Consider the following 56,734-nt stretch of genomic DNA (forward strand, 5'->3'; position numbering starts at 1 on the left):
TCGAGCTCTCGGATGTTGGTGCTGAAGTTCGTGGCGATGTACTCGAGCACGTCGTCGGGCACCGACATGCGGTCCTGGATGGCCTTCTTGCGCAGGATCGCGATGCGGGTCTCGAGGTCGGGGGGTTGCACATCGGTGAGCAGGCCGGACTCGAAGCGGGTGCGCATCCGGTCTTCGAAGCCTGAGAGCTCCTTGGGCGGCAGGTCGCTCGTGATGACGATCTGCTTGTTCGCGTTGTGCAGCGTGTTGAAGGTGTGGAAGAACTCCTCCTGGGTCTGCAGCTTGCCCTGGAGGAACTGGATGTCATCGATGAGCAGCACGTCGACGTTGCGGTAGCGGGCCTGGAAGGCGCTCGCCTTGTCATCGCGGATGCTGTTGATGAAGTCGTTGGTGAACTCCTCGGAGTTGACGTAGCGCACCCGCACGTTCGGGAACATCGAACGGGCGTAGTGACCGATCGCGTGCAGCAGGTGCGTCTTGCCCAGCCCGGACTCTCCGTAGACGAACAGGGGGTTGTACGCCTTGGCCGGCGCCTCGGCGACGGCGACCGCCGCCGCGTGCGCGAACCGGTTGCTCGCTCCGATGACGAAGGTGTCGAAGTTGTACTTCGGGTTGAGGCGCGTATCGCCCGTCATCGGGGGCTCGAACCGATGGCGCGAAGGCCCGCTCTCACCGCCGCCGTAGTGGTCGTCGAGGTCGGCGCCGTTGAGGTCGGGTGCGCTGTCGGCGAGGTCGCGCAACGGGTCGCGTCGAAGATCGGAGGGGTGCTCTCCCCGCCAGTACGGGGAGTCGGCTTCGGGCGAGCCCCGTCGAGCCGACGTTGGGAACGGGTGGCCCTGGCCCGTAGGCGCCCAGCGCTCACCGGCCGTTCCGTCGGTCATCGGGTCGGCGCTCAGCTCGCCCAGGGCCTCGTCGACCGTGACCGCCAGCTGCACGTGCTCGCCGAGCTCGGAGCGCAGGGCGTCGAGCACCAGATCGCGCACCTTCGTCTCGAGGAACTCCTTGGTGAAAGCGTTCGGCGCCTTCACCAGAGCGGTCTCATCGAGCACGCCGACCAGACGACAGAGGCGCACGAAGGCCAGGTCTCGAGCCGAGACCCCAGCGGTGTCAAGCGTGTGGAGGGTCTGCTTCCAGACATGGACATAGTCGACATCCCTGTCTGTCACCTGGTCACCTGTTCCCGACTTGCCACGAAATGGAATCGTCCTGCACGCAGTGTGATGCAGTCTGGGGACGCACCATGGGCCCTTGTCCACATCTTTGTCCACACCCTGTGTACGGGCGGATGGATCGGGGGGCGAAGGCAAAACCTAACAAGTCAGCGGCACCCTGACAACCGGGAGCGGGTAGAAAGGCGACGACCGCTCGGCGTGTCGGATTGCTTTGCCTGACCAGAGGACCACAGTGGTGCGGTTGTCTCACGCGCGACTGCACCCCACGGGTTTGACCCTTGTTCGCGGGCTCCCGTATCGTGGACTACGGCTGTCTGCGACCCCTCTCGCATGCCCATGGCGCTATCCGCTTCGCCTGCACCCGTCGGTGAGATCTTCGTGATCCCACGTTCAGACAGTGCATGGCGCCGCGGTGGGTCTCCACGGGCTTGCCGACCGTGGTCGCCGACGATCCACCCTCTCACCACCAGCCCAGTACGCGGGAGACCGCGCGACGCACCGTCGCCGGCCGCCAGAACCCATCGGAGAACCTCGTGAGCAAGCGCACCTTCCAGCCGAACAACCGCCGCCGGGCCAAGACGCACGGCTTCCGTCTGCGGATGCGCACGCGCGCCGGCCGCTCGATCCTCGCCGGCCGTCGTCGCAAGGGTCGCGCCGAGCTCTCGGCCTGAGCCGACCGGCCAGCGACGGCACCGACGTGCTTCCGGCACGTCACCGCATCCGCGAACGAGCCGACTTCACGGCGGTGGTTCGAGGTAGCGGTGCCCGCAGGGCCGGTGGCCGACTGATGGTTGTTCATGCCAACCGACCTGCTGCACGCACGGAGCTCCCCCCGCGCGTGGGTTTCGTCGTGTCCAAAGCGGTGGGCAACGCAGTGGTGCGTGGCCGCACCAAGCGGCGACTCCGCGCCATCGCGGCCACTCGGCTCAGCGGCATCCCGGCTGGCCTCGATATCGTCGTTCGGGCCCAACCCAGCGCCGCCCAGGCCGACTTCGACGAGCTGAGTGACGCGTTCGGGCGAGCGCTCGAGAAGGTGTGCCGGTCGTGACGGTCAACTCCGTTCTCGCTTCGCCCCTGGTGCTCGGGGTGAAGATCTACCAACGCGTCTTCTCTCCGATGAGCTCGCCGAGCTGCCGCTTCTACCCCAGCTGCTCCTCGTACGCCGTCACGGCGCTGGTGCGTTTCGGACCACTACGGGGCACCTGGCTCGCGCTGCGACGCATTGGTCGCTGCAACCCATGGAACCCGGGAGGCGTCGATCCCGTTCCACAGACATGGGCCGCGCGTGGTGACGTGCGTCCCGAGGACTTTCGGCCCAGCGGCAGCCTCGAGCCGGGCCCGCACTCCGGTTCGGGCTCGCTGTCGAACCTGACGTCGCAGCACGCCCCCCTGTTCGACAGCACCATCGACGCATTGGTCGACGACATGCCCGACACGGCCGCAGGTGCCACCACCATCGGGCATGATTGCCGGTCAGTGGTGCACAGCGAGCGGACCACGCACCAGACGACAGAGGAACTACGTTGATCGACTTCTTCAACACCGTGCTCTACCCGATCAAACTCGGCGAAGCGTGGGTCATGTACGCGTGGCACTGGCTCTTCGACGCGATCGGCCTGCCCACAGGGGTGGCCTGGGCGCTGTCGATCGTCGGCCTCACGGTGGTCGTCCGGATGCTGCTGATCCCGCTGTTCGTCAAGCAGATCCACTCCTCGCGGCGGATGCAGCTGATTCAGCCCGAGATGCAGAAGATCCAGAAGAAGTACAAGGGCAAGCGCGACCCGGAGTCCCAGAAGGCCCAGCAGGCCGAGATGATGGACCTCTACCGTCGCACGGGCACCAACCCGTTCAGCAGCTGTCTGCCCATCCTGATCCAGAGCCCGTTCTTCTTCGCCCTCTTCCAGCTGCTCAACAACCTTCGGGGGCAGGCGGAGGGCATCAAGGAAGGCATCGGCCCGCTCACCAACGAGGTGGCCAAGGTCATCGAGGGCTCCACCGTCTTCGGGGCTCGGCTCAGTGACGCCTTCCTCTCGAGCCCGGACCTCAACGTCAAGATCTTCTCGGGCGTGCTCATCGTCATGATGTCGGCGACCACGTTCACGACGCAGTACCAGCTGATGCGCAAGAACATGCCGGCCGCTTCGCTCGACAACCCCTTCGCGAAGCAGCAGAAGGTGCTCCTCTACCTGATGCCGTTCTTCTTCCTCATCTCGGGCATCAACTTCCCGATCGGCGTGCTCATCTACTGGCTGACGACCAACCTCTGGACCATGGGTCAGCAGTTCTACGTCATCCGCAACATGCCGGCTCCCGGTTCGGCCGCCGAGCAGGCACAGCGCGACCGGATGAAGCGCAAGGGCAAGACGATGAAGGAACTGGTCGTTCCCGGCCTCTCCTCCTCGACCGACGCGGCCGACGACGCGATCGACGACGACGCGCCCAAGTCGGGTCAGCGCCAACAGCCCAAGGGCAAGAAGCGCGCCAAGACCCAGCCGAAGGGCGGCGTCGCTGCAGGTGCAGCAGACCCGGCCGGCGCCGGTTCGGCCACCGACGGTTCGCCGCGTGCCGACGCCGACGTGACGGGTGCTGCGACGCCCACCACGACATCCGCGACGACACCCGCATCGGCCTCGGCCGCGAAGGGCAGTCTCGGCGCGACCGCTCCCGTGCATTCGAACGTCAGTTCTACGGCCCGCACCGCCACCGGGGACGCCCCGAAGAAGACGAGACAGAACCCGAACGCGGGCCGGGCGAAGAAGCCGGCCAAGAACCGTCCCGGCTCACCGCAGCGCTGACAGCGGGCGGTCAGCCGACGGCCCGGTTCGCGCCCATCAGGCTCTTCTGACCAGTCGCCTCGTACCGAACGCCTCACAACAGCTCACAGCACCACTATCGAGACTCCATCCACATCAGCTTCATCTGGCGAAAAGCCTCTGACCTGCAGGAACTTAGGTTATCCACAGGTATGCACAGGCTTATGAACAAGGGAGAACAGCCATGAGCGACACGCAGGCCTTGGACACGACGTCCACCACCGGGCCCCTTCCAGTGCCCCTTGACGACGTGACGAACGATTCCGTGTCGGTGAGCGCTGAGGTCACCGCGGAGTCGACCAGGCAGGAGTCGGAGCCCGAAGGGATGGGTGCGCGGTCGCCTCTCGACCCGACGAGCGAGGCCGGTGGGGTGCCCACTGAGGTCGACCAGGAGACCACGAGCCTGGCTGCCCCGCAGGGCGAGACTCCCGACGTCGCGGACAGTGAGTCGGACGGTGAGTCGGACGGTGAGTCGGAACGGTCCCAGAGCCCGGAGGAGGGTGACGAGGGCGGTACCCGCAAGAAGTCACGCGTTCGGCAGCTGGAGCGCGAGGGTGAGGTGGCCGCGGACTTCCTAGAGACCTTGCTTGACATTGCCGATCTCGACGGAGACATCGATGTCGACGTCGATGGCGACCGTGCCGCGATTGCCATCGTCGACTCCGAAGAGGGCCGGGTTCCCCGCCGTCTCGTCGGAACGGACGGCAAGGTGTTGGAGGCGCTGCAGGAGCTGACCCGGTTGGCCGTTCAGGTAGAGACCGGCGAGCGCAGCCGGTTGATGCTCGACATTGCGGGCCACCGTGCCGAACGACGCTCGGCACTGGTGCGGCTGGCCGAGCTGTCCATCGCCGAGGTGAAGAGCTCCGGCGAGAAGGTGAGTCTCGAGCCGATGTCAGCCTTCGAACGCAAGGTCGTGCACGACGAGGTGTCTGCCTCGGGACTGGTTTCGGAATCCGAGGGCGTGGATCCGCACCGCCACATCGTGATCCTTCCCAGTTGACGCGCCTGTTTCACGTGAAACGCGTTGACCTGCAGCGTGCAACGCCACGGTGCGGCCGCCGCAGAGTGAGTGCCGACCGGGTAGGCGCGAGAGCCCGCGCCGCGCGGGCGACGTCGATGCCCGATGGCTGACGAAGCGCAGGGAGGGCCGGCAGCGCCGGTCGCTCCGGCCACTCCAGCCCAGGCGTTGGCGATCTTCGGCGACCGGCTGGCCTTGGCTGAGCAGTTCGTGGCCATTCTGGCGGACACGGGAATTGCGCACGGCTTGATCGGGCCGCGTGAGGCCCCGCGTTTGTGGGACCGCCACGTGCTCAACTGTGCGGTCGCGCATCGTGCCATTGCCGGCTCCCCAGCCGGCTCACGGCAGCAGGTCGCCGACGTCGGCTCAGGCGCGGGCCTGCCGGGACTGGCGCTCGCGATCGCTCGACCTGACCTCGAGATTCACCTGATCGAACCCTTGACCCGTCGGACCGGCTGGCTTTCTGGCACCATCGCCACCCTGGGGATCGACAACGCCATCGTGCATACTGCGCGAGCGGAGTCGATGTGGGATCGGCTCTCCGTGCCTTACGTGACGGCGCGTGCCGTCAGTGGCATTGTTCAGCTGGCGGCCTGGACGCTGCCCCTGCTGGCGCCTGGAGGGAGCCTGCTGGCGCTCAAGGGCTCTCGCGCCGAGAGCGAGCTGGCCACGAACCAGGCGGCTCTGAGGCAGATGGGTGTGGTTGACTCATCGGTCGAGATCTTGGGTCAGGAACTGGCTGACCCCACCACCATCATCCGCCTGACCATTGGGTCCAGCGTGGATCGGCGACGGTTCGCCAAGCAGCCCAGCAGCAGTGCTGGCTCGGCTCGGCGTCGGATGGATCGTCCGGGTGGTTCGCGTTCCTCCTCCCACACCGACCGTCCCAGCAGAGGAGCTCGCGGTGCCCCTCATGAATGAGATGTCCTCGGTAGAAGCGCCCGAACCGGTCACGACTTCGCACGACGGCCAGAGGCCGGCATCCGGCCACAGATCCCGAAGGGGTTGAAACCTGTGACGATGGCAAGAGGCCTCGGCTGGTTGGCAGAACCCGCACCCGTTGAGCGGCAGACGCGCCTCGGCTGGGTGGGTGGCGGCGCGGTTTCACGTGAAACGTCGCTACCTGAGACAGTCGCCGAGGCGCCCGACGAGACAGGTGGGCCTGTGGACAAGCATGTGGAGGACGGGCGGCCATCGGCACGCTTTGTGCGTGAACTCGCACCGGTGCACGTTGGGGACAAGGTTGTGGACAACGCCCTGAAGGTCGAGTCGAGGGCGGCCAGGGTCGAAGCCGATCAGGACCAGGTCGGTGGAGGCCTGCGGCCTGAGAGCGCGGACGACGCTGTTTCCAGTAGCCGCGCCCTGACGACCGGGCCGCCGGCTGCCAGGGGTTCGGTTCCCGAATCGGAGGCCGCGGGAAGTGATCATGCCGAGGCACCGACGGCACCGGCTGTGCTCCCACCTCAGCCCACTGCGGCACCGGAGACTCCCGGAGATCAGACCCAGGCGTACGCGGCGGAGACGGGCAACCCGTCCGCGGGAGCGGAGCGTGCCGAACAGGCTCGATCGCGTGACCGCAACGCGCTGGCAGCCACCATCCCCACTCCGGGCGACGACACCCCTCTCGGTCGCGATCTCGCTGACAGCACGCGACGTCGGATCCAGCTGACGGGGCGGGTGTTCCCGAAGCCGGTGTCACCGCGGGTGCTCACCGTGGCCAACCAGAAAGGCGGGGTGGGGAAGACGACGACAACCGTGAACATCGCCGCCGCCATGGCCCAGGGCGGCCTGCAGGTGCTCGTGGTCGACCTTGACCCGCAAGGGAACGCCAGTACGGCGCTGGGGATCGACCACCATGCCGACGTGCCGTCGGTCTACGACGTTCTGGTCGAGGGGCGCTCACTGTTGGAGGTGGTGCAGCCCTGTGCCACGGTGGACGGACTGTTCTGCGCACCGGCGACCATCGATCTGGCCGGAGCCGAGATCGAGCTCGTGTCCTTGGTCGCTCGTGAGTCCCGCCTGAACCGCGCGCTGCTCGCAGCCACCGCCGAGGGCCACGCGTTCGACTACATCCTCATCGACTGTCCTCCGAGTCTCGGACTGCTCACGGTCAACGCGATGGTGGCGTCGAGCGAGATCTTCATCCCGATCCAGTGCGAGTACTACGCTCTTGAGGGCCTGTCTCAGCTACTGAAGAACATCGACCTGATCAAGGCGCACCTCAACCCTTTGCTGCACGTCTCGACCATCCTCCTGACCATGTATGACGCCCGCACCCGTCTGTCGGCCCAGGTGGCTCAAGAGGTGCGCGAGCATTTCCCGACCGAGGTACTGAGCGCAGCGGTGCCCAGATCCGTTCGCGTGTCGGAGGCGCCCAGCTTCGGCGAGACGGTGATGACCTACGACCCGTCGAGCAGCGGCGCCCTGGCCTACCTCGAGGCTGCAGGCGAGATCGCGGACCGTGGAGCACGACGGTAGTCGAGGATTGGACCTCGACTGCGGGTGTTTCACGTGAAACGCCTAGGTAAGTTTCACGTGAAACGCAGCGCGTCGTAGGTGGGACCCGTTGAGTGCTCCTGGTCGGCGTGTAGCTGGACCCGACCGGAGGTGAGCAACACCTCGGTCCTACACTGACCGCTGGGCACGCAACAGCGTGTTCGTCTACGCAAGGGGACAGTTGATGGCGGAGAAGCGTCGGGCACTAGGTCGTGGACTGGGGGCTCTGATTCCCAGCGCCCCGCCGGCGGGTGGGGAGCGGCCGGTCGACGTGTTCTTCCGGGAACGTCGACCGGAAGTGGGCACCCCCCATCCCTCACAGTCTGGCGGTGACGAACCAGACCGGGGTCTCACACCGCGTTCGTTCGTTCCGGGAACACCAGAACCCGAGCCTTCGCTTGCAGAGGCGGATGCGATCCACGGTGAACACGGTGAACACGGTGAACAGGGTGACGATCCTGACCACGGTGACGCTATGGACGAGCGCGGCCGGTCATATTCGACGGCTCAGACCGGTTTGGCCCCCGTGCCTGGCGCTGAGTTCGCCGAGATCGACATCGCCTCGATCACCCCCAACCCCAAACAGCCCCGCACGGTCTTCGACGAGGACCAGATGGCCGAGCTGGTGCACTCAGTGCGCGAGATCGGCATCCTTCAGCCGATCGTGGTCCGCCGCATCGTCGCGGGAGCGGAACCCGCCGGTAGCAGACCCGTCGGCCTTGGTGACGACGCTGAGCACGAGACGGCCGCCCCGGCTCCTCGCTTTGAGCTGATCATGGGCGAACGGCGCTGGCGGGCTGCGCAGCTGGCGGGCCTCGAGTCCGTTCCGGCCATCATCAAGGACACCCACGACGACCACCTGCTGCGCGATGCTCTCCTGGAGAACCTGCACCGCAGCCAGTTGAACGCGCTCGAGGAAGCAGCGGCCTACCAACAGCTGCTCGACGACTTCGGCTGTTCGCACGATGATCTCGCCACCCGTATCGGCCGCTCCCGGCCGCAGATCTCGAACACGCTCCGGCTGCTCAAGCTGCCCCCTCTGGTGCAGCGCCGAGTTGCCGCCGGGGTGCTCAGTGCCGGCCATGCGCGGGCCCTGCTGGGGATGGCTGACGGTGGCGCCATGGAGCGAATGGCCCAGCGGATAGTGGCGGAGGGGCTGTCGGTTCGAACGGTCGAGGAGCTGGTCTCGCTCGGAGACGACGAGACACCACCTCGGGCGCGGCGGCCACGAGCCGGGGCCCATCACCCCCAGCTCGACGACTACACCACTCATCTCGCCGACCACCTGGAGACCCGCGTCAACATTGCCCTGGGGCAGCGCCGGGGCAAGATCACGGTCGACTTCGCGTCAATGGACGATCTCCAGCGGATTCTGGCCCTCATGGGCCTCGACGGTCAGGCGCACTAGCCACCGTGCCGGAGGGTCACACCATCCATGCGCTCGCTGATCGTCTCGGGGGCGCCTTCGGCGGGCACGTCGTAGCGGCCTCGAGCCCGCAGGGCCGCTTCTCCGAGGAGGCCCGACGACTCGACGGCGAGGTGGTCGACGAGGCTGCCGCCGTTGGTAAGCACCTGTTCGTATCGATGGGCGACGAGAGGTTGCACGTTCATCTTGGGCTGATCGGGTCGTTCGTCGTGAAACCGCTGAGCGGGCTGGAGCCTCCTCCCGCAAGGGGGGCCCTTCGACTGCGGCTGCTCACGGAGAACCACGTCGCTGACCTTCGAGGACCCATCGTCTGTGAGCTCGTGGATGCTGAACGCCGTGAGGCCATCGAGACGAGGCTCGGGCCTGACCCTCTCGACCCGACGTCAGACCCTGATCGGTCGTGGTCTCGAATTCGACTGAGGCGCAAGACAATTGCCGAGCTTCTCATGGACCAGGCCATCGTGGCAGGAGTAGGCAACGTCTACCGGTGCGAGGTACTGCACCGACACCGCGTCAACCCCTTCACCACCGGCACCCAGCTGCGCCAGTCGACATGGCAGGCCCTCTGGGACGACCTGTTGAGACTCATGCCACTCGGAGTCGCCTTCTCCCAGATCCTGACCATGGAGGACCAGGTGACGCAGGCCGAGGCGATGATGCAGGACGGTTCGGCCGCCGCCATCACCAGGGCATCGACCGGCGAGCGGCTGGGTGGCCACTTCGAGCGTCGGTTCGCCGTCTACAAGCGCGCCGGAGAAGCCTGCCTCCGGTGCTCGAAACGTCTGCGTGACAAGGAGATCGCGGGTCGGCGCCTGTACTGGTGCCCGAGCTGCCAGAGGCGCCGGTAGTGGTCGGTGGCTGAGGTGAGCCCGGTCGTCACCGGACGTCGGAAGCCGCGGTCCGCCTGAGCTCACAACGGGAGGGCGTTCTAGGCTGTCGAGCTATGGGCTCCCTCGCGCCGCGGCCGGCACCGACCCACGTCATCGCCCACCTCAGCGACCCGCATCTGATCGCCGGTGACCGACTGTTGTGCGGCTACATCGACACAGCGACCCAGCTTCGGCAGGCCCTGAGCCGGGTTGAGGAGTCGGAGGAGGCGATCGACGCCATCGTGATCTCGGGGGACCTGACCGACTCGGCCGACCCCGCCGCCTACGCGATGCTGCTCGAGATCACCCGTCCGGTCGCCGACCGGCTGGGTGCTGCCCTCGTGACGACCGGAGGCAACCACGACGAGCGCCGACCGCTCGCGGCCACCTTCTACGGCCTCGACACCGACGCGCCGCAAGACCGAGTGACCGACCTGCGCGGGCTGCGCGTCATCACGCTTGACTCCGCCGTGCCCGGATACCACCACGGCGGCTTCTCTGATGCCCAATATGACTGGCTGACAGACGAGCTCGCGACTCTGGCCGCATGCGGCACCATCCTGGTGATGCATCATCCGCCCATCACCTACCGCTCCCCGACCATGGCGATGCTCGACTTCGACGACCCGGCGCGACTGCGCGACATCCTCGTCGGCAGCGATGTGCGGGCGATTCTCAGCGGTCACCTGCACGTGACCACGTTCGGCACGTTGGGCGGTATTCCGGTCATCGTCGCGGGCGGCGTCAGCTACGTCGACGACGTGGGCGCCCCTCGCGAGCTGATGATCGGCGTCGACGGGCCCCAGTCGTGGAACCTCGTCGAGCTGCACTCGGCCCGAGGCAGCGAGAGGGTCGGCGAGGTGGTGACGTCGGTGGCGCCGGTGGCCCGGCATCCGAGCTGGCCGGCCCTCTCGGATGCCGTTCGCGACTACCTGTCTACGGTCCCCCCCGACGAGCGACAAGAGGTCTTCTCACGCAAGAGGAGCTGACCGCAATCTGAAAGGGGGTCAGAGCAGCGCGAGCACCGGGTTCTCTGCGGCCGGAACGACGTCTCGAGACGGGCCGGGCGCGGTGCCGTCGCCGAAGGGCGAGCCACCCAGCTGCTCTCGCCCGTGAGGGGTGGCCCAGTTCGACAGGTCGGGGCCGGCCGGCACGATTCCGGTGGGGTTCACATCCTTGTGCACGATGTAGTAGTGCTGCTTGATCTGGGTGAAGTCGGTGGCGTCACCGAACCCGGGAGTCTGGAACAGGTCGCGGGCGTAGCCCCAGAGCGCAGGCATCTCGATCAGCTTGTTGCGGTTGCACTTGAAGTGACCGTGGTAGACCGGGTCGAAGCGAGCCAGGGTGGTGTAGAGGCGCACATCGGCCTCGGTGATGTGGTCGCCGACGAGGTAGCGGTGGGTGGTCAGGTGCTGCTCGAGCACGTCGAGCTGTGCGAACAGCCGCTCGTACGCGCTCTCGTAAGAGTCTTGCGTGCCCGCGAAGCCGCAGCGGTAGACGCCGTTGTTGACCTCGGTGTAGATCGGCTTGCTGATCGCCTCGATCTGCTCCCGCAGGTGCTCGGGGTAGAGGTCGGGCGCGCCCTCGCGGTGAAACTGCGTCCACTCGGTCTCGAGGTCGACAGTGATCTGTTTGAAGTCGTTGGTGACCACAGCCCCCGTGGGCACGTCGACGATCGCCGGCACGGTGATCCCCCGGGGATACTCGGGGTCGCGCTTGAGGTAGGCGTCCTGGATTCGCGGGATGCCGAGCACCGGGTCGACGCCGCCCGGATCGAGGTCGAAGGTCCAGCTGCGTCGGTCGTGGGTGGGCCCGCAGATTCCCATCGACAGCGCATCCTCCAGCCCGAGCAGACGCCGCACGATGATCGCCCGGTTCGCCCACGGGCAGGCCCAGGCCACGACGAGCCGGTACCGCCCGGACTCCACCGGGAAGCCTTCGCGCCCGTCAGCCGTGATGCGGGTCGTGATGTAGTTCGTGTCGCGCTCGAAGCTCCTCTCGACGTACGTGCCTTGATCACTCATTCAACTACCTTACGCCGCCCTGCTCGCAGCCGCGTGGGTCAGCCGAGACGTAGATCGTTCCGATGCGGTCATCGACGCCGTCGAGAGTGCAGCAAGCGCCACTGCCCAGTTCTGAGAATCCCCGGTGCGTGACCTGCGTGGCGAGTACCGTGAAATGGTATGAAGAAGCAAATGGGCAAAGGTGCTCAGAAGAAGGACGACGGCACGCCTCTTCTGACCTACCGGTATCTTCGGATGATTCTGGTGCTGCCTGCCGTGTTTCTGCTGATCGCGACGATCTTCGAGGCATGGTCGCGCGGCTGGCAGTTTCGTGACTCCATCAGTGACTCTTACCAGGGGCCCGTGCGCGACGTGTTCGTGGGCGCTCTCATGGCTTCTGGCGTATGCATGATCGCTTATAAGGGACGGTCGAAACTCGAGGACTACGCGCTGAACTTCGCTGGCTTCAACGCGTTCTTTGTCGCCCTGGTTCCGAACAACTTCACCGCTGTTCTCAATGAGGCCAAAAGCACATCGGTCTCGGTCGGAGAAGTTGCCACCCGTGGCCAGCTGCTGACCAACCTGCGATTCGTGCTCGTCGCCTTTCTCATCACTGCAGCCCTGTTCACCTACGCCGACTACAAGCTCATGAACTGGCGCGCGTTGAAGTGGAGCAGCGACGAGACGACGTTCGCCGGCAGGCTCGCTGTGGTCTCCTGGGTAGCCGAGATCCTCTTCCTCATCGTCGTCGGGGGCGTGCTGGTCGGCCGCGAAACCCTATTCGGAGCAACCATCTTCGGCATTCTCCACTTCAGCGCCGCTGGCCTGATGATCGGCAATCTGTCGTTCGCCGCCGCGAGCCATGCCTTCCCAGCCACCTTGCGCACCCCGCAGCACAACGCGGATGTGGGGCCGGCCTCCTCCAGAGCCCTGCGCGGGTATCGCATCATCGTGTTCGCCATGTGGGCCGGAATCGTCATCGGGGGTTTCTGTATCTGGCGCCAGGTGCCGTATGCCGTGATCGTGACCGAGTACGTCGAGATCGGACTCTTTGTCGCCTACTGGCTCGTCGCCACCCGAGGGGACTGGAAGAACCCGCAATAACGGTGCCCTGGCGGGTCTCGCAGCGTATGAGTGGAGACCGACAGACTCGACTGGGCGTGCGCAACCCTGAAGGAAGACAATGCGATTCTTTCCCAGTTGAAAGGGATGGTGGTCTTACCCATGAGTTCCTGTCGGGGATCCAATATAGGTGAAAGCTCGGCATTCTCGAAGCGGCATTCATCGACCGTACGGATATGTCTGGGGCGAACGTTGGGCGACCTCGGCCGCGCTTACCCTCAGTAAGGCTCGGGTTGAGGTGCCCGGTTGTTGCGCAGTGGGCGCAGGTCGAGAGCGGGAAGTGCACCGGGGGTGCCCCGTGCGGGGGGCGGCGTCGGCGCGACAGAATGGGGTCATGAGCAACTCGTCGGCTCGAGCGCACCATGCGTGACCTGCAACCGCTCACGGCGGCTCGGGTCGGCGATCTCGTCGGCCGGTGCGCGCCGTGCACGTTCTGGCTCACCGTTCCGAACAACGGTCACGGCGAGCAGCGTGATGCCGGTGCAGTGCTCGCACGGTGGGTGACCGAGGTGACCGACGACTGGGGCCCCCCGGGGCGGGTCGCCTACGTCGACGGCAAGCCGGCCGGTCACGTCATCGTGGCGCCCGCCCGGTTCCTGCCACGCCTGGCCGCCTTCGCGACGGCTCCGTCTGACCCGGCGACGCTGGTGCTCGTCACGGCCTGCACCACGCTCGGCCAGCGAGACACAGGGCTGGGGAAGGTGTTGCTGCAGGCCGCCGCCAAGGAGGCGCTGCGCCACCGCGCCCGCAGCCTGGATGCCGTGGCGGCCAGGCCGTTGGCGGTCGCGCGTCACGAGTGTGTGCTCGAGGTCGCACCGCTCGAGAAGCTGGGTTTTCGGGTCGAACGTGACCACCCGGTCTACCCTCGGCTGCGTCTCGACCTGCGCACGACCGTCTCGATCAAGGACGACGCCGCGGCCTACGTGTCGCGGGCGCTGGGCCGCATCCCGGGTCTGCGCCCGGAGCCGGAGACGCGCCCCGACGGCGCCACCCGGGTGCGGGTGGCTGCTGGCCACGACGGCTTCGAGGGGCTGGGCCGTGACCTGCCCGCTTACGACCCGGTGGCCGTTCCCCTCAGGTGAGCTGTTCGGTCGGGCCGAACGGATGCCGCTCGCTCCCGGCCCGCGCGCATCGTCTCAAGGTGTCGTCGCAGGTCATCGAGCCGAAGCACCCCGGTGCGCGTGGTGTCGGTCTCGCCGAGATACAGCCGCTGCAGCGCCACCACCACCGCTTCGGCGATGTGGTCGAGAGTGCTGCCGTCGGCCAGGGCGGCGGCGTCGCCCTCGTGGTCGAGGTAGCCGACATCGAGGTGAACCGCCGGCATCCGGGTGCGTCGTAGCAGCGACCAGGTGCGAGGGTGGCTGCGGCAGTCGGTGAGCCCGGTTCGCGCGACCACCTCGCGTAGCAGCAGGTCGGCGAAGTGTTCACCGGTCACCGACCAGCCGCCGTGTCTCACCTGAGCAGACTCACCGGACTGGCCGTTCGCGTCGGTGTGACCGTAGAAGTAGGTGGACGCGCCGTGCGCCACCCCGGATGCCGAATGGTCGGAGTGCAGCGAGAGCACAAGATCGGCGTCGCACCGGTTCGCGAACTCGGCACGCCGTTCGCTGCTCCCGCCTTCGGTAGAGCTCGTTCGGGTGAACACGACACTCACCCCGTGGGCTGAGAGCCGGCCTTCGATGCGCCGCGCGAGATCGAGGGAGAGGTCAGCCTCGACCAGCCCGCCGCGCCCAACCGCACCGGGGTCGGAGCCACCGTGGCCGGGGTCGAGCACGATGGTGCGACCGCTCAGGCTGAAGCCTCCCTGCCTGATGCTCTCGCGTTCACGCAGAGCATTGGCCGAGCCGCCGCCGACCGATCGTCGCAGGCCGACGAAGGCCCGCATCGTCTCGGGCCCCACGGTGCCGTCGGCATCGAGCCCGACGCCGACCTGAAAGTCGCGGACGGCGTGGTCGGTGAGTGACCCGTGGATGCCGTCGACCTTGCCGGGGGTGAACCCGAGCTCGACGAGACGGTTCTGCAGAGCAGCAACGTCGTCACCCTCCAGCGAGTGGCCGGGAAGGTGGCTCAGGATGCGGTCACCGAGCGACCACCGAGCCCCGTCGAGCACGGCGTACGTCGAGCGTCCCACCACGCCGTCGACCAACAGCCCCCGGCGTTGCTGGAACGACCTGACCGCATGCTCGACGCGCTCGTCGAAGACGGCATCCGCCGCTCCGAGGGCTCGTGCATCTGGTGCCGAGTGGTCAGCACGGGAGGGATGGGCCTCGGCTCGGATGGTTGCCGGCGAGACCAGGTCTCCGGTCAGAGCGAGCCGGTCGCAGATGTCGGCCACCGCCCGACCGCTGTCGCCGCGGCGTACCGCTATCACGGGTGGGGTCACAGGGCGCCTCCTTGCCGGCTGAGCTCGTTCCGGTGGGTGGGTGATGGCACGGGGGAACACTTCCGCAGGATGCCTACCAGTCGGGTTCAGGGTAATACGACAACGAGACGGGTGCCGGTCGGCGGCCCGTCCCGTGCCTACCCGCGAGTGTCGCGCGCGCCGTGGCTCAGGCGATGAACTCCTCGAGCTCACGCAGCAGCTTGGGCTTCGGGTGGGCGCCGACGATGGTCTTGACGACCTCCCCCTTGACGTAGACGTTCAGCGTCGGGATGGACGTGACGCCGTATCGGGCCGCGGTGTCCTGGTTCTGGTCTGTGTCGAGCTTGACGATCTCGATCTTGTCGCCGTACTGGGCGGCGATCTCCTCGAGGATCGGGGCCACCTTGCGGCACGGGCCGCACCAGGTTGCCCAGAAGTCGACGAGCACGGGCTTGTCGCTCAGCAGCACGTCGTCAGCGAACGTGGCGTCGGTGGTCTGCTTCAGTGCCATGAAATGTCCTTTTCGATAGTCCGCAGATGCGGCGGGATGCAATGTGATGCGGGGAAATGCAGCGGGATGCAGTGAGGAACGCGATGGCCGTCCGGAGGGTCGACCGTCAGGCTAGGCGCGGGTGCCGACAGACACGGTGGACAGCGACCCCTCGGCAGGGGTTTCGACGGGATCCGCCGCGTCGATGGCCGCTGCCTCGCTCTCGGCGGCGGCCGGGCTGTCGGTGTCGTCGCGAGCGGCCAGATAGTGCTCGGCGTCGAGGGCGGCGGAGCAGCCGGAGCCCGCCGCCGTGATGGCCTGGCGGTAGGTGTGGTCGACGAGGTCGCCGCAGGCGAAGACGCCAGGCAGGTTGGTGCGGGTCGACCGACCGCTGCCGGAGTCACCGGTGAGCACGTAGCCGGCCTCGTCGAGCTGCACCTGCTCGCCCTCGGCCGTGGTGAGCAGCTCGTTGCGGGGGTCGTGACCGATGGCCACGAAGAGCCCGGTGACGGCCAGGTCACGGGTCTCTCCGGTGACGATGTCTCGGAGGGTGACTCCGGAGAGCTTGCCTTCACCGTGGATCTCGGCCACCTCGGAGTTCCAGGCGAACCGGATCTTGTCGTTGCTGTGGGCGCGGGCCGCCATGATCTTGCTCGCCCGCAGCTCGTCGCGGCGGTGGATGATCGTCACCGTACGGGCGAACTTGGTCAGGAAGGTGGCTTCTTCGACGGCGGAGTCGCCGCCGCCGACCACGGCGATGTCCTGGTCGCGGAAGAAGAAGCCGTCACAGGTTGCGCACCATGACACCCCGTGGCCCGACAGCTCCTTCTCGCGGGGCAGACCCAGCTCGCGGTAGGCCGAGCCCATCGCGAGGATGATCGAGTGCGCGCGGTGAACGTTGCCCTCCCCGTCGGTGACCGTCTTGACGTCACCGTCGAGCGTCCCCGACGTGATGTCGTCGGTGATGATCTCGGCCCCGAACCGAACGGCCTGCGCCCTCATGTTGTCCATCAGGTCGGGGCCCATGATGCCGTCCTGGAACCCGGGGAAGTTCTCGACGTCGGTGGTGTTCATGAGAGCACCACCGGCGGTCACCGCACCTTCGAAGACCAGCGGGTGCAGGTTGGCCCGGGCGGCGTAGACAGCCGCGGTGTAGCCGGCGGGGCCGGACCCGATGATGATGACGTTGCGGACGTCAGACATGCAGAAAGCTCCCTCGAGAAAGCAGATGGATCAAGGCTTCTATCACAACCGATCCTAGATGCTCGTTGTTCCCTCGACGGGAGCCGCCAGGGCGACTGTGAGCCTGCTGCAGGTGGGGTGCAGCGAGGCGAGACGAGGCGAGTCTGGTCAAGGAACCGCGGTGGCGGTCTTGATCACTGCGGGGTCTGCGGCGGTACACGTACGCGCGACGACCCAGGCGTTCGACTCCCTGTCGTTGGTCACGACGAGGATCGCGGCCGGACTGCCGTCGAAGGTGGCCAGGTCGACGGAGACGTCTGATGCCTCGCCGATCTTCAGCCCGGTGAGGCAGGACGTGAGGCCGGCCGGAGTTGCTACCGGCCCGGCGGATGCCGCCGTAGCGGTGTCGAGCTGCGGGCCAGGGCTGGTCAGCAGGGTGCGAGCGCGGTCGGCCAGGTTGCCGGCGGCGTACGGGGTGTCGCTGGTCTGGATGTGCACTGCCCCCAGCCGTGGGGTCGGCTGCGGCGTGGTGATGCTTGCGCTCGTGGTCGTGTCGTTCAGGGCAGCGGCCCCGTTGGGCCGCTTGTTCAGGTGCAGCGCCGACCCGCCGACGGCGATGACGGCGACCGCCGCGGCCACGGCCGCAACCGCCATCCATGGTGTGCGTCGGTTCGGGCGGGCGACGAACGGCGTCACCGTGGCGCCCCGCTCCGTCGTCGTGAGGGGTCCGGGATCGACGCGCAGGCGAGCAGCATCCGCGATGGCCACCATGATGCGGTCGGCCACGTCGGGCGGCATGACCTCAGCGTCGGTCAGGTCGGCTTCGTCGGACGGGCCTCCCGCGGCTGCGAGCAGCGAGATGACCGCGGCGTCGATCTCGGGGGTGGCCCCGTCGGACAGCGAGGGTCCGGCCTCGTCGGCCTCGTCGGGCTCGTCGAGTCGTGCTGGGGCAGGCCCACGATCATGAGGCCGGTCGTGTGAAGGACGAGGGTCCAACGGGTCCACGGGTGAGTCCTTTGGGCAGTGCGGTGGTGAGGTAGTGCGGTGGTGCGGTGGTGCTGCTCCGGAGCTGTTCTGCTGGTGTTCCGGTGGTTCGGTGGCGAACGCCCTCTGGCACGTACCCGGGCCCGGGTACGTCGCTCGCCGATGGTCCGACGCCTCGCACAGGCCTCTTGGTTCCCGGGGGACCAGTCGAAATCTCCACCCGATCTCGGCCTAAGGGAAGAGCAGGTCGACAGCACGACCGAGACCGAGCTGGTCGGTACCCTGTTGGCCCTGCTCAGCCGTCGTCAGCCACCGTCGTCAGCCACCGTCGTCAACCACTGTCTTCAACCACTGTCGGGTGGGGGACGCCGGCCGGGGGTCAGACCAAGGTGGTCAGCCAGCGCCGCTCGCCCACGGGCACACCGCGACTTGATCGTGCCCTCGGCGACGCCGAGCATCACGGCGGCCTCCGCCACCGGAACCGCATGCATGTCGACCAGCACTAGGGCCGCCCGCTGACCCTCGGGAAGCTTGGCCAGCGCTTCGTGGATGTCGAGGCTCACCTCGGTCGACGCATGGTGGTCGTGCCGATCGGCCAGCTCGTACTCCGGCAGCTCACTGGTGGGCTTGCGGCGGCGCAGTCGGTCGAGGCAGGCGTTGACGACGATGCGGTGCAGCCACGTCGTGACCGCCGCCTCACCGCGGAAGGACTCGGCACGACGGAACGCTGCGATGAAGCCGTCCTGCACGCAGTCTGCGGCCAGCTCGGGGTCGCGGGTGGTGCGCAGGGCCACCGCCCACATGCGGTCCTTGTGTCGCCGGAAGAGCTCGCCGAAGGCGTTCGGGTCACCGTCGACGTGCAGCTGCAGGAGCTCCTTGTCGCTGGCGTCGGCGAGGTGGCCCACCACGCCCGGCGCCACGGTCAGCGCACCGTCACTTCAGAGATCTGAGCGCGGTAGTGGTTTGGGGCCTCGGCCGGCGCGGCCTTGGTGACCCAGACGATGAGCTTGGTGGCCGCCTTGAGGTCGTCGGGGACCTTCAGCTTCACGGTGCCGTCCTGGCCCGTGACCGAGCCGATCTTCTGGGCCCCGTCGATGGAGGCCTTCGTGGCGGCGTAGACCGTGACGTCCTGCTTGGCCGGCAGCACGAGGTCGACGCCCGTGAGAACGACCGAGCGGTCGAGGTCGAGCACGACGCCGATGCCGTCCTTCTTGCCGTTGTAGGTGGCGCTGCCGTACCAGCGCGAGGCCCAGACGGTCGCCGGGTCGCCGTCGTAGGCAAGCTTCACCTTGCCGTCTGACTCGATGCCCTCGGGGTCGAGCACGGTGCCACCCGTGATGGTGACCGGGGCCGGGGGTGGCGTCGTCGTGGTGGGTGCTGTGGTCGACGGCTGGGAGGTCGTCGTGGGGGTGGGCTTCGGCCCGCTCGCCGTGAGCGTGACCGTCTGGCCTGGGGCGGGTGGGTCGCTCTGACCGATCTTCATCACGTTGTTGATGCCGATCGCGAGTGACACGAGCACGAGCACTGCGACGATGGCCAGGGCCACGCGCGACGCCGCCTTGGAGGGGGCCTCGGCCGTGTCTCCACCAAAACCCGGCAACGGCACCGGCGGCTCGAGCCGCGTGGCGGGGGCCTCGTCGAGAGCCTCGTCGAGATGGATGTCCTCGACCCCGTCGTCGTCGAGGGCGTGGGCAGCGCGTCGCTCAGCCGCCTTGGCCGAGGCCTTGTCGGCCGCGGCTCTGGCGAAGGAGCCGACTCGGTCGCCGATCGCGCCGGCCACACCGGCCGCGGCAGAGGCGGCCGCGCCGGCCGCCGCCATGCCCTTCTGAGCCCCCGTCTCGCTCGGGTCGTCTTCGCCGGCCTGGGCAACAGTGCCTTGAGCACCCGCCTCGGTTGGGTCAGAACCCGGGGCGGCGGCGCCGCCGGCCTGCGCGGGGTGGGCGGCGGACTGTGCCGAAGCGTCAGTGCCGTGCGTGGCACCAGCGGTAGGTGCGCCACCGGCCGGCGCCCCGCTACTGGCTCCCGTGGTGGCTCCGGCGGTGGTTTCGGATGCCGCTGCCCGGCGCCGTCGCGGCAGGGCCGGCAGCTGGCGGTGCGGGGTGGCCTTCGCCCGAGCCTGGGACAGACCGATGCCGCTGCCGCCGTCGTTCGATGGCTGGGTTGGGGACCACGGCGCGATCTGCAGGGCCAGGTCGCCCGGCGAGAGGGGGCCGCGGTCGTCGTTGAGGGTGAGGCGACAGATCAGGTCGAGGTCGTTCGGCACGCCTACGGCGATCTCGGAGGGAGGGGCGACGCCGCCCACGATCGTCGGGGCCGCGTCGAGTGACACCGCCTCCCGACCGCCTGCTGCACCGATACCGGCGCCGGGGCCGGTGGAGCCGCGGGTGTCAGACTCGCGATCGTCGGTGCCGGACGGTGCCGGCCAACGGGCGGTGAGGCCGGCGTAGATGAGCTTGACGAGGCCGATCGAGTCGAGGCGCGAGGCCTGCTCGCCGGAGACGCTTTCAGCGTCGATGAGGGCTGCGTCGGTGGCGATGCCACGCACCTTGACGGCGCCGTCGGCCATTCGGAGCACCGCGTCGGGCGTCAGAGCCAGGTGGTGCAGCCCGCGCTGACGCGCCTTGTCGAGGGCGCTGGCGGCCTCACCCACCAGGCGCCGTACCTCCTCGGCGGGCAGTCCGCCCGAACCCAGCAGGTCAGCCATCGTGGCCGCACCGGTGAGAGGCTCCTCGACGATGAACCCGACACCCTGGTCAGACCCGACATCGAGCACCCTGACCAGTCGCGGGTCTTCAACACCGGCGGCCCGCCGGGCGGCATCGAGGGCGGCGGCTGCGGCGGGGGATCCGGCCGCGAAGCAGACGAGCACGACCTCACGCTCGAGGGTGTGGTCGCTGGCGCGCCATCGCTCGTGGTTTACACCCTCGAAGGTGCGCACCGTGACGGCGTAGCGCCCACCGAGCACAGAACCAGGCCCGACCCCCTGCACGATGCCACCTCTCCTGCCCCTGATCGAACCGGCCTTGTCCGCGACGGCTTTGCGCACATCCTAAGGTGAGTCAGGGCGACTTCTTGCGCACGTCCCGATCGTGGCGTGCAGCCAGCGCAGGCGCATCGCTGATCTCATCGATGCGGGAGGTGCCCTTGACGATGGCCCGGGCCACCCCGAGCAGCAGTACGAGACCGACCAGCGCCCCGCCCACCCAGTAGACGGTGCCGTCGATCGGGTTCGCCGAGACAGGGATCACCGCCGGGGAGCCGATCGGGGTTCCGTCGGCAGTGGTGAGGTAGGCGCGGATGTCGGCCGCCCCCGCCGCCACGGCCGTGACCGGCACCCGAACGACGCGCTTGGAGTTGGGGGCGATGCTGATGGGCCCCGGCTGGCGCACGATCTGCATGCGGGGGTTGGTCGGAGCGAGCACCAGGCGGATGTCCTCGACCTCGTAGGGCAGGCCGTTGTCGACGGTGATCTGCAGGGTGCCGTTCTCGGCGAGGAAGTTGACGCTCTGGGCCACCACTTTGATGGCGCTGGTCGCCGCCTTGGTCTGGGCTTCCACGGTGACGCTCAGCTGCGTCCATGAGGCCGGCTGGAAGCGCCAACGCACGCTGGCGAGCTCGTCGAGCACCTCGCGGTAGGTGCGCTCGAACTGGTCGCCGTCGCGCAGCACGCCGGCGACCCGACCCAGCGTCTCGCGCTGGAACTCCATCAGGGCGAGGCGGCCCTGGTTCAGCGTCGGGGGCGGCAGGGTGGCGGGGAACGAGCTCACCGGGGGCTGCTGCTTGAGCGCCCGGTCGGGGCCCGAGTCGGAGACCAGTGAGGCCGCGTCGACGGGCGTGAGCCACGGAGCCGCGGACGTGGCGGCCAGGAAGGCGGCCAGGCTGCCGGCATCCGGATCGTAGGTGCGGGGTGCCACCACGAGCAGGGAGCGGGCCGTTCCCGCGCGTTCGCCGAGCACCACCAGGGTCTCGGCGAGGTAGCGCTGCACCGGCAGGGCCACCGACGTGTTGGTGGAGGCGCCCCCGGAGAGGTCGGGCAACAACGCGGACAGTCGAGCGTCGTAGCCGAGCAGGCGGGTGCCTCCGGTCGCCACCCGGCGGGCGGTCGGGGTGTACGACGATGCGCCGCTGATGGCCTCTTGGTTGACGACCACACCCGCGGCCTTCTTGACGTTCGTTCCGGCGAGCAGGGTGGCGAGGTGGCCCTCGCGCCCGGCCGGCAGGCGGCCGTCTGCCGGCCACAGGATGTCGGAGCGCACGGGGTGTCCCACCGCGTCGGCGACCAGTGACGATCGGTCGACGAGGTCGCGCACCAGAGGGTTGGTCGGGGCGATGTCGACCGTGGCGGCGAGGTCGGCATCCGCGTAGGGCAGGGCCCACAGGGTGCGCTCCGCCAGGGCATCGACCAGGCCGGCGGAGAGGGCGGCCACCCCGGGCTCCTCGTCGTCAGCACCGGCTGGGGTGCCGGTCGTGTCGCCGGTCGTGGTGCCGGAGGTCGCGCTCGACGAGGGATCGGGCGGCGTCGCGGCATCCGTGCTCGTCGTGCTCGTCGTGCTCGGGGTGCCAGGGGTGCCAGAACCTGACGTCGCCGGGGTGGGCTGGCCGATGGGCTCCGGCCCGAACACCGCGGGGTCGACCGCCAGAGTGACGGCCCCGCCCTTCGTGCCGTCGATGATGCGCCTGATCCGCGACCCGGGGCCGATGGTCGAGCGCCAGGCCGGGTCACGCACCTTCTCGTCACGCGAGAACAGGTCGACGTCGGGGTCAAGGGTGATCGGCAGCACGGTCGCGACCTGCAGCTTCTCGTACTCCTTGCGGGCGTTCCACGCCAGAAAGGTGCGCGCGATGCCCACCGGCTCGGCCGCGCCGGCCTGCACGACCTCGACGGAGACGGGCAGGGCGGCGAACGCCTTGTCGCTGCGCACGGTGCCACCGGGAAGGCTCAGGACGAACCTCGCGGTCTGCGACGGTGCGACCGTGGGCAGGGTCACCGAACCGAGCTCGGGCCCGGATGCCGGGTCGGCGCCCGATGCCCACGTGTCGATCTGGGAGCGCTGCACCACCGGCGAGGCGCCCTGCACCAGCCGAACGCGGGGGGCGGTGAGCGGGCCGGTGGTGGGGGCGGTGATGGTTCCGGTGATGGTCACTGCCGCGCCGGGCGCGACCACGGTGGGGTTGAGCGCGGTCAGGGTGACGATGGCGCGGTCGGCGAGGGGGGCCACCCGGGGGGCAGCCGCCAGGTCGACAGGCTGGGCCGCTGGGGCCGCTGAGGCCGCTGGGGCCGCCGCTCTCGCTGGAGGCTCAGCGGCGGTGCCCGCGGCTGGAACCGGCAGCATCGGTGCTGCGCTCGCAGCGGGGCTGACGCCGACCGAAGAGGCGATCGCGAACGCGATGACGGCGCCGGCCATTCCGGTGGCCAGCACACGTGACCGCATCCGAGCCGCGACTCGGTGGGCCGCGTGGCGAGGTGAGCGCCCAGGCCCCCAGGGCCCAGAGGCCCGCACGGCCCCGCCACGCTTCACGCCGTGCCCGCCAGCCGATTCCAGGCCGTCTGGGCGATGCGTCGCTCGTTCGGGAAGGTCAGCCGCCGGTGCACCTCGTCGAGGGCCATCCAGGCCACGTCGATGGCCTCGTGGTCGGGGTCGTTCTCGATCGACAGCTCTCCACTGAGGGCCTCGAGCAGATAGTGGTGCACGAACTTGTGCACGCGCGTGGTCGAGGTGGCGAACCAGTAGTCGATGGTTCCGAGCTCGATGATGACCCGGCCGGTGATGCCGGTCTCTTCGGCGACCTCGCGGGCAGCGGTCTCGACGAGCGTCTCGCCGGGCTCGACGTGGCCCTTGGGCAGACACCACTCGACGCGCCCGGCACGGTTTCGCCTGGCGATGATGGCGATCAGGGCCCGACCGTCGCGGATGTCGACCACGATGCCGCCGGCCGAACGCTCCTCGACCGAGGGCAGGCGCCGACCCGGAACCGGGTCCGGTGCCGCCTGCGCGCTCATGTCGCCACCATAGCCAAACCTCCAGTGCGGCCCGGGCGGTTCAGACGACGGACGGCCCGACGGCAGCGAGCGTGAGCGGCATCCGGCCAGGAAGTGGGAGCGCGAATGCCGCTCACCTAGGCTTGCTCGGTGCCCAAGCCCTCGCTCCCGAACGCCACCGACCCGCGGCCCTTGCTGCAGGAGGCCGTCAGCCGGCTCGCTCCCGTGCTCCCCCTGCTGACCGAGCTCGGTGAGCGGTTCGCGTCGCGGGGTCACGAGCTGGCGCTCGTCGGCGGGCCGGTGCGTGATGCGTTTCTCGGTCGCACCTCGCTCGACCTCGACCTGACCACCGACGCGCGGCCCGACGACATCCTGGCCGCGGTGCAGGGCTGGCACGACGCGCACTGGGAGATCGGGCGCGAGTTCGGCACCATCGGCATGCGCAAGGGCAGCCACGTCGTCGAGATCACCACCTACCGCGCCGACACCTACGACCGCAGTTCGCGCAAGCCCGAGGTGATGTTCGGCGACAGCCTCGAGGGTGACCTGGTGCGGCGTGACTTCGCGGTCAACGCCATGGCGATCCGGCTGCCGAGCCTCGAGTTCGTCGACGTCCACGGCGGCCTCGACGACCTGGTCGCGGGCCGGTTGATGACGCCGGCCGCGCCGGAGGAGTCGTTCGCCGACGACCCGCTGCGGATGATGCGCGCAGCCCGGTTCGCGGCCCAGCTCGGTTTCGAGGTGGCGCCCGAGGTGCGGGCGGCGATGACCGAGCGCGCCGCGACGCTCGAGATGATCTCGGCCGAGCGGGTGCGTGAGGAGTTCGTCAAGCTGCTGCTCTCGGCGGCCCCCCGCGCCGGCCTGACCCTGCTCGTCGACACCGGCCTGGCTCAGGTGTTCCTTCCCGAGCTGCCGGCGCTGCGCCTCGAGGTCGACGAGCACCACCGGCACAAGGACGTCTACGAGCACTCCCTCATCGTGCTCGAGCAGGCGATCGCCCTCGAGGGGCCGCCCAACGGGCCGCCCGAGTCGGTGCCGTCCCCCGACCTCGTGCTGCGGCTCGCGGCGCTGCTGCACGACATCGGCAAGCCGGCCACGCGCCGGTTCGAGGGCGGCGGCGGGGTCAGCTTCCACCACCACGAGCTGGTCGGCGCCAAGCTCGCGAGCAAGCGGATGAAGGCGCTGCGCTTCGACAAGGACACCACCAAGGCGGTGGCTCGCCTGATCGAGCTGCACCTGCGCTTCCACGGCTACGGCGACGGCCAGTGGACCGACTCGGCCGTGCGCCGCTACGTGACGGATGCCGGCCCGCTGCTGACCCGCCTGCACCGCCTGACCCGCAGCGACTGCACGACGCGCAACCAGCGCAAGGCGACGCGCCTGTCGCGGGCCTACGACGACCTCGAGGCCCGCATCGAGACGCTGTCGGCCCAGGAGGAGCTCGCCGCCGTTCGCCCCGAGCTCGACGGCAACGAGATCGCCGAGACGCTCGGCATCAAGCCGGGGCCGGTGCTCGGTCAGGCCTACTCGTTCCTGCTGGCGGTGCGGCTCGACGACGGGCCCATCGGTAGGGATGCCGCCCGCGAGCGCCTGCGCGCCTGGTGGGCCGAGCGCTCGTAGGTGGCCGCAACGACTCCTCGGGAGGCGGTCGACGGGCCGGACGACCGGGGCAGCGGCAGTTCCTTCGACGGGAGGAGGTCAGCCCGGAAAGGATCTGAGGTGATCGCTGTTGTTTCACTGGCATGAGTGACCACGAGCCGATCCAGGGCGCCGACGGGGCAACGCCTTCACACTCGTGGTGGCCGTCCTCAGGACTAGGACGTGTACTTCTGGTTCTACTCGCCGTGGGCTGCGCGTTGTTGCTTTCGCCATTTGGTCGCGGCGACTGGCTCGCCGTGTTCGCCATCCCGGCAGGCGCCGCGATCGGCGTTCCTATTGCTCGTTACTCGAAGAGGCGCGACCACAACAGCTAGGAGAACTCGCGGGTTGGAGCACCATTTCGGTGGGCCACACATTGAACAAGACATCGAGCTGCCCTGAGGTCGGATCGGCACCCGGGTGCCGCCGAGTGTCCCAGTTGAGACGGCGCGGTTACGGACGCTCGCTGCCGAGGAGGCGGGGCTGTTCGTCGCACATGACCGCTGCCCACTCGTAGTTGCCCTGATGACTGGCAACTATCTCTTGGTACTTGAGGAGGCGTAGCTTCTCTTGATCTGTGTCGGCGAGGGCCTCGGATAGGGGTCGGAGGGTGCTGACCTTTTTCCCTGCGGTGGGAACGGCGCAAGCTGGGTCCTTTCGTTTCCACGAAAACGAGTGAGCTGAGCAGGTTGATCTCGCTGGTCTCGCACGTCGCTTCCTAGACCGATGTCCGTGGGCAAACCCATCGTCGGACGATTAGCTCGCTGAGTAGTCATCCCGCGCCGATGCATGGCAGTCGCTCATCGAGCAGCGGGCGAAGAAGTCGCCGCCGGTCAGCTTCGCGGACTGCCGGGGCGATCTGGGCGGTTGAACGCCTCGGGTCACGGTGGGGGTTTCTTATTCGCGAATATGACTAGACGTGCGCGCGGCCAGAACCGGGTCGGGTGATGCCAGTCGCGCACCCTGACTGGCGTGTCCGAATCCTCGGGCCGAGATGATCTCCGCGCCCACGTAAAGCCTCCGACGCGCCAACCGGTTGCGCCGCAAGAACATATCTGATGCTGAACCATCAGCAGAATCGACAGTTCAACAGGGATTTGCGAAGCGGACCTTCAAGAGTTGGTATAGAACCGGTACAAGTATGGCAAAACGGTGCTTGTAGCCATAATGGTGAGTAATCATACCAACTAGTGCCGCATTTGGCACGGTTCACCCGTGGTCCTCCCCCAGGCCCTTCCCCTCCGGTAAGACCGTCTCCCAAAACGGCTTGCAACGGTTTGCGGGGACGATCGGCACCCCCCCCGCCGCCCGTCCCCGCAGACAAGTTCGACGGTCCGTGCCCGAGGGCACGGACACCAATCAGTTGGGTCCGGCACGGGCCCCGTCCAGTTCCGCAGCCGCGGTTCGACCTTCCACCAGATGGAAAACCATGACCACACGCATCATTGGACTTCCGCGCGGGCTGGCCGTTGCCTTCGTCGGGCTCGCGGCCACCTTCACACTTATATCCGCCACCATCGGGGCGAGCCCGGCGAGAGCAGCCGAAGCGCCGGTCGGGCTCGGCACCGCCACCAGCTTCGCCGTCCTGGCCGGCCGCACCGTCACCAATACTGGGCCATCGACGATCAGCGGTGACCTGGGCGTCAGCCCCGGGTCCGCGATCCCCGGCTTCCCGCCCGGCTCCGTGTCCAACGGGACCATCCACAAAGCTGACGCCGTCGCTGGCCAGGCCAAGTCCGATCTGACGACCGCCTATAACGACGCCGCCGGCCGATCGACCACCGCGACCGTCACCGGGGACCTAGGCGGAAAACGGCTCACACCAGGGGTCTACACCGGCGGCGCCCTCGGACTGACCGGCACGCTCACCCTCGATGCCGGAGGTGACTCGAACGCCGTGTTCATCTTCCAGGCCTCCAGCACCCTCATCACCGGCTCGGCCAGCAGGGTCCTACTCCTCGGCGGTGCGAACGCCTGCAACGTCTTTTGGAAAGTCGCGAAATCCGCCACTCTCGGGACGGGCTCGACGTTCAACGGCACGATCCTGGCTCTGACATCAGTGAGCGCCAAGACCGGTGCCTCCGTCAGAGGCCGCCTACTGGCTCGTAACGGTGCCGTAACCCTGGACAACAACACCATCACCCGACCCACTGGGTGCCGCACCACCACGGGGACCGCGCCGACGGCCACGGGGTTGACCCCGACCTCTGGGTCGACCACCGGTGGCACCAAGGTCACCGTGAACGGCACCGGGTTCGTCCCCGGCAAGACCACGGTCAAGATCGGTGACACCACCATCCCGTCCGGTCAGGTCACCGTCACCAGCCCCACCAAACTGACCTTCACCACCCCGGCCCACCGGGCCGGACCAGTCACGGTCAGGATCACGACCCCGGCTGGAACCTCCGGCCCGCAGCAGTTCACCTACGGTGGGGCCGGCACATCGCCCACCCCGCCCATCAAGCCTCCGGGAGTGGGGGCCCCCGACACCGGTGGTGGCGGGTCGGGCAGCCCAGTGAACACGGTGGCGGGCCTGGGCCTGCTCACCCTGGCGGGCTTGGTTGCGGGCGTGGGGGTCTTCCGGCGGCGTCGCGAGACCGCCTGACGTTGACTGATCGAGACGGGCGTCTCGCCGATGCATGGCTGACCGCCGTGCATCGGCGGGGGGCCATCTCCCGCACGATAGGGCCCCATGAACATTCGTTACCGCTCCGCCGCCTGGGTGGGCCTGGTCATCGTGCTCGTGACCGCTGCCATGGTCTTTCTCATCGCTCGGCCGATCGATCGACCCAACGCCGCGTCGGCTGACCAGCGGCGTGCCGCAACCAGTTCGAACGCCACGGTAAAGGCGGTGCCGCCGCCGGCGGCCACCAGCAAGCCGGCGCAGACAACCACCCAGAAGCCGAGGCCGTCAGCCACCCAGGTCAGTGGCGCCGCTGGCCAGCCCAGCAAAGCAGTGTCATCGGCCTCGCCACGAGAGGCTGCGGCTCGGTGTGTGTCCGGCATCCCGGATCGACTAGTCATCCCCTCCCTTGGTGTCGATGCCCCCTTCCAGACCATCGGCCTGGACACGTCCGCACCCGCAGACGCACAGGGGCGCCAGCGGCTGGGCAGCCCGTCTGACCGCACCAAAGCCGGCTGGTACGCGGCCGGCCCGCGCCCCGGGTCGGGGCGGGGCTCGGTGCTGACCAACGGGCACACCTACCGCGACGGTTCCGCGATCTTCAAAGAGAGCTTCTCCTCTCATGTCGCGGTAGGACAGCGCATCGACATCCGGCAACGAGCAGGAGGCGTCTGTTCATACCGGATCAACCGGGTCTGGGCAGAGGTCAACGCAGCCACCGACTACCCCCGCATCGTCGCCAGCCACCACCTGTACGACTTCGGCGGCCCGGAACGGCTGTTCCTCACCACCTGCAGTGGCAGCTTCAACTCCGCTACGCAGAACTACAACCAAATCACCATCGTCACCGCCCTGCCCATCGCCCGCGGCTGACCGATGCTTCGACCTGCCGCGCTCCGTTGACGCTCACGTGAGCTCGATGGCTCAGTTGCGGGAGCAGGCGGTGGAGCGGCCCGAGGGACAGCGCCGATCACGAAAGCGTCCGGGAAGAAGAAGACCGTGCTGTCGCGGCACGCGCGCAACAAGCACCTCGCTGACGCCGCGCAGCAATGGGCGTTGTCATCGGTGCTGGGCTCACCCGGTGCCAAGGCCTACTACCACTCCCGCAGGCGCCTGCGTCCGACGACCGCTCAAGTCTCCACCGTCTGATCCGGTGATGTTGCCCGCTACGTCGCTGGCCATGAACGCAACGAGCCCCGCCACCTCGTCCGGGTGGGTGGCGCGGCCGGTCGCGGAGTCCCCGGCTGCGGAGTCCCCGGCCGCGGCCGGGTTGTGCCCTTGGCTGGACGCAACCGTCACGGCAACGCCGTCAGTACCGAGCCACAGGCCGGTGGAGACGGGTCCGGGGCTTACGCTGTCGACGGGGATTCCGCTCGAGCCCATCTCTTTCGGACAGCGACTTAGAGAAGCTTCGCAAAGCGGCCTTGGCGGCGCCGTAGTCGATCACCCCTGGGTCGGGGCAGGAACGCGCTGACGGAGCACGTCGACACGATGGCCCAGCGCCTCTGGGCCAGCATCATGGGCAGGGCCGCCTGAGTGGTGCGCACCGCAGCCATGGGGTTAAGGGTGTCCGAGGAGAACCAATGCTCATCTGTGGCCGCCGTGAGACCGTCCAGTCGAGGGGTCAGTCACCGCCACGACGTTCGTTCCACGACCGCATGGGTTTCCACGGGTAGCTGGATGGCTCGCCCAGTTGGGGTCGCCGTCCCTCACGGCACGAGCTAGACCTTCTTGCTGACCCGAACCGGTTCCAGCGAGCATTGCAGGCCCTCGGCCTGATGTTCCACAGCGATGGTTCACGGCGCTCATTGAGGGGTCGCCGAATCCCTCTCCGAACGGCTGAGCTGACAACCGCCAGGCTCGACATTCTCCAGAACGAAGCGTTCGTGAGGCCGTCGGGAGGCTCCCGCGCGCACGGCGCGGCCGCACGCGAGGCATGCTGGGGGCATGAAGTATCTGGAGGTGCCCGGGCTCGGGCAGGTCAGTCGTGTCGGTCTCGGTACGTGGCAGTTCGGGTCGCGTGAGTGGGGCTACGGCGACGAGTACGCGTCGGGTGGGGCCATCGACATTGTGGCGCGGGCCCGAGAGCTGGGGGTGACGCTGTTCGACACCGCCGAGGTCTACGGCTTCGGCAAGAGCGAGCGCATCCTCACCGAGGCCCTCGGCTCAGACCGCAACGAGGTGGTCGTCGCCTCCAAGGTGATGCCGATCGCCCCCTTCCCCCGGGTCGTGGTGAACCGGGCGCACGGCAGCGCTCGGCGCCTCAAGCTCGCCCGGATGCCGCTCTACCAGGTGCACCAGCCGAACCCGCTGGTGCCCGACTCGGTCATCATGAGGGGGATGCGCACCCTGCTCGACGACGGTCGCATCGGCGCCGTCGGCGTCTCGAACTACTCGCTCGACCGGTGGCGCAAGGCCGACGCCGCCCTCGGCGAACCCGTGATCAGCAACCAGGTGCAGTTCTCTCTCGCCGTCCCGGCTCCGCTCGATGACCTGGTTCCCTTCGCCGAGAAGGAGAACCGCATCGTCATCGCCTACAGCCCCCTCGCCCAGGGGCTGCTCGGCGGCAAGTACGACGCCGACCACCGCCCCGGCGGAGTGCGGGCGGCCAACCCGCTCTTCGGCACCGAGAACCTGCGCCGCATCGTCCCGCTGCTCGACGTGCTGCGCGAGGTGGCGGCGGCGCACGACGCCAAGCCCGCCCAGATCGCGCTGGCCTGGTTGCTCGGGCTGCCCCAGGTGGTCGTGATCCCCGGGGCGTCGAGCGTCGAGCAGCTGGAGTTCAACGCCGCTGCCGCCGACCTGAGCCTCACCGACGAGGAGCAGTCTGCGCTGACGGATGCCGCTCGCGCTTTCCATCCGGTCTCGGCCGGTCGCACCCTGCTCGACTCCGTGCGGGCCCGCTTCTGAGGTCAGCACGGTGCCGGCAGCCTGACCCCGGCGCCTGAGGGCGCTTGCAGGACAGGCTCGCCGACCCGACCCTCAGCGCAGGGTGCCGGTGTTGCCGAGGGACGACCGTCCGGGTTGGGGCCAGACGAGCAGTCCGTGCGGGCCCGCTAGCACCGGGATGAGGTGGGTCACCCTTCCGCTCGAGGTGTCGATGACGTAGACGACCGAGCTGTTGCGGCCCGACAACCAGAGCTGCTTCCCGTCAGCGGTGACCCCGCCCAGGTCGGGAGACCCGCCACCCGGGACCGTCCACGTGGCCACCGGGGCGAGCGTGTCGGCATCCAGCACGGTGATGGTGCCCGCGTCGCGGTTGCTGACGTAGATCCGGTGGGTGTCGCGCGAGAGACAGATGCCGTCGGCACCCTTACCGGTGGGAACGAACCGGGAGTACTTCAGCGTGTGGGCGTCGATCACCCACACGCCGTTGCGCAACCCGTCGGCGACGAGGAGCCAGCGGCCGTCAGGGGAGAGCTGTACGTCCTGCGGCCTGGCGGTTGCTGCCTGCGTTGGGGTGCTGGTCGGGCCGCCCACCGGCCGAGCCTTTTTGCCCACTGTGGTGCCCGGCGTGTGAAGGCGGTCAAGGCCGATCATCTTCACGACCCGGGCGGCGTCGGAATCAACGACCACGAGCTTGCCGCTGAGCTCGCAGCTCACCACCAGGGTCGAGAGGTCGGCGGTGTAGTCGGCGTGGTTGATGCCGGCGCACGGGATCGGCAGCGAGCGAACGAGCTTCATCGTGTGGGCGTCGCGGATGTCGATACGTCGCAGCCCCGCGGCCATGACGAGTGCGTAGCGACCATCGGGCGTGAAATAGAGGTTGCCGGGGTCGCTCACCACGATGGCCTTCCCGGGTTCGCCGGTGCGCGGGTCGATGGGGGTCATCGAGTTTCCGGCGTCGCTGGTGACCCAGAGGGTGCGCAGGTCGGGCGAGGGCACCACCTGCTCGGGCGAGCGGCCGACCGGGTAGGTCGCCACGACCCGATAGGTCGAGGGATCGATCACCTGAACCGTGCCCGCCTGCTGGTTCGCAACGTAGACAAGGGGTTTGGCGCGCCGCGCCTCAATGCCGAGGTCAAGTGCGCCGGCGTGGGCAAAGGGGGTCTCAGCGGTGCTGACCGCATTGATCGCTGCCGTGGCACTCGACCGGTTGGCGCTCGAGGAGTGCGTGGTCGGGGTCGGCACGGGCGTCAAGGTCTCGGTCGAGCAGGCGCCGAGCAGGCCCAGCGTGATGAGGGCGGCTCCCATGAACGATCGGCGTCCACGCATCCGCCTGTCGCCCCGGTCGTTCTTGCGGCCCGGCGTCGCACCTGGCTCTGCCTTCTTCTCTGGGCTCACTCGGTCACACCGAACTCTTCGCGGTCTCGCAGACGCAGCAGCCACGGGCCGAGAACCGCGATCACGAGGAGCACGGTTGCGCCGGCGAAGACGACCGAGGCGACGACGTCGGTCAGGTAGTGCGCGCCGAGGTAGAGCCGCGAGGCGCCGACGATGACGATGAACGGCACGCCGACCAGCCACACCGTGCGGGTTCGGCGTCCGACCAGCATCAGGGTGGCCGCCAGGGCGAACACGAACGCGGCGGCGAAGGCGGTGTGTCCGCTGGGGTAGCTGTCGGCCTTCGTCTCGGTGACGAGGGCGTGCACGGTTGCCATGGGGGGCCGGGCCCGGTGCACGAGCAGCTTGCCCATCTCGACTGACAACCAGCCCGCGATCGTCAGCCCGGCGACGCTCACCGCGACGAACCGGCTGCGTCGCCAGGCGATGGCACACCCGACCAGCAGCAGGATGGGCGCGATGACCGGACCGATCCCGACATTGATGGACCGGGCGAGGGCACTGAGCACTCCGTCACGGTGCCCGGCGAGAGTGACGTCGAGGCCGAGCTCTCCGGTGCTCTGGGCACCGATGGTGTTCACCGTGAAGCCGACGACGAGGCCCGCGACGAGCAGCAGCGCCCCGGTCACGATCAGGGGCACCCGCGGGATCCGCGAGAGACGTGGGGGCCCGGGGGGCAGAGGCACCGCGGTGTCTGGTGGCAGCGGCATCCGGCCTGCTTGGGTGTCTGCGGAAGGGTTCTTCATGAGGGCCTCCTGGCCGTCGGGGTCTCCGAGCCGGTCATGTTCGAACCCGGGTGCTGGCGACCCGGTGCCCCGGTGCCTCAGGTCGGTGCTCCTCAGTCGCGCCCTGCGCGTCACCGCCGGTGGAAGGCGCGTCGTCGAAGAACTCGCGCAGCCAGAGCTCGACGTTGAGCATCCGCCAGAACACCATCGAGTCGAGCTGGCCGGAGCCGCTCAACCACCGTTCGAAGGCGGTCAGTACGGCGGAGTGGTCGAAGTAGGGCCGGTTCGCGAACGACTCCGACCGGAAGATCTGGTCGATGAGCTCACGTTGCTCGTGGAACCATTCGTGCTGAGGCACGGTGAACCCGATCTTGTTGCGGCGCTGGTTGATCGACGGCGGCAACAGGCCGGCTGTTGCCTCGCGCAGCACGAGCTTGTTCCAGCCTCCGTGGATGATCGAGTCGTCTGGCAGGGCGAACACGGAACGCACGAGGTTGGGGTCGAGGAAGGGCACGCGGCCCTCGACCGAGAAGCGCATGGAGTTGCGGTCCTCGTAGCGCAGCAGGGCGGGGAGTGACCCCACGAAGAGGTCGTGCACGAGCCGTCGGCGCAGATCGGTGCCCTGCACGGCATACGTCTGACCGGTGTGAGCGGTCAGAAAGTCCGAGCGGAGCAGTGTCGCTGCCCCGGCGCCATGGCGCGGCCGCAGGGAGCGCACCTTCTCTGCGGCGAGGTGGGCCAGCACGTCCCTCGAGGCGAACAGCTCGGTGAGAGCGGCCCGACGGTCGCTCTTCATCAGGTGCCGCAGGTGAACGACCAGCTGTGGCACGTAGCCCGCGAGCATCTCGTCGGCGCCCTGACCGTCGAGCATCACGGTCACGTGCTTGCTCGCCTCCTGCATCACGCGGTACTGCGCGTACGGACCGGTGGAGATCACCGGCTCCTCCTGGGTGCGCACGAAGTCGGTGAGGTCGTCGATCAGCTCCGACGACGACGGGCGCACCTTGGTCACGTTCACGGCCCGGGTGCAGGCGCCGGTGGCGTCGTCGACGTAGCGCTCCTCGTCGTTGCGATAGCCGGTGAACACCGCCGAGAACGTGCTCTGCTGAGGCCCGACCGCGGCGGTCGACGGGTCGTTCTCGCCGAGGAGGCGGTCGATCAGCACCGTGATGGCCGAGCTGTCGAGACCGCCGGAGAGCGACGTTCCGATGGGAACGTCTGATCGGAGGCGTAGCGCGATCGACGTCGTCAGTCGCTCGCGGAAGGCGGCGGTGACGGCCGGCCTGTGCCCCTGTGCCGGGGCGGTCGCAGCGGCCAGATCGTCTGGGAGGCTGCTGAACCGGCCCCGCTCGAGGCCGGCCGACGACAGGGTGAGCGTCTCACCCGGCAGGAGTCTCTCGATGCCGGCGAAGAAGGTGGCGGGCCCGTCGTCGTGCACGCGGTAGCGCAGGTAGCGGTAGATCGTCGTCTCGTCGGGGGCTCGCTCGTAGAGCCCACTGGCGAGGATGGGCTTGATCTCGCTCGAGAAGAGCCAGCCGTCAGCGGTATCCGCAGTGGTGGCGGCGATGCGGCACAGGTGCAGCGGCTTGATGCCGAAGTGGTCGCGGGCCAGGGTCAGTCTCGCCTCGTCACGGTCCCACACTGCGATCGCGAACATGCCGTTGAAGCGGTCGAAGGCCGCAGGCCCCCACTCGGCGAACGCCTGCAGCACCACCTCGGTGTCGCTCTCGGTCACGAACGTCCGAGTCAGCGCTTCGAGCTCGGCGCGGAGGTCGCGGTAGTTGTACACCTCGCCGTTGTAGGACAGCGTGAACCGTCCGTCGGCGGTGGTCATCGGCTGGTGGCCACCCTCGCGGTCGATGATCGAGAGCCGCTGATGGGCCATCCCCATCGGCCCGTCGACGAACGTGCCTGATTCGTCTGGCCCGCGGTGTCGTTGCGCGCGCGCCATCCTGCCCAGAAGCCCATCGTCGACACGATCGGGCTCCAGACCGAAGTAGCCAGCGATCCCGCACATGTTCACCTCTCTCTCACACCCCGAAGCACACCGACTGCACGAAGGCCGTCGGCAGCACCGAGGTCGCTTCGACCGTCGTGCCTCCATCCTGCGAGGGCGTGGCTGAGAGGAGCCTGAGCCGCCATCTGCTGCTCAGCCAGATCTCAGCCGAACGGGGCACCCTGAGGGCCGAGCACGGCAGAGCGCGACCGCCACTGGTCGCTCCGGAGCGAAAGGCGAGATGACCAGTTCGATGACCACCGAACAGATGACCCACCGCAACCGTGCGGCCGGCGCCAGCGAGGGTCGTGGTGCAGGCCCCTGGCCGGCATCCGACCACGCGGCGCGCACGCGGGCCGCCGCGCTGGCGTTCGCGGTCGTCTACGTCGTCGCACGCCTCGTTCCGCTCGGGGCACAGCTCGACGAGAGGGTTCGTGGCGGCCACGACGCAGGCAGCGTGGCTGCGCAGTGGTCGGCCGATCTGCTGAGCCTGCTCACCCCGGTCAGCGTGGTGACGGCCGCCCTGGTTCTGTGCATCATCGCGTGGCGTCGCTCAGGTCTGCGGGCGAGCGTCGAGACCGGCCTGGCCGTCGCGCTGGCCCCGGGCCTGGCCGAGACGCTGAAGGCGCTGCTGCCCGCGGTGTCTGACCGGGCGGGTGCACACCTGGTCATCGGCAGCTCCTTCCCCAGCGGTCACGTCGCTGCGGTCACCGCCCTCTGCCTGGCGCTGCTCGCGGTGCTGCCGACATCCTCGGCGTCACCGTCAGGGTTGACCTGGCGCGCGATGCTGCGCGCACCCGTCGTTCTGCTGCCCTTCGTGGTGGGCGTGGCGACCGTACTCGTGGGCTGGCACCGCCCCGGTGACGTCGTTGGCGGGGTGCTGATCGCCATCGTCGCCCACCACGGGGTGCGGGCGTTGACCCGGCGGGCCACGACCGGCCCACGCTCAGCGCGCCTCCGGGCCTAGTGGATCCGGGCCTAGTGGATCCGTACGATCGGGGCAGGCGGTTAACCGGCTGGTTCTCCAGCTGACCAGGGCGCCCGACGAGTGAAGGGGCGGCTGACGATGTCACGGTCGGCTCGGTCGTCTCGGTCGGCAGGGTGGCGGGCCCTGGGCCGGCCCCTCCTCGGCATCCGCGCCCGCTCGACGGCGGCGGCCCTGCTGGTCGTGGCGCTGGCGCTCGCGGCCGGGGCGGCCCTGCTGCTCGTGCTGCTGCGGCAGAACCTCATCTCGGCCGTCGAAGACGACGCGACGACCCGGCTGAGCGAGGTCTCTGACCAGGTGCGGTCTGACGGTGGGTCCGACCTTCGGGAGTACCTTGCCGAGACCAACCGGGGCGCGCAGCTGGTGCAGGTGCTGGCTGCCGGGGGCACGGTCGTCGCGGGCTCGTCCGACGTCGCGAGAGCTCGGGCAGTGACCACCCTGCGCCCCGCAAGCGGTCAGGTCGCGCGCGAGCAGGTAGACAGCCTCGTCACGGTGGCCAAGGAGGACCCGTACATCGTGGTCGCTCGAGGTGTCACCACGCCGACCGGGCAGAAGCAGGTCGTCGTCGTCGCGGCGTCGCTGCGCACGGAGGACGCGGCGGTCGACACCGTGCAGAAGTACCTCCTCGCCGGGCTGCTGCCGTTGCTGCTGCTCGTCGGGGTGGCCACCTGGATGCTGGTCGGGTGGGCCCTGCGTCCGGTCGAGCGCATTCGCAGCCGCGTCCAGAGCATCAACGCGGCCCGGTTCAACGAACGGGTGCCGGTACCCGACAGCAGCGACGAGATCGCCCGCTTGGCCGTGACGATGAACGAGATGCTCGACCGGCTGCAGGCATCGCAAGACAGCCAGCGCCGTTTCGTGGCCGACGCCAGCCATGAGCTGCGCTCGCCGCTGGCCACGTTGACGCTCGGGCTCGACGTGGCCGGGCCCGACCCCGCCGGTGAGTCGTGGCACGAGCTGCGCGCCATGATGCAGACCGAGGCAGCCCGCATGCGGCGGTTGGTGGCCGACCTGCTGCTGCTGGCCAAGGCCGACGACACGGGGCTGGGCCTCGAGCGTGGGGATGTCGACCTCGATGACCTCGTCGACGCCGAGGTCAGACGCCTGCGGATGTCGACCGCGCTCGTCGTGGAGGCCGATATCGTGCCGGTTCGGGTGCAGGGTGACACGGTCAAGCTCACCCAGGCTCTGCGCAACCTCACCGACAACGCCGCCCGTGCGGCATCCGGTCGGGTGCGCCTTCGCCTCTCCTACGACCATGACGACGTCGCCGACCGTCAGCCTGAAACCGACCGTCAGCATGACCCGGACCGTCAGCCTGGCCTCGAGCACGGCGTGGCCGTCATCCGGGTGGAGGACGACGGGCCGGGTATCGACGCCGCCGACCGCACCAGGGTCTTCGAGAGGTTCGTGCGCCTCGATGAGAGCCGGGAGCGTGGTCAGGGTGGGTCGGGCCTCGGGCTGGCCATTGTCGAGGAGGTCGTGCGCGGCCACGAGGGGTCGGTCGTGGTCGGGGAGTCCGACCTCGGCGGCGCCCGCTTCGAGGTGCGGCTGCCCACGCAGTGATCACTGCTGATCACTGCTGATCACTGCTGATCACTGCCGGGCGCTGCCCAGCAACGTGACTGCCGAGCAACGGTGAGCGCCGGCTACCCGCCGTCGGCCGCCAGGCGGTAGCCCAGCCCTCTGACGGTCTCGATCGCGTGCCGACCGAACGGCACGTCGATCTTCTGGCGCAGGTAGCGAATGTAGACCTCGACGATGTTGTCGTCACCCTCGAACGCGGGGTCCCACACTCCGTCGATGATGTCGGCCTTGCTCGTGACGAAGCCGCGGTGGTGCATCAGAAAGGCGAGCAGGCCGTACTCGCGAGCGGTCAGCGAGATCTCCTCGCCGGCGCGGCTGACCCGGCGCCGGCCGGGATCGAGCTGCAGGTCGCCGGCCGAGAGCACCATCGGCCGCTCCGGCGCCCCTCGCCGGATGAGGGCCCGGATGCGGGCCACGAGCACGATGAAGCTGAACGGCTTGGTGAGGTAGTCGTCGGCGCCGAGGTCGAAGGCGTCGGTCTGGTCGTACTCGCCGTCTTTGGCGGTCAGCATGAGCACAGGCGACCACACCTGCCGCTCGCGCAGCTTCTCGAGCACCTTGTAGCCGTTGAGCTTGGGCAACATGATGTCGAGCACGATGGCGTCGAACGGGTTCTCGGTGGCCATCCAGAGGGCCTCGACGCCGTCGTGCACGACCTCGACCACGAAACCCTCGTCGGTGAGGCCCCGGCGCAGCGTCTCGGCCAGGTTGCGTTCGTCTTCGACGACGAGCACCCGCATCGTCATCACCTCCGTCCGACTGTCGCTCACCGCCGCCACGGTGGTGACCTGTTCGGCGACCTTACCGAGGTCGGGACGCACGGCGTGGTCCGCGGTGGGCATCTTCAGTCTGGCCTCCGGTTCGGTCGGGGCTTCGGTCGGGACGTGGCCGCGCGCGGGCGAGCAGCTGGCGCTCGGCCCCGGTGAACCCACCCCAGACGCCGAACTCCACCCGGTGGTCGATCGCATAGCGCAGGCAGTCGCTCGAGACGGGGCACGCTGCGCACACGGCCTTGGCCGCCGCCGTTGTCGTGGATCGTCGCGGGCTTCCCGAGGTGGGGAGATCTTCGGAGGAGAAGGTCTCGGGGGAGACGCCGACACAGGCGGCCCGCCCGACCCAGGTGCTGTCTCGCAGGGATGTGGTGGTCATAGGAGGTTCCTCTCCGTCACGGTCACCGGCCGCAAGGGGCGCCGGCCCATCGAGAGTGCGACGCCGTCGCTGAGGCGGGGCTGAGAGATCTGTGGGCCACCAACGCCCGCGACCGCCAAAGGGTGGCAAAGGTGTCGAAGCGCGCGTAGAACGGCGAAGAGCGCTCCGCAGTCAGGCGCCCAGCCAGTGACCGGACCGCATGACCCTGCGGAGGCCCGCGTCATCCCCCAGCACGGCCAGGTCGGCCCGCGCCCCCACCGCGATCTCGCCCCGGTCGGCCAGCCCCAGCCACCGCGCCGGCGTGCGCGTGCCGCAGCTCACGGCATCCGGCAGCGACCGACCGGAGGCCACCGCCCGCGCCACGATCTCGGCGACGTGCGAGGTGCCCCCGGCGATCGAGCCCGGGCCGGCGGCGTCGGGCCCGGGGTCGAGGCGGGCCACCCCGTCGGCGACGACAACCGCCAGGCCACCGAGCACGTAGCGCCCGTCACCCACCCCGGCAGCGGCCATGGCGTCAGAGACGAAGACGACGTGGTCGCGGCCGACAAGGTCGATCACGGTGCGTGCCGTGTCGTCGCTGAGGTGGGTGCCGTCGGCGATGAGCTCGAGCGTCACGGCGCCTTGCGCGGCCGCGCGCAACAGGGCTGGAACGGCGCCGGGTTCGCGGTGGTGCCACGGGTCCATGCCGTTGAAGAGGTGGGTGGCGAGGTCGGCGCCGGCCTCGACGGCCTGGGTCGCGACGGCGAAGGATGCCGTGGTGTGACCGATGGCCGCGTGCACGCCCGCCGCCGTCAGCCAGCCGACCAGGTCGAGGCCGTGGTCGCGCTCGGGCGCCAAGGTCACCTGCCGGATGTGGCCCCGGCCCGCGTCGAGCAGTCGCTCGACCTCGCCCAGGTCGGGGTCGCGCAGCAGCGTCGGGTCGTGGGCGCCGCAGCGCGCCTGCGCCAGCCAGGGCCCCTCGAGATGGATGCCGTCGACCAACCCGTCGTCGGCGAGGTCGGCGAGCACCTGCACCCCCCGCAGCAGGTCGGTCGGCGAGAGGGTGACGAGGCTGGCGAGCAGGCTGGTCGTACCGCGCGAGTGCTGGTGGCGCGCGGCGGCGGCCGCCGCGTCGGGGTCGAGGTCGGTGAAGGCCACCCCGCCCCCGCCGTGGGTGTGCACGTCGACGAACCCGGGCACGAGGATGCCGTCGACAGCCACCGCGCTCGAGGGGAGGTCTGCGACGGGCCACCCGTCATCCGCCTCCGTGAGCAGACGCACCCCGCTGATGCGGTCGCCGGTGATCTCGACGAGCACGTCGGGCTCGATGATGTCGCCGAGCAGGGCGGGCGCACGAAGAACGATGCTGGGTACGGTCACTCCAGTGATTGTGCCGTGGCAGCAGGTGGTGTGCATCACGGCCCACCCGCAGCTTGATGCGTGCTTGTGCTCGTTATGCCTGTACATCGAGCACGGATGCGCATAGCATGGTCGCTGTGACGCCTTCAGCCGTGATCGGGATCGACGTGGGGGGCACCCGCATCAAGTCTGCCGTGATCACGCCGACCGGAGCGGTGCTCGACGAGCTCGTCTCGCCGACCCCCGAACGCATCGGTGACTCGATCGGCAGCGTCGTCGGGGGCCTGGTTCGCGCGCACCTCGAGCGGCTGGCTGCCCGCGAGTCTGCGTTCGACGGGGTTGCCGCAGTGGGGGTGGTCGTGCCCGGCGTCGTCGACGACGTGCTCGGCATCGGTCGCTACTCCTCGAACCTCGGCTGGCGCGATCTCGACCTGCGCGGCCACATCGAGAGCGAGCTCGACCTGCCCCTGGCCGTCGGTCACGACGTGCGCGCCGGCCTGCTGGCCGAGCACCGGTTCGGGGCCGCGGTCGGGGCCGACAACGTCGTCTTCGTTCCGCTCGGCACCGGCATCGCGAGCGCCGTGCTCTCCGGCGGCCGGCTGCTGGCCGACCCCCGCTCCGGTGAGATCGGCCACGTCATGGTTCGCCCCGACGGGCCGCCCTGCGGGTGCGGCGCCCGTGGCTGCCTCGAGACCATCGCCAGCGCCCGGGCCATCGGCCGCCTCTTCGCCCAGCGGCTGGCCGTTCTCAGCGACACCGGCAGCAAAACCGGCAGCCACACCGGCAGCGACACCGCCGCGCCATCCGCCTCGGGCGAACCGAGCGCGGCCGACGTCGCTCGCCTGGTCGAGGCCGCCACCCGGGGGCACGACTCCGCAGCCTCGGCAGTCTCCGCAGCCACTGGGCCTGCGGCCAGGCCGAGCGAGCGAGCCGCCCTCGAGGTCTGGCACGAGGCGGTCGAGGCGCTGGCCTGCGTGCTCGCCCCCATCGTGGTGGCCCTCGGCACCGAGACCGTGCTCATCGGAGGAGGGCTGGTGCGCTCGGGCGAGACGCTGCTCCTCCCCTTGCGGCGGGCCGTGGCCGACCGCCTCGGCGCCGGGCTGACCGTCGACGTGCGGGCCGCGGCCCTCGGTGACCGGGCCGGTTCGCTCGGCGCCGGCGTGCTCGCCCTGGGCGTGGCCGGCTCATGATTCTGACCCTGACGCCCAACCCCGCGGTCGACATCACCTACCGCGTCGCCGCTGTCACCCTCGGCGAGAGCCACCGCGTCGAGCACGTCACCGAGCGCGCAGGCGGCAAGGGCATCAACACCGCCGCGGTGCTGACGTCGATGGGCCTCGACTGCCTGGCCCTCGCTCCGGTGGGCGAAGCAACCCAGCCCTTCTTCGCCGACGACCTCGACGGTCGCGGCATCCGGCATCATCTCGTGCGAGCCCCGCACCCCACCCGCCGGTCGGTTGCGCTCGTCGACGACGCGCACGAGGCCACCCTGTTCAACGAGGCCGGGGCACCGATGCCGGATGCCGTGTGGCACGAGGTCATCCGACAGGTCGAGCGCCTCGGCGGGCCAGGCGGCGTACTTACCGTCTCGGGCAGCCTGCCCGCCGCGGCCCCCACCGACCTCGTGGCCCTAATCACCCAAGCCGCTCACGAGGCCGGGTTGCGGGTGGTGCTCGACGTCAGCGGGCCGGCCCTGTCGAACGCGCTCGCGTTCGCCCCCGAGCTGGTCAAGCCCAACCGCGGCGAGGCGGCGGCGACTCTGACGGCGCTGAAGCCAGGCGCCTCGTGTGCCGACGCCCGAGCCGGGTCTGGCGCTGAGTCCCAAACGGAGACAAGCGCCGTCGAGCTGGCACGCTTGCTGGTCGAGGCCGGGGCCGGGGCGGCCGTGGTCTCCGACGGGGCTGCCGGTCTGGCGCTCGCCTCCGGTTCGGTGACGTTGCGCGCGTGGCTGCCGCAGGCGCTGCAGGGCAACCCGACCGGAGCCGGTGACGCCCTCACCGCCGCGCTCGCCGCGAGCCTCGATGACCTGCCCGACGACCGAATGCCTCCAGCCCGCCTGCCCGACGACCGTGACGCCTGGGCAGAGGTGCTGCGGCGCGGGGTCGCCTGGTCGGCGGCCGCCGTGCTGCAACCGGTCGCCGGAACCATCGACCCGGGCGACGTCGCCCGGCTGCTGACCACCGTAGAGATCGAGGAGACCCTTTCGTGAGCCGTTCACCGCTCGAGCCCGTGCTGGCCGAGGCTCGTCAGCGCGGCCATGCCGTCGCCGCCTTCAACGTCATCCAGCTCGAGCACGCCGAGGCCTACGCGGCCGCCGCCGAGCAGGTCGGCCTGCCGGTCGTCATGCAGATCTCCGAGAACTGCGTGCGCTACCACGGCTCTCTCGCGCCGCTCGCGGCGGCGACGCTCGCCATCGCCGACGCCTGCTCGCAGCTCGTCGTGGTGCATCTCGACCATGCCGAGAGCACCGACCTCGTCGACGAGGCGATTCGGCTCGGCCTGACCTCGGTCATGTTCGACGGCTCGAAGCTGCCCGACGCCCAGAACCGGCTCGAGACCGCCGCGGTCGTCACGCGGTGCCACGCCGCGGGCGTCAGCGTCGAGGCCGAGCTCGGCGAGGTCGGTGGCAAAGACGGCGTCCACGCGCCCGGGGCACGAACCGAGCCGTCAGCGGCATCCCGCTTCGTCGAGCAGACCGGGGTCGACGCGCTCGCGGTGGCCGTCGGCAGCTCGCACGCGATGACCGAGCGCACAGCGGTGCTCGACACCGACCTCATCACCGCACTGCGTGACGCGGTGCCGGTTCCCTTGGTGCTGCACGGCTCGTCGGGCGTCGCGGATGCCGGTCTCGTGGCTGCCGTGCGCGCCGGCATGGTCAAGGTGAACATCGCCACGCACCTCAACCAGGTCTTCACCGACGCGATGACCGCTCGGCTCGCGCAGGCGCACACCGTCGACACCCGCAAGTACCTCGGCGCAGCGCGCGACGCGGTGACCGCCGAGGCCGCCCGGCTGATGACGTTGCTCTCGCTGCGCTGACGGGGTTCGTGACTGGTGAGGCTCGGCTCTTGTCGCAGGCCGGCCCGTGCCTCACCGATAGATGTCGCTGCGCCGGTCGATGTGTTCGATCTCGACGCGATGAGCGTCGTCGGTGACGGCGACCGCGTAGGGCTCGCTCACCTGCGGCCGTACCGAGCCTTGATCTCGTCGTTGTCGACGAACCGACCCGCCTCAGCGTCTGCGCGACCTTCGGCGATGGCATCTCGCGCGCCCGGGGTGCCGAGGAACTCGAGCGTCTCCTCGATCGAGGTGAGGTCATCGGCGGAGATCAGCAAGACTCTCGGGCGACCGTGGCGGGTGATGGTGACTCGCTCGTGCGTGTGCTCCACCTCGGCGATGTACTGCTCCGAGTCGTGAGGACGTCGGTTCAGATAAGCGTTAAGATACCCATGTTCGGATAGAATATCGGCGTGAGCAACCCAGACCGCCTCCGCAATCGTCTCGAGGCGCTGATCGACGATGCCGGCTTCAACCGCAGCCAGGCGGCCTACGCGATCGGCAAGACTCCCTCGCGGCTCGGCGACTACCTCGCTGGCCGTATCGTCCCGAGCGCCACGGTGTTGCTCGACCTTGAGGATGCCGCGGAACAGGCGGCACGACGAACGTGGATGCGCGCCGCTGACGTAGTGGAGGCCGTGGCGGAGCACGCCGACACCGACCCGATCGCTGCGTTGACGCTGCTCCTACAGGGTCGAGACCAGTCCTTGGCTCTGAGCAGCACCGCGCGCCAGGCGATCTGGGCCACAGGCTCTGCCGCTCGTCGACTCACCGGGCCGTGGAAGGTGCTCACCTACGTGACGCTGCGTGACAGCACCCACATGCACCAGGGTCGGCCGGTTCCACGGTGGCTTGCAGACCCCACCCCCCTGCACGACTCCTGGGAGCCGCTTCCCGTGCGCGACGACCGTCCGGTGCACGAGGGCCTCGCCCGGTTCGGCATCAGGATCAACACTCGCGAGCTGGTCACCGCGTGAGCTTCGATCTCGATGCTGGCATGATCCGGGAGCTGCTCGATGAGCTGGGCCGCCGCCTGGCCGACGCTGGCGTGGCCGCCGCGCTCTACGTGGTCGGGGGAGCCGCGATCTCACTGCGCCTTCCTCATTCGGGTCGGCGAACGCAGGACATCGATGCCATCTCGAGCGACGACCGGGTGGCGCAGGTTGTGGCCGAGATGGCGCACGAACTGGGCCTGCCCGACAACTGGCTGAACGGGGCTGCTCGTCCGTTCGTCCCGTCGCTGCCGGCCGGAGCCCTCGACCCGCCAGAGACAGCCGGCCTCAAGGTCGAGCTCGCGTCGTTGCACCACCTACTGGCGATGAAGCTGGCCGCCGGACGAGAACGTGACCGCACAGACATCATCGCTATCGCGGCCGTGCTCGGGGTCGATGCCGACACGGCCGTACAGGTGACACTCGATGCCTACGGTGCCGATGCGCTCGAGGTCTTCACCAACCTTGCTGACGTCCGGTTCGAGGCCGAAGCGGCCATCCCCGACCCATGATCGCTATTCACCGGAGGGGAGTCGCGATCTCACGAGGGAGTCGACCTCGAGGGTGAGCACCAGCACACCCTCCTGGTTGGTCAGGGTGCCGGCGATGGTGACGAGACACCGTCCCCGCCGAGCAGGCGCGATCGAACGGAGCACGACGCTGCCGGTCAGCACGTCGCCGGCGCGCACCGGTGTGAGAAAGCGCAGCGAACGGATTTCGCGACCCGCGATGACGTCGTAGCGGTTGTAGACGGCCAGGGTGGCGAGCCGTTGGAAGATCGCCGTCGTGTGCACGCCGCTGGCGATCACGCCGCCGAAGGTGCTGTGGGCGGCTGCGTCGGGGTCGATGTGGAAGTACTGCGGGTCCCAGAGCGAGCCGAACTCGATGATCTCCGCCTCGGTGAGCTCGTGCGCCCCGCAGTCGATCTCGACCCCGAGCGGCATCTCCTCAGCCGGTAGTCGCACGGATGCCGCCATGCCAGTGCCCGTGCCAGGGTCTGCACTCGCGGCGCTCACAGTGATCTCGCCACCAGCTCTTTCATGATCTCGTTCGTGCCGCCGTAGATCTTCTGCACCCGAGCCGCCGCGTACATCCGGGCGATGGGGTACTCCATCATGTAGCCGTAGCCGCCGAAGATCTGCAGGCACCGGTCGACGACCTTGGTCTGGATGTCGGTGCACCAGAACTTCGCGAGCGAGGCTCCGGCCGCGTCGAGCTCACCGGCGATGTGCCGGGTGATGAGGCTGTCGACGAGGGTGCGGGCGGCGAACGCGTCGGCCGCGCACTCGGCGAGCACGAAGCGGGTGTTCTGGAACGAGAGCAGGTCTTGGCCGAAGGCCTCGCGCTCCTTGGCGTAGGCGATGGCGTGCCGCACCGCGGCCTCGGCCACCGCGGCGGCGCCCACCGCGATGATGAGCCGCTCCTGGGGCAGCTGCTGCATGAGCTGCACGAAGCCGCCACCCTCGGCGCCGAGCAGGTTGGAGGCCGGCACCCGCATGTCGACGAAGGCCAGCTCGCGGGTGTCCTGCCCGTGCATGCCGATCTTCTCGAGCACCCGTCCTCGCTCGAAGCCCACGAGGTCCTTGGTCTCAGCGACGATGAGCGACAGCCCCTTCGACCCCGGCTCGTCGCTGGTGCGGGCCACGATGATGAGCAGGTCGCAGTGGGTTCCGTTGGAGATGAAGGTCTTCGAGCCGTTGATGACGTAGTGGTCGCCATCCTTGACGGCGCGGGTGCGGATCTTCTGGAGGTCTGAACCGGTCGACGGCTCGGTCATCGCGATGGCGCCGACGAGGTCGCCGCTCGCCATGCCGGGCAGCCAGCGCTGCTTCTGCTCGTGCGTGCCGAAGGCGTTGACGTAGTGCGCCACGATCGTGCTGTGCACGGTGTTGGCCCAGGCGTCGTCGGCGGCCAGGCCCTGCTCGATGGCGACGACTGACTCGTGGGCGAAGGTGCCACCGCCACCGCCGTACTCCTCAGGGATGCTCAGGCACAGCAGCCCGACCCCCCCGGCAGCGCGCCAGAAGTCGCGGTCGACCATGTGCTGCTGCGCCCACCGGCCCTGGTTCGGCACGACCTCCTTGTCGATGAAGGTCTTCGCGAGGTGCCTCAGGTCGTCGAGGTCTTCGGTCATCCACGGTGAGCGGTAGTCGTCCAAGATCATGGTGGTGGTCCTATCTGCCGGTGAAGGTCGGTTCGCGGCGGTCGGTGAAGGCGGCGACGCCCTCGCGGGCATCGTCGGTGGCGAGCGCCAAGAGAAAGTTGCGGCGCTCGTGGGCCAGGCCCTGGGCCAGCGTCGTCTCGGGTGCGTGCCGGGCGGCGTCAGCGGCGTACGCCACGGCGCGGGGGGCGTTGGGTGTGATCTGGGCGGCGATCTCCAGGGCCCGGGGCAGCACGGCGTCGTCGTCGACGAGGTCGGCGACCAGGCCCGCCTCGTAGGCCCACTGCGCGTCGACGGGCGCCCCGGTGAGCAGCATCCGCATCGCCTTGGCCTTGCCGATGGCGTGCACGAGCCGCTGGGTGCCGCCGGCGCCGGGAATCACCCCGAGCTTCACCTCGGGCACGGCGAAGCGGGCTGATCGGCCGGCCACGGCGGTGTCGCAGGCGAGCACGAGCTCGCAGCCGCCGCCGAAGGCCAGGCCGCGCACGGCGGCGATGGTCGGCACCGGCAGGGTGGCCACGGTGTCGAAGAGCCGGTCGAACGGCATCCGGTCGAGCGGCGAGGCGCCGACCATGCGCTCTATCTCGGCGATGTCGGCCCCGGCACAGAACGCCTTGGCCGACCCGGTCAGCACGACCACACGCACGGAGGCGTCGGCGGCTGCCTCCTCGAGCCGGTCGGCGAGCTGCGTGACGAGGTCGCGGCTGAGCGCGTTGAGGGCGGCCGGCCGGTCGAGGGTGAGCACTGCTGCGGCGCCGTGGCGCTCGACGGTGACGAGGGCTTCACTCACTGCTCGACTCCCCGCCGTAGATGTCGGCGTGCGCGGCGCGGATGCGGCGCTTGTCGAACTTGCCGACGCTGGTGCGGGGGATCTCGGTGACGATCTCGATGGCGTCGGGCAGCTGCCACACGGCGAAGGCGCTCGACAGGTGGGTGCGCACGGCCTCCAGCGTGACCTCCCGGCCCGGCTTCGGCACGACCAGCACGAAGGGCCGCTCCTGCCACTTCGGGTGGGCCAGGCCCACGACGGCGCCCTCCGCGATGTCGGGGTGGCTCAGCAGCAGGTTCTCCATGTCGATCGACGAGATCCACTCGCCGCCGCTCTTGATGACGTCCTTGAGCCGGTCGGTGACCTTGAGGTAGCCGTCGGCGTCGATGGTTCCGACGTCGCCGCTGCGCCAGTAGCCGTCGTGGAACCGGCCGGCGAGGTCGTCCTCAGGCATGTGGTGGTAGCTGGTCGTCACCCACGGGCCGCGCACGCAGATCTCACCCTGGGTCACCCCGTCGTGCGCCACGTCGTTGCCCAGGCCGTCGATGAGCCGGATGTCGACGCCCGAGACCGGCAGGCCCTGCTTGCGTTTGAGTTCGAAGAGCTCGTCATCGCTCAGCCGTTCGCGCACGCTGGGCTTGAAGCGGTTCATCGTCACCAGCGGGGTGGTCTCGGTGGCCCCGTAGGCGTGCACGACCTCGGCGCCGGTCAGGTCGTGGAACCCGCGCATCATCGTCAGTGGGGGCTCGGTCGCGCCCGACATCATGCGCAGCCGGCTCAGGTCGGGCTTGTTCTCGAGCGTCTCGATGTAGTGCAGCATCGGCAGGAAGATCACCGGGGCGCCGTTGGTGACGGTGACGCCCTCGGCGATGATCGCGTCGGTGAGCGGCTTCGTGTCTTCCACGACGTAGCGGCCGGGCAGCACGATCTTGTTGGCCATCAGGGTCGCCGCCTGCGGCAGCCCCCAGGCCTGGCCGTGGAACATCGGGGTGATGAGCATCGTGCAGTCGTCGAGCACCATGCCGACGTTCGTCGCGATGGCGTACGAGTGCAGCACGATGGCGCGGTGGCTGTAGTAGACGCCCTTGGGCCGGCCGGTCGTGCCCGTCGTGTAACAGGCGGAGTAGGCCGAGCGTTCGTCGACCTCGGGCCAGGTGATGTGGGCGCTGGCCGCGGTGACGAGGTCTTCGTAGTGGTGCACGTTCGGCAGGGTGGTCGTGATCTCTGAGAGCGGCTTGTCGCTCATGATGACCCACGCCTGCACGCCCGGCAGCCGGGGCGCGACGGCCTCCGCGAGGGGCAGCAAGCTCTCATCGACGCAGATGACCGAGGTGCCGCTGTCGTCGATGACGAAACACAGGTCGTCGGACCCCAGCCGCAGGTTGAGTTGCACCATGACGGCGGCGAGCCCGGGAATGGCCCAGTAGAGCTCGAAGTGGCGGCGGCTGTTCCAGTCGAGGATGCCGACCCGGGCCCCCGGCTCGACCCCGATGCCGCGAAGGGCGTTGGCGCCGCGGATGATTCGCTCGTAGGCGGCGCCGTAGGTGTAGCGGTCCCAGCCACCGTCGGGCAGCCGGTAGACGATCTCGCGCTCGGGATAGGTGCGAGCTGCGTGCCGAATGAGGGTGGTCGTGTTGAGCTGCACGTCGTCACCCATGGTCGAGGGGTAGCCGGTGACGATCGGCGCCTTGGTCGAGTTCGTAGTCATATCAGTCCCTTTCAGCGTGCGGCCATGCGCAGGGCACCGTCGAGGCGGATGACCTCGCCGTTGATCATCTGGTTCTCGATGATGTGAACCGCCAGGGCGGCGTACTCGCTCGGGTCACCGAGGCGTGGGGGGAACGGCACCTGCTGGCCCAACGACTCACGGGCCGCCTCGGGCAGCTCGCCCATCATCGGGGTGAGGAACAGGCCCGGGGCGATCGTCGCGACCCGGATGCCGTAGCGTGCGAGCTCGCGCGCGATCGGGAGCGTCATCGCGACGATGCCGCCTTTGGAGGCGGCGTAGGCGGCCTGCCCGATCTGGCCGTCGAAGGCCGCGGCCGAGGCGGTGTTGATGATGACCCCGCGTTCGCCGTCGGCCCCGGCTTCGGCGTCCTTCAGGGCGTCAGACGCGAGCCGGATGACGTTGAAGGTGCCGGCCAGGTTCACCTCGAGCACCTTGAGAAAGGCGCCGAGGTCGTGCGGCCCGGTCTTGCCGAGCACCTTCTGCGCGACGGCGATACCCGCGCAGTTGATAACTCCCGAGAGCGGGCCCGGCTGCTGGCCGGCCACCTCGACGGCGTGGGCCACAGCGTCGGCATCGGTGACATCGGTCGTCACGAACACGGCGCCTTCGGGCGCGCTGCCAGCGCGGTCGGCGACGACGACGTGAGCGCCGCGTTCGAGCAGGGCCACGGCGGTCGCGCCCCCGAGGCCGGAGGCGCCTCCGGTCACGAGAAAGGTGCGGTTGCTGATCTGCATGGGGTGGCCCCTCAGACGATTCGTTCGATGATGGTGGCGTTGGCCATGCCGCCGCCCTCGCAGATGGTCAGCAGCCCGTAGCGGGCCTCGCGCCGCTCGAGCTCGTTAAGCAGCTGGGTGAGCAGGCGGGCGCCGGTCGAGCCGAGCGGGTGCCCGATGGCGATGGAGCCGCCGTTCACGTTGAGCTGGTCTTCGGGGTAGCCGAGCTCCTCGCGCCACATCAGCGGCACCGGCGCGAAGGCCTCGTTGACCTCGACGAGGTCGATGTCACCGATGGTGAGGCCCGCCTGCGTCAGCGCCTTCTGGGTGGCCGGCAGCACCGCGGTGAACTGGAGCACCGGGTCGTCGGCGGCGACCGCCATCGAGACGATGCGGGCACGCGGCCGCAGGCCAGCGGCATCCGCTGCAGCGCGTTCGGCCACGAGCAGGGCCGCGGCGCCGTCGCTCACCTGTGACGCGTTGGCGGCGGTGATCACGCCGTCGGCAGCGAACACCGGCTTCAGGGCGGCCACGCGCGCTGGGTCGACGTCGGGGCGGATGCCCTCGTCGCGGGTCATCGCCACGGTCTCGCCCGACTTGGTGGTGCCGTCGAGGGGCACGAGGGCAGAGGCGAAGTGGCCGGCATCGGTCGCCGCAGCGGCCAGCCGGTGGCTGCGCAGGCTGAACGCGTCGAGCTGCTCCCGGGTGAAGCCCCACTTCTTCGCGACGAGCTCGACCGACGGGCCCTGCGCGGGCAGGTTGCCGTCGAACCGGGCCAGCACGCGCTCGCCGTACCACTCGCCCTGCTGAGCGCCGGGGGTGAAGAGCGGGCCGAGGTCGACCCGGCTCATCGACTCGACGCCGGCCCCGATGGCGAAGTCGTACTCGCCCGACTTGATGGCCTGGGCGGCGAAGTGCACGGCCTGCTGGCCCGACCCGCACTGTCGGTCGAGAGTTGTGCCCGGCAGGCCGATCGGCAGGCCGGCGCCGAGCAGGGCGTTGCGGGCGACGTTGCCCGACTGCTCGCCGCGCTGGATGGCGCACCCGACGATCACGTCGTCGAGGCGCTCGGCGTCGACCCCCGAGCGCTGCACGAGGTGGGCGAGGGTGTGGGCGAGCAGGTCGACGGGGTGCCAGTCGCGCAGCTGGCCGCCGCGCCGCCCGACGGGGGTGCGAACGGCGTCGACGATGACTGCTTCACGGGTCATGCTCGGTCTCCTTGGTGACGGGTGCGAAATCGGGTGAGGGCTTGGTGAAACTCGGGGGTCGCGGCGTTGGCCACCTGGGCGGTGGTCTCGTGCTCGAGGGCCTCGGCGAGGGTGGTGGTCCACGCGTCGTCGAGCAGGCGCTTGGTGCGGGCCTGCGCCTGGGGGGAGTAGCCGGCCAGGCGCCCGGCCAGCACGCTTACGGCGGCGTCGAGCTCGTCGGCCGGCACGCACCGCATGACCAGGCCGATCTGCGCGGCCGTGCGCCCGTCGACCTCGTCGCCGAGCAGGGCGAGTTCGCGGGCCTTCTGAGCGCCGACGAGGCGGGGGAGGAACCAGCTGCCGCCCAGATCGGGCGAGAGCCCGACGCGGGCGAAGATCTGGGTGAAGCGGGCGCTCTCGTCGGCGATGACGAGGTCGCAGGCCAGAGCGAGGTTGGCGCCGGCCCCGGCCGCGTGGCCGCTCACCTTGGCGATGACCGGCTGGGGCAGGGCTCGCAGGGCGAGGATCATGCCGCTGAGGGCCGCCATCTCGACGCCGAGCCCGTCGACGTCGAGGTCGAGCAGGTCGGCGCCCGCGCAGAAGTGGCCACCGGCGCCGGTGAGCACGACGACCCTGGTCGTCTCGTCGGTCGCGGCGGCCGCGAGGGCGGCGCACACCTCTTGGCGCAGGCGGGGGTTGAGGGCGTTGCGGCGCTCAGGTCGAGCCAGCTCGAGGGTGAGGATGCCGTCTGCCTGGGTGACCCGCAGGGTGCTGGGGGGCGCGGCCGGCGGGGCTGAGTCGTTTTCGCTGGCAGCAGTGTCGTTGGTGTCGTTGGTGTCTTGCTCAGCCACCGACGGCCGCCCGCACGCGGTGCTTGAGAATCTTGCCCGACGGGTTGCGGGGAATCTCGGCGAGCACGAGGTCACGGGGCAGCTTGTGGGGGCTGAGCAGCGGCTTGCCGAACTCGCGCAGCTCCTCCAGCGTGATGGTGGCCCCGTCGCGTGGCGTCACGACCGCGACGACCGTCTCGCCGTAGTCGTCCGACGGGCGCCCGATGATGGTGATGTCGCCGACCGCCGGGTGCCCGGCCAGGGCGCTCTCGACCTCGGCCGAGTACACGTTGCGGCCGCCGGTGATGATCATGTCCTTCATGCGGTCGACGATCGTGATGTAGCCGTCGGCGTCGATGAGGGCGAGGTCGCCAGTGTGCAGCCAGCCATCGCGCGTGGCCTCTTCGGTCGCCTCGGGCTTGCCCCAGTAGCCCTTCATCACTGTCTCGCCGCGCAGGAGCATCTCGCCGACCCCGCCCGGCGGCACGTCGTGGTCGTCGAGATCGACGATGCGCACCTCCGTGTTGGGGATCGCGGTGCGGCCGCTCGCGCTGGGCTGGGCCAGCACCTCGTCGTGCTGCAGCAGGATGCCGCCCGGGCCGCCTTCCGTCAGCCCGCAGGCCTGGATGACGGTGGCGCCCGGCAGCGCGGCGACGATGGCCTGGGCGGTTGTGGCCGGCATCGGGGCGGCGCCGTACATGCAGACCCGCAGGCTCGACAGGTCGCGGGTGCCGATGGAGGGGCTGCGCAGCAGAAAGGTGTACATCGTCGGCACGCCGAAGAACATGGTGATGCGTTCGCGCTCGAGCGTCTCGAGCACCTTCTCGGGGTCGAACGCGGGCAGGATGACGTGCGTGGCGCCGTAGCTCATGCCGCCGATGAGCAGCATGTTGAGGGCGGCGGAGTGGTAGAGCGGGGCGACGTGCAGCATCCGCTCCCCCTCGCGCAGGCCGAGGCCGAAGGCGGTGTTGATGCCCACCCAGAGCACGCGGTGCTGGTCGAACAGCGCGCCCTTGGGTTTCCCCGTCGTACCCGAGGTATAGATGATGAGCGCGTCGTCGTCCTCCCTGACCTCCACGTCGACCGGGTCGGCCAACTGGTGCAGCGAGCTCGCGAGCACGTCGTCGAAGCCTGGTGCGGCGCCGAGCGCCAGGGCGGGCAGGTCGCCGGTACGGTCGGGCAGGTCGCGCCAGGCCTGGATGTTCTGGGTGAGTTCGGGGCCGAAGAGCAGCAGCTTCGCCCCCGAGTCGGTGACGAAGTAGTCGATCTCGGGGGCGGCCGACCGCGGGTTGACCGGCACGACGATGGCGCCGAGCCGCAGACCGGCGTAGAGGGCCACGACGAAGGCGTCGCTGTTGCCCGCGACGAGCAGCATCCGATCGCCCTTGCCGAGACCGCGGGCCTCGAGCTCAAGCGCGAGCCGGTTGACGCGCTGGTCGAGCGCCGCGTACGTCAGCGTCTCGGGGCCGAACTGCACGGCGACCCGGTCGGGGGTGCGTCGGGCAGAGCGGGCGAGAACCTCGGCGAGACTGGGCATGGCGCCTCTTCTTGGGTTGCGTCAGGAGTGGGTCGGGCTGGCTGCGGGCTGGGGCTTCGAGGGGGCGGCGGGGCTGCTCGCCCGCAGTGTGCGGGGGTCGCGCACGGCCACGATGGGGATGTCGTGCTTGCGGCCGAGCGCCTCCCAGTGGTCGCTGGTGTCGGTCGCGAAGCGGGCGGTCAGCTCGTCGCGGGTCGTGCCCACGACGTGGCCGAGGCGGGCGGCGAAGTGCGGCTCGACAGCGCCGACCGCGACGTGGCCATCGGTCGTCGCGTAAAGCCCGTAGACGGGGGAGGCCCCGCCGAGCACGTCGTTCGGGCCGGTGAGTCCGTGCCGCACGGCGGATGCCGCGTGCTGGGCCACGTCGTCGAGCACGACCTTCAGGTGCGGCGCGGGGTCGCTTTGCTGGCCGCTTTTGCCCGGCTCGCTGTGGTCGCGTTGGCGCAGGCCGGCGAGCACGGCGCTCACGGCGCGTTCGGCGCCGAGCAGGTCGACGAGGGGAACGAGCGGCATCGTCGGCGGCAGCACGGTGCCGTGCACCGCCTGGTAGGTGAGGTCGTGGCCGGACTCTTCGGCGCGGTCGCCGACGTAGCCGACGATCTCGACGAGCACGAGCCCGTGCCGCAGGGCACTCTCGGCCAGTCGCAGCCTCGCGGAGGCCGACGGGCGCATCGAGGTCAGCAGCACGTCGGCGCTGGCCAGCCGGCTCTCGAACTGCGCCCGATCGGCCGCGTCTTTGAGGTCGAGGCTGATGACCTCCTGACCGCTGGCGAGCTCGTCATACCAGCTCGGCACCACGCTGCGCAGGGGGTCGCCCGTCGGTGGCTCCACCTTGACGACCGTTGCTCCCATCGACGCGAGGCGCGCAGCCGCGACGGGTCCGGGCAGGTTGACCGCGAGGGAGACCACCGTGATACCGGCAAGCGGGTCGTTTGACCGCGTCGTCATTGAGCCTCCTCGTCTGCGAACACTTCCTATACAGTTGTACAGTCTTTTATACGTGCGTGCAATACTTTGGCTGAAAGTGGTCGCAGGCGACGAAGGTGAGGTCGACATGACAGATCGGGTGGCTGGGCCCCGGGCCCGCCCCGACGACCTCACCGCGAAGGCGCGCATCCGCCGTGAGGCCCTCCACCTCTTCGCCGAGCACGGCGTCGGCGCCACGTCGCTGCGCACCATCGCCGCCTCGGCCGGCGTCACCGTCGGCCTGATCGTGCATCACTACGGCACGAAAGAGGCGCTGTGTGACGCGGTCGAGCTCGAGGTCGTCGACCTGTTCGCCGAGGCGATCGCGTCGGTACCCGTCGATGACCGCCCGGCGGCCGACCTGGTTGCCGCGCGAGACGTCGCCGTCGCCGAGATGCTCGCCGACAACCCGGCGGTCGTCGACTACCTCCGGCGCGCGATTCTGCACGGCGGCGGTGACCGCAAAGACCTGGTGAGCCGCCTCACCGAGCTGACCGCCCAGCAGGTGCGCGACCTGCGCACCGCGGGCCTGGCCTCGACGAGGCAGACCGTCGGCGAGCAGGTCGTCACGATCATGGTGCGACAGCTCGGGCGCCTCTTTCTCCAGCCCCTCGTCGACCGCATCGCCGAAGAGTTCGACGACCTAGCAGGGCCCTCAAGGCCGCAGCTGCTCGTCACCCTGACCCGCTGACCGTCACTGGTCTCATTCACGGCAAGTCGGTGCAGCGGCGCCGGTGACGAACGGAGCCCTCGTCGTATGTCCGCATGCTGGGTCCGTCCGAGAGACAGATGCATGGAGGCCGGTCAGTGGGCGCGCCTCAGCCACAGCGTCCTCCCGCATTCACCACGGCCGGCTACCGGCACGTCCTTCAGGCATGCTGGCTGTCGCCGGGCAGTCCCGGCTGTTCAGCGAGGGCGGGCGCGTACACCCGTGTGGACAGTTATCCGAAGCTGTCACACCCCCTGCGTATGATTATGAAGGCAGTTCAAGCGGCGGAGCCGACCGGGGAAAGGCTGAACGGAATGTCGAACAGGGATCTGATGCTGCGGGTTCAGCGAGTTGCGGAGGCTGCGTCGCTTCGGCGGTCAGATTCGACGCGTCACAAGTGCTTCGTCTCATACCACGTCGCCGACGTCGACGAGGTGACTAAGTTCCTTGACGACTTCGGGACCGAGTTCATCCCCAGGTCAGTAGGGGTAACGGAGGAGGACGACTTCGTTGACAGTGCTGACACCGAGTACATCAAGCGCCGGATCCGTGAGAGGTACCTCACGGACTCGACCGTGACAGTCGTCCTCGTCGGTAGATGCACGTGGTCGCGGAAGTTCGTGGACTGGGAGATTTCGTCGTCCCTTCGCCACGACTCGTTGAACAAGCGCAGTGGGCTTCTGGTCATGCCGCTGACTTCGATGAACAACACAGCGAGGCTCTCCGATCGGATTCGGGACAACTGGTTCAAGGCCGATCCGAAGGAGTCGTACGCCGCCTATAAAGCCTACCCGTCGAGTGCCAGCTGCCTCCGTTTGGCGATCGACGAGGCCTTCTTGGCTCGCACGGGGAAGGCAGACAAGGTCGACAACAGTCGGTCCCTTCGCCTCGCAAACGCTACCTGCTGATGACCACCACGTATGGGGTTCGGGTCTTCCAGTCGGGCCGCGACGACGACGTCGACCTAGTCCGTCAGGCCGTAGCTGCTGAGCTGGAGGCGCTCGGCTTGCACCGGTCCCTGACCGTCGCGATTACCGAGACGGCGCCACCGAACGGGAGCCCCGCCGTGGGTTTGTTCCTTGGTGGGCCTGGCGCAGCCGCGGATACCTCGCTCCGGGGCCCAGTAGTGGCGTACCTCGAGTCCGGGGTAGTCGTCATCCCCGTTGTTAATGATCTGAAGCAGTTTCACACTCAGGTGCCGGAGTACCTGGGTTTTGCGAACGGCGTTGAGTGGTCGACGCCGGAACACCTGCAACGGGTGGTGCGTCTGCTTCTTGAGGAACTCGGCATCGAAGAGAAGCAACGAAGGGTGTTCATCAGTCACAAGCGTGAGGATGGCCTCGGTGCTGCGGAACAACTTCACGACGCACTCTCGCATCATGGGTTTCGACCGTTCATCGACCGGTTCGTCGTTCGAGCCGGTCGAGACGTTCAAGCGAAGATCGCCGACGCGCTCGAAGACCATGCCTTCCTGCTGCTGCTGGAGTCACCTTTGGCCCACACCTCAGACTGGGTGTTCGATGAGGTCGACTACGCGTTGAGCCACGCCATGGGCGTTCTCATCCTGCAGTGGCCAGGAGAGCCTGAGCCCGTACCAGGAAGCCGCGGACTCCCGCGACTCGACCTTAATGCGAGCGAGATCGTGCCAGACGAACATGGCTACGACTCGTTGACCGAGGCGGGGTTGAACCGAGTCGTCGCGCAGGTCGAGGCCTCCCATGCTTTGGGTCTCACTCGTCGACGTCGCCTGATCATCCGCAGCATCGAGGAGGCGGCGCTTTCGGCGGGTGCACAGAGTTGCACCCCACTCTGCGGGTGGAGGCTCCATGTACAACAGTTGGG

At 69.0% G+C, this 56,734-nt stretch carries 53 protein-coding genes and 1 pseudogene (2 of these 54 only partly in view); 27 read left to right on the top strand and 27 right to left on the bottom strand.

Going from position 1 to position 56,734, the window contains the following annotated elements; translation table 11 throughout:
• Positions 1-1,166, bottom strand: partial view of a chromosomal replication initiator protein DnaA gene (gene dnaA / locus BA895_RS22370; protein WP_070194107.1) — the 5' portion only. 406 nt of this gene lie to the left of the window's left edge; 1,166 of the gene's 1,572 nt are visible here — the first part of the coding sequence; its start codon is at positions 1,164-1,166; the stop codon falls past the left edge of the window.
• A gap of 539 nt (positions 1,167-1,705) precedes the next feature.
• Here dnaA and rpmH point away from each other — a divergent pair.
• The 10 genes from rpmH (at position 1,706) to BA895_RS22420 (ending at position 10,783) form a co-directional block, all read left to right on the top strand.
• Complete coding sequence (rpmH, locus tag BA895_RS22375) at positions 1,706-1,843, top strand: 50S ribosomal protein L34 (protein WP_070194199.1); 138 nt, start codon at positions 1,706-1,708, stop codon at positions 1,841-1,843.
• A 26-nt stretch (positions 1,844-1,869) separates the two neighbouring features.
• Positions 1,870-2,220, top strand: coding sequence for a ribonuclease P protein component (gene rnpA / locus BA895_RS22380; RefSeq protein ID WP_070194108.1), 351 nt, complete (start codon positions 1,870-1,872; stop codon positions 2,218-2,220).
• Entirely contained in the window at positions 2,217-2,699 is a 483-nt protein-coding gene (gene yidD / locus BA895_RS25010) for a membrane protein insertion efficiency factor YidD (protein WP_371327747.1), read from the top strand. Before rnpA ends, yidD begins: the two co-directional genes overlap by 4 nt.
• Entirely contained in the window at positions 2,696-3,967 is a 1,272-nt protein-coding gene (gene yidC, locus BA895_RS22390; RefSeq protein WP_083283685.1) for a membrane protein insertase YidC, read from the top strand. The genes yidD and yidC overlap by 4 nt, the downstream gene beginning before the upstream one ends.
• A 343-nt stretch (positions 3,968-4,310) precedes the next feature.
• Positions 4,311-4,985: a R3H domain-containing nucleic acid-binding protein gene (locus BA895_RS22395; RefSeq protein WP_083283701.1), complete on the top strand. Its 675-nt coding sequence runs from the start codon at positions 4,311-4,313 to the stop codon at positions 4,983-4,985.
• Positions 4,986-5,108: 123 nt separating this feature from the next.
• Positions 5,109-5,924 carry a 16S rRNA (guanine(527)-N(7))-methyltransferase RsmG gene (gene rsmG, locus BA895_RS22400; RefSeq protein WP_070194109.1) on the top strand — a complete coding sequence of 272 codons (816 nt, stop codon included), beginning with the start codon at positions 5,109-5,111 and terminating at the stop codon, positions 5,922-5,924.
• A gap of 531 nt (positions 5,925-6,455) precedes the next feature.
• Entirely contained in the window at positions 6,456-7,481 is a 1,026-nt protein-coding gene (locus tag BA895_RS24685) for a ParA family protein (RefSeq protein ID WP_305778076.1), read from the top strand.
• 202 nt (positions 7,482-7,683) lie between these two features.
• Positions 7,684-8,907, top strand: coding sequence for a ParB/RepB/Spo0J family partition protein (locus BA895_RS22410; RefSeq protein ID WP_070194110.1), 1,224 nt, complete (start codon positions 7,684-7,686; stop codon positions 8,905-8,907).
• A gap of 5 nt (positions 8,908-8,912) precedes the next feature.
• On the top strand, positions 8,913-9,773 hold the full coding sequence (locus BA895_RS22415; RefSeq protein ID WP_070194111.1) for an Fpg/Nei family DNA glycosylase: 861 nt from the start codon (positions 8,913-8,915) through the stop codon (positions 9,771-9,773).
• Positions 9,774-9,868: 95 nt separating this feature from the next.
• Entirely contained in the window at positions 9,869-10,783 is a 915-nt protein-coding gene (locus BA895_RS22420; RefSeq protein WP_070194112.1) for a metallophosphoesterase, read from the top strand.
• A gap of 18 nt (positions 10,784-10,801) precedes the next feature.
• Here the strand turns inward: BA895_RS22420 and BA895_RS22425 are convergent, their stop codons facing one another.
• Entirely contained in the window at positions 10,802-11,818 is a 1,017-nt protein-coding gene (locus BA895_RS22425; RefSeq protein WP_070194113.1) for a glutathione S-transferase family protein, read from the bottom strand.
• A gap of 159 nt (positions 11,819-11,977) precedes the next feature.
• Between BA895_RS22425 and BA895_RS22430 the strand changes: the two genes are divergently transcribed.
• Both BA895_RS22430 and BA895_RS22435 read left to right on the top strand, forming a co-directional pair.
• Positions 11,978-12,901, top strand: a complete 924-nt coding sequence (locus tag BA895_RS22430; RefSeq protein ID WP_139142840.1) for a hypothetical protein — start codon at positions 11,978-11,980, stop codon at positions 12,899-12,901.
• A gap of 380 nt (positions 12,902-13,281) precedes the next feature.
• Positions 13,282-14,001, top strand: coding sequence for a GNAT family N-acetyltransferase (locus tag BA895_RS22435; protein ID WP_070194115.1), 720 nt, complete (start codon positions 13,282-13,284; stop codon positions 13,999-14,001).
• Here the strand turns inward: BA895_RS22435 and BA895_RS22440 are convergent.
• The 8 genes from BA895_RS22440 to BA895_RS22475 form a co-directional block, all read right to left on the bottom strand.
• A complete protein-coding gene (locus BA895_RS22440) occupies positions 13,971-15,302 on the bottom strand; it encodes an N-acetylmuramoyl-L-alanine amidase (RefSeq protein ID WP_070194116.1) in 1,332 nt (443 codons plus the stop codon). The two genes, BA895_RS22435 and BA895_RS22440, sit on opposite strands and share 31 nt — an antisense overlap.
• A 166-nt stretch (positions 15,303-15,468) precedes the next feature.
• A complete protein-coding gene (gene trxA, locus BA895_RS22445; RefSeq protein WP_070194117.1) occupies positions 15,469-15,792 on the bottom strand; it encodes a thioredoxin in 324 nt (107 codons plus the stop codon).
• 111 nt (positions 15,793-15,903) lie between these two features.
• Positions 15,904-16,974: a thioredoxin-disulfide reductase gene (gene trxB, locus BA895_RS22450; protein ID WP_083283686.1), complete on the bottom strand. Its 1,071-nt coding sequence runs from the start codon at positions 16,972-16,974 to the stop codon at positions 15,904-15,906.
• A 147-nt stretch (positions 16,975-17,121) separates the two neighbouring features.
• The gene (locus BA895_RS22455) at positions 17,122-17,958 is read right to left on the bottom strand and encodes a hypothetical protein (protein ID WP_070194118.1); all 837 of its coding nucleotides are present in this window, start codon (positions 17,956-17,958) and stop codon (positions 17,122-17,124) included.
• A 323-nt stretch (positions 17,959-18,281) separates the two neighbouring features.
• The gene (sigM, locus tag BA895_RS22460) at positions 18,282-18,857 is read right to left on the bottom strand and encodes an RNA polymerase sigma factor SigM (protein ID WP_070194119.1); all 576 of its coding nucleotides are present in this window, start codon (positions 18,855-18,857) and stop codon (positions 18,282-18,284) included.
• Positions 18,858-18,859: 2 nt separating this feature from the next.
• Entirely contained in the window at positions 18,860-20,983 is a 2,124-nt protein-coding gene (locus BA895_RS22465) for a hypothetical protein (RefSeq protein WP_070194120.1), read from the bottom strand.
• Positions 20,984-20,996: 13 nt separating this feature from the next.
• Entirely contained in the window at positions 20,997-23,369 is a 2,373-nt protein-coding gene (locus BA895_RS22470) for a DUF6049 family protein (protein ID WP_254666615.1), read from the bottom strand.
• Positions 23,370-23,452: 83 nt separating this feature from the next.
• Positions 23,453-23,938 (bottom strand): NUDIX hydrolase, encoded by a 486-nt coding sequence (locus BA895_RS22475; protein ID WP_070194121.1) that lies wholly within the window; start codon positions 23,936-23,938, stop codon positions 23,453-23,455.
• A gap of 129 nt (positions 23,939-24,067) precedes the next feature.
• Between BA895_RS22475 and BA895_RS22480 the strand changes: the two genes are divergently transcribed.
• The 4 genes from BA895_RS22480 to BA895_RS24095 all read left to right on the top strand — a co-directional run bounded on the left by BA895_RS22480 (position 24,068) and on the right by BA895_RS24095 (position 29,327).
• A complete protein-coding gene (locus BA895_RS22480) occupies positions 24,068-25,537 on the top strand; it encodes a CCA tRNA nucleotidyltransferase (RefSeq protein WP_070194122.1) in 1,470 nt (489 codons plus the stop codon).
• 1,447 nt (positions 25,538-26,984) lie between these two features.
• Complete coding sequence (locus tag BA895_RS22485; RefSeq protein ID WP_070194123.1) at positions 26,985-28,160, top strand: ice-binding family protein; 1,176 nt, start codon at positions 26,985-26,987, stop codon at positions 28,158-28,160.
• 87 nt (positions 28,161-28,247) lie between these two features.
• Complete coding sequence (locus BA895_RS22490) at positions 28,248-29,051, top strand: class F sortase (RefSeq protein ID WP_070194124.1); 804 nt, start codon at positions 28,248-28,250, stop codon at positions 29,049-29,051.
• 126 nt (positions 29,052-29,177) lie between these two features.
• Complete coding sequence (locus tag BA895_RS24095; protein WP_175442416.1) at positions 29,178-29,327, top strand: hypothetical protein; 150 nt, start codon at positions 29,178-29,180, stop codon at positions 29,325-29,327.
• A 9-nt stretch (positions 29,328-29,336) separates the two neighbouring features.
• Here BA895_RS24095 and BA895_RS25015 read toward each other — a convergent pair.
• Positions 29,337-29,561 (bottom strand): annotated as a pseudogene (locus BA895_RS25015) (3-oxoacyl-ACP reductase); the annotation flags it as partial.
• A 564-nt stretch (positions 29,562-30,125) separates the two neighbouring features.
• Between BA895_RS25015 and BA895_RS22495 the strand changes: the two are divergent.
• Positions 30,126-31,088, top strand: a complete 963-nt coding sequence (locus tag BA895_RS22495) for an aldo/keto reductase (protein WP_070194125.1) — start codon at positions 30,126-30,128, stop codon at positions 31,086-31,088.
• A gap of 72 nt (positions 31,089-31,160) precedes the next feature.
• On the opposite strand, the gene BA895_RS22500 is transcribed toward BA895_RS22495, so the two are convergent.
• The 3 genes from BA895_RS22500 to asnB all read right to left on the bottom strand — a co-directional run bounded on the left by BA895_RS22500 (position 31,161) and on the right by asnB (position 35,204).
• Positions 31,161-32,372, bottom strand: a complete 1,212-nt coding sequence (locus tag BA895_RS22500; protein WP_070194126.1) for a beta-propeller fold lactonase family protein — start codon at positions 32,370-32,372, stop codon at positions 31,161-31,163.
• Positions 32,373-32,458: 86 nt separating this feature from the next.
• Positions 32,459-33,208 carry a phosphatase PAP2 family protein gene (locus BA895_RS22505; protein ID WP_139142842.1) on the bottom strand — a complete coding sequence of 250 codons (750 nt, stop codon included), beginning with the start codon at positions 33,206-33,208 and terminating at the stop codon, positions 32,459-32,461.
• A gap of 34 nt (positions 33,209-33,242) precedes the next feature.
• Positions 33,243-35,204 carry an asparagine synthase (glutamine-hydrolyzing) gene (asnB, locus tag BA895_RS22510; RefSeq protein WP_070194128.1) on the bottom strand — a complete coding sequence of 654 codons (1,962 nt, stop codon included), beginning with the start codon at positions 35,202-35,204 and terminating at the stop codon, positions 33,243-33,245.
• Positions 35,205-35,436: 232 nt separating this feature from the next.
• Between asnB and BA895_RS22515 the strand changes: the two genes are divergently transcribed.
• Positions 35,437-36,150, top strand: a complete 714-nt coding sequence (locus BA895_RS22515) for a phosphatase PAP2 family protein (RefSeq protein ID WP_175442421.1) — start codon at positions 35,437-35,439, stop codon at positions 36,148-36,150.
• A 99-nt stretch (positions 36,151-36,249) separates the two neighbouring features.
• A complete protein-coding gene (locus BA895_RS22520) occupies positions 36,250-37,734 on the top strand; it encodes a HAMP domain-containing sensor histidine kinase (RefSeq protein WP_139142843.1) in 1,485 nt (494 codons plus the stop codon).
• A gap of 83 nt (positions 37,735-37,817) precedes the next feature.
• Here the strand turns inward: BA895_RS22520 and BA895_RS22525 are convergent, their stop codons facing one another.
• From BA895_RS22525 to BA895_RS22535, 3 genes are all read right to left on the bottom strand, one after another.
• Positions 37,818-38,495, bottom strand: coding sequence for a response regulator transcription factor (locus tag BA895_RS22525; RefSeq protein WP_070194204.1), 678 nt, complete (start codon positions 38,493-38,495; stop codon positions 37,818-37,820).
• A 61-nt stretch (positions 38,496-38,556) separates the two neighbouring features.
• Positions 38,557-38,904, bottom strand: coding sequence for a WhiB family transcriptional regulator (locus tag BA895_RS22530; RefSeq protein WP_070194130.1), 348 nt, complete (start codon positions 38,902-38,904; stop codon positions 38,557-38,559).
• Positions 38,905-39,075: 171 nt separating this feature from the next.
• Entirely contained in the window at positions 39,076-40,263 is a 1,188-nt protein-coding gene (locus BA895_RS22535; RefSeq protein ID WP_254666616.1) for an N-acetylglucosamine-6-phosphate deacetylase, read from the bottom strand.
• 107 nt (positions 40,264-40,370) lie between these two features.
• On the opposite strand from BA895_RS22535, the gene BA895_RS22540 reads away from it, so the two are divergent.
• From BA895_RS22540 to BA895_RS22550, 3 genes are read left to right on the top strand one after another with little or no spacing between them, the layout of a single operon-like run.
• Positions 40,371-41,432 carry an ROK family protein gene (locus BA895_RS22540; RefSeq protein WP_070194131.1) on the top strand — a complete coding sequence of 354 codons (1,062 nt, stop codon included), beginning with the start codon at positions 40,371-40,373 and terminating at the stop codon, positions 41,430-41,432.
• A complete protein-coding gene (locus tag BA895_RS22545) occupies positions 41,429-42,451 on the top strand; it encodes a 1-phosphofructokinase family hexose kinase (RefSeq protein ID WP_070194132.1) in 1,023 nt (340 codons plus the stop codon). The genes BA895_RS22540 and BA895_RS22545 overlap by 4 nt, the downstream gene beginning before the upstream one ends.
• Positions 42,448-43,281 carry a class II fructose-bisphosphate aldolase gene (locus BA895_RS22550; RefSeq protein ID WP_070194133.1) on the top strand — a complete coding sequence of 278 codons (834 nt, stop codon included), beginning with the start codon at positions 42,448-42,450 and terminating at the stop codon, positions 43,279-43,281. The genes BA895_RS22545 and BA895_RS22550 overlap by 4 nt, the downstream gene beginning before the upstream one ends.
• Positions 43,282-43,418: 137 nt before the next feature.
• Here the strand turns inward: BA895_RS22550 and BA895_RS24765 are convergent, their stop codons facing one another.
• Positions 43,419-43,784 carry a type II toxin-antitoxin system Phd/YefM family antitoxin gene (locus tag BA895_RS24765; RefSeq protein ID WP_256388476.1) on the bottom strand — a complete coding sequence of 122 codons (366 nt, stop codon included), beginning with the start codon at positions 43,782-43,784 and terminating at the stop codon, positions 43,419-43,421.
• On the opposite strand from BA895_RS24765, the gene BA895_RS24100 reads away from it, so the two are divergent.
• Positions 43,713-44,276 (top strand): helix-turn-helix transcriptional regulator, encoded by a 564-nt coding sequence (locus tag BA895_RS24100; RefSeq protein ID WP_175442417.1) that lies wholly within the window; start codon positions 43,713-43,715, stop codon positions 44,274-44,276. The two genes, BA895_RS24765 and BA895_RS24100, sit on opposite strands and share 72 nt — an antisense overlap.
• Positions 44,273-44,803 (top strand): DUF6036 family nucleotidyltransferase, encoded by a 531-nt coding sequence (locus BA895_RS22565; RefSeq protein WP_070194135.1) that lies wholly within the window; start codon positions 44,273-44,275, stop codon positions 44,801-44,803. Before BA895_RS24100 ends, BA895_RS22565 begins: the two co-directional genes overlap by 4 nt.
• 3 nt (positions 44,804-44,806) lie before the next feature.
• On the opposite strand, the gene BA895_RS22570 is transcribed toward BA895_RS22565, so the two are convergent.
• From BA895_RS22570 to BA895_RS22610, 9 genes are read right to left on the bottom strand one after another with little or no spacing between them, the layout of a single operon-like run.
• Positions 44,807-45,268 carry a MaoC/PaaZ C-terminal domain-containing protein gene (locus BA895_RS22570; RefSeq protein ID WP_070194136.1) on the bottom strand — a complete coding sequence of 154 codons (462 nt, stop codon included), beginning with the start codon at positions 45,266-45,268 and terminating at the stop codon, positions 44,807-44,809.
• A gap of 35 nt (positions 45,269-45,303) precedes the next feature.
• A complete protein-coding gene (locus BA895_RS22575) occupies positions 45,304-46,455 on the bottom strand; it encodes an acyl-CoA dehydrogenase family protein (protein ID WP_070194137.1) in 1,152 nt (383 codons plus the stop codon).
• A gap of 10 nt (positions 46,456-46,465) precedes the next feature.
• Positions 46,466-47,242 carry an enoyl-CoA hydratase/isomerase family protein gene (locus tag BA895_RS22580; protein ID WP_070194138.1) on the bottom strand — a complete coding sequence of 259 codons (777 nt, stop codon included), beginning with the start codon at positions 47,240-47,242 and terminating at the stop codon, positions 46,466-46,468.
• Entirely contained in the window at positions 47,235-48,929 is a 1,695-nt protein-coding gene (locus BA895_RS22585) for a long-chain-fatty-acid--CoA ligase (protein ID WP_070194139.1), read from the bottom strand. Before BA895_RS22585 ends, BA895_RS22580 begins: the two co-directional genes overlap by 8 nt.
• Before the next feature lie 11 nt (positions 48,930-48,940).
• Positions 48,941-49,684 carry an SDR family NAD(P)-dependent oxidoreductase gene (locus tag BA895_RS22590; RefSeq protein ID WP_070194140.1) on the bottom strand — a complete coding sequence of 248 codons (744 nt, stop codon included), beginning with the start codon at positions 49,682-49,684 and terminating at the stop codon, positions 48,941-48,943.
• Positions 49,685-49,695: 11 nt separating this feature from the next.
• A complete protein-coding gene (locus BA895_RS22595) occupies positions 49,696-50,871 on the bottom strand; it encodes a thiolase family protein (protein ID WP_070194141.1) in 1,176 nt (391 codons plus the stop codon).
• Positions 50,868-51,701 (bottom strand): enoyl-CoA hydratase/isomerase family protein, encoded by an 834-nt coding sequence (locus tag BA895_RS22600; protein WP_175442422.1) that lies wholly within the window; start codon positions 51,699-51,701, stop codon positions 50,868-50,870. Before BA895_RS22600 ends, BA895_RS22595 begins: the two co-directional genes overlap by 4 nt.
• Positions 51,694-53,217: a class I adenylate-forming enzyme family protein gene (locus BA895_RS22605; protein ID WP_070194142.1), complete on the bottom strand. Its 1,524-nt coding sequence runs from the start codon at positions 53,215-53,217 to the stop codon at positions 51,694-51,696. The genes BA895_RS22600 and BA895_RS22605 overlap by 8 nt, the downstream gene beginning before the upstream one ends.
• Positions 53,218-53,238: 21 nt before the next feature.
• A complete protein-coding gene (locus BA895_RS22610; RefSeq protein ID WP_070194143.1) occupies positions 53,239-54,165 on the bottom strand; it encodes a CoA transferase in 927 nt (308 codons plus the stop codon).
• 106 nt (positions 54,166-54,271) lie between these two features.
• Between BA895_RS22610 and BA895_RS22615 the strand changes: the two genes are divergently transcribed.
• The 3 genes from BA895_RS22615 to BA895_RS22625 all read left to right on the top strand — a co-directional run.
• Complete coding sequence (locus BA895_RS22615; RefSeq protein ID WP_070194208.1) at positions 54,272-54,874, top strand: TetR/AcrR family transcriptional regulator; 603 nt, start codon at positions 54,272-54,274, stop codon at positions 54,872-54,874.
• Between the two features lie 278 nt (positions 54,875-55,152).
• Positions 55,153-55,800, top strand: a complete 648-nt coding sequence (locus BA895_RS22620; protein ID WP_175442423.1) for a TIR domain-containing protein — start codon at positions 55,153-55,155, stop codon at positions 55,798-55,800.
• Positions 55,800-56,734: the 5' portion of a toll/interleukin-1 receptor domain-containing protein gene (locus BA895_RS22625; protein ID WP_070194144.1), read on the top strand. Its footprint extends 217 nt past the window's final position; the window shows 935 of its 1,152 coding nt (coding positions 1-935); its start codon is at positions 55,800-55,802; the stop codon falls past the right edge of the window. The genes BA895_RS22620 and BA895_RS22625 overlap by 1 nt, the downstream gene beginning before the upstream one ends.

Source organism: Humibacillus sp. DSM 29435 (genome assembly GCF_001758225.1).
Taxonomy (GTDB): Bacteria; Actinomycetota; Actinomycetes; order Actinomycetales; family Dermatophilaceae; genus DSM-29435.

Bases quoted from the DNA above. Each gene is read 5' to 3' on its own strand.
- BA895_RS22395 (WP_083283701.1), top strand. From the start codon at position 4,311: ATGGGTGCGCGGTCGCCTCTCGACCCGACGAGCGAGGCCGGTGGGGTG.
- rsmG (WP_070194109.1), top strand. From the start codon at position 5,109: ATGGCTGACGAAGCGCAGGGAGGGCCGGCAGCGCCGGTCGCTCCGGCC.
- BA895_RS22410 (WP_070194110.1), top strand. From the start codon at position 7,684: ATGGCGGAGAAGCGTCGGGCACTAGGTCGTGGACTGGGGGCTCTGATT.
- BA895_RS22420 (WP_070194112.1), top strand. From the start codon at position 9,869: ATGGGCTCCCTCGCGCCGCGGCCGGCACCGACCCACGTCATCGCCCAC.
- BA895_RS22425 (WP_070194113.1), bottom strand. From the start codon at position 11,818: ATGAGTGATCAAGGCACGTACGTCGAGAGGAGCTTCGAGCGCGACACG.
- BA895_RS22430 (WP_139142840.1), top strand. From the start codon at position 11,978: ATGAAGAAGCAAATGGGCAAAGGTGCTCAGAAGAAGGACGACGGCACG.
- BA895_RS22435 (WP_070194115.1), top strand. From the start codon at position 13,282: ATGCGTGACCTGCAACCGCTCACGGCGGCTCGGGTCGGCGATCTCGTC.
- trxA (WP_070194117.1), bottom strand. From the start codon at position 15,792: ATGGCACTGAAGCAGACCACCGACGCCACGTTCGCTGACGACGTGCTG.
- trxB (WP_083283686.1), bottom strand. From the start codon at position 16,974: ATGTCTGACGTCCGCAACGTCATCATCATCGGGTCCGGCCCCGCCGGC.
- BA895_RS22470 (WP_254666615.1), bottom strand. From the start codon at position 23,369: ATGCGGTCACGTGTGCTGGCCACCGGAATGGCCGGCGCCGTCATCGCG.
- BA895_RS22475 (WP_070194121.1), bottom strand. From the start codon at position 23,938: ATGAGCGCGCAGGCGGCACCGGACCCGGTTCCGGGTCGGCGCCTGCCC.
- BA895_RS22485 (WP_070194123.1), top strand. From the start codon at position 26,985: ATGACCACACGCATCATTGGACTTCCGCGCGGGCTGGCCGTTGCCTTC.
- BA895_RS22490 (WP_070194124.1), top strand. From the start codon at position 28,248: ATGAACATTCGTTACCGCTCCGCCGCCTGGGTGGGCCTGGTCATCGTG.
- BA895_RS22495 (WP_070194125.1), top strand. From the start codon at position 30,126: ATGAAGTATCTGGAGGTGCCCGGGCTCGGGCAGGTCAGTCGTGTCGGT.
- BA895_RS22500 (WP_070194126.1), bottom strand. From the start codon at position 32,372: ATGGGAGCCGCCCTCATCACGCTGGGCCTGCTCGGCGCCTGCTCGACC.
- BA895_RS22505 (WP_139142842.1), bottom strand. From the start codon at position 33,208: ATGAAGAACCCTTCCGCAGACACCCAAGCAGGCCGGATGCCGCTGCCA.
- asnB (WP_070194128.1), bottom strand. From the start codon at position 35,204: ATGTGCGGGATCGCTGGCTACTTCGGTCTGGAGCCCGATCGTGTCGAC.
- BA895_RS22515 (WP_175442421.1), top strand. From the start codon at position 35,437: ATGACCACCGAACAGATGACCCACCGCAACCGTGCGGCCGGCGCCAGC.
- BA895_RS22520 (WP_139142843.1), top strand. From the start codon at position 36,250: ATGTCACGGTCGGCTCGGTCGTCTCGGTCGGCAGGGTGGCGGGCCCTG.
- BA895_RS22525 (WP_070194204.1), bottom strand. From the start codon at position 38,495: ATGCGGGTGCTCGTCGTCGAAGACGAACGCAACCTGGCCGAGACGCTG.
- BA895_RS22530 (WP_070194130.1), bottom strand. From the start codon at position 38,904: ATGACCACCACATCCCTGCGAGACAGCACCTGGGTCGGGCGGGCCGCC.
- BA895_RS22540 (WP_070194131.1), top strand. From the start codon at position 40,371: ATGGTCGCTGTGACGCCTTCAGCCGTGATCGGGATCGACGTGGGGGGC.
- BA895_RS22545 (WP_070194132.1), top strand. From the start codon at position 41,429: ATGATTCTGACCCTGACGCCCAACCCCGCGGTCGACATCACCTACCGC.
- BA895_RS22570 (WP_070194136.1), bottom strand. From the start codon at position 45,268: ATGGCGGCATCCGTGCGACTACCGGCTGAGGAGATGCCGCTCGGGGTC.
- BA895_RS22575 (WP_070194137.1), bottom strand. From the start codon at position 46,455: ATGATCTTGGACGACTACCGCTCACCGTGGATGACCGAAGACCTCGAC.
- BA895_RS22585 (WP_070194139.1), bottom strand. From the start codon at position 48,929: ATGACTACGAACTCGACCAAGGCGCCGATCGTCACCGGCTACCCCTCG.
- BA895_RS22590 (WP_070194140.1), bottom strand. From the start codon at position 49,684: ATGCAGATCAGCAACCGCACCTTTCTCGTGACCGGAGGCGCCTCCGGC.
- BA895_RS22595 (WP_070194141.1), bottom strand. From the start codon at position 50,871: ATGACCCGTGAAGCAGTCATCGTCGACGCCGTTCGCACCCCCGTCGGG.
- BA895_RS22605 (WP_070194142.1), bottom strand. From the start codon at position 53,217: ATGCCCAGTCTCGCCGAGGTTCTCGCCCGCTCTGCCCGACGCACCCCC.
- BA895_RS22610 (WP_070194143.1), bottom strand. From the start codon at position 54,165: ATGACGACGCGGTCAAACGACCCGCTTGCCGGTATCACGGTGGTCTCC.
- BA895_RS22615 (WP_070194208.1), top strand. From the start codon at position 54,272: ATGACAGATCGGGTGGCTGGGCCCCGGGCCCGCCCCGACGACCTCACC.
- BA895_RS22620 (WP_175442423.1), top strand. From the start codon at position 55,153: ATGATTATGAAGGCAGTTCAAGCGGCGGAGCCGACCGGGGAAAGGCTG.